Annotated in this window: 46 protein-coding genes (2 of these 46 running past the window's edge); 32 read left to right on the forward strand and 14 right to left on the reverse strand. The window is 72.7% G+C overall.

Annotated elements, in window-relative coordinates:
- Positions 1-233: the final stretch of a TetR family transcriptional regulator gene (locus tag ACIRO3_RS21350; protein ID WP_404138973.1), read on the forward strand. It extends 340 nt beyond the left edge of the window; only the last 233 of its 573 coding nucleotides appear in the window; its start codon lies off the left edge, out of view; the stop codon is at positions 231-233.
- A gap of 19 nt (positions 234-252) precedes the next feature.
- On the opposite strand, the gene ACIRO3_RS21355 is transcribed toward ACIRO3_RS21350, so the two are convergent.
- A complete protein-coding gene (locus ACIRO3_RS21355) occupies positions 253-1593 on the reverse strand; it encodes a diaminopimelate decarboxylase (protein WP_404138976.1) in 1341 nt (446 codons plus the stop codon).
- 104 nt (positions 1594-1697) lie between these two features.
- On the opposite strand from ACIRO3_RS21355, the gene hutU reads away from it, so the two are divergent.
- The 8 genes from hutU (at position 1698) to ACIRO3_RS21395 (ending at position 11841) form a co-directional block, all read left to right on the forward strand.
- Positions 1698-3362 carry a urocanate hydratase gene (hutU, locus tag ACIRO3_RS21360; RefSeq protein ID WP_361779944.1) on the forward strand — a complete coding sequence of 555 codons (1665 nt, stop codon included), beginning with the start codon at positions 1698-1700 and terminating at the stop codon, positions 3360-3362.
- A 35-nt stretch (positions 3363-3397) separates the two neighbouring features.
- The gene (locus tag ACIRO3_RS21365; RefSeq protein ID WP_404139092.1) at positions 3398-4588 is read left to right on the forward strand and encodes an allantoate amidohydrolase; all 1191 of its coding nucleotides are present in this window, start codon (positions 3398-3400) and stop codon (positions 4586-4588) included.
- Positions 4579-5928 carry a formimidoylglutamate deiminase gene (locus tag ACIRO3_RS21370; protein ID WP_404138978.1) on the forward strand — a complete coding sequence of 450 codons (1350 nt, stop codon included), beginning with the start codon at positions 4579-4581 and terminating at the stop codon, positions 5926-5928. The genes ACIRO3_RS21365 and ACIRO3_RS21370 overlap by 10 nt, the downstream gene beginning before the upstream one ends.
- A 47-nt stretch (positions 5929-5975) precedes the next feature.
- Positions 5976-7154 carry an imidazolonepropionase gene (gene hutI / locus ACIRO3_RS21375; protein WP_361779938.1) on the forward strand — a complete coding sequence of 393 codons (1179 nt, stop codon included), beginning with the start codon at positions 5976-5978 and terminating at the stop codon, positions 7152-7154.
- 271 nt (positions 7155-7425) lie between these two features.
- Positions 7426-8112: an LPXTG cell wall anchor domain-containing protein gene (locus ACIRO3_RS21380; RefSeq protein ID WP_404139095.1), complete on the forward strand. Its 687-nt coding sequence runs from the start codon at positions 7426-7428 to the stop codon at positions 8110-8112.
- 17 nt (positions 8113-8129) lie between these two features.
- Entirely contained in the window at positions 8130-9266 is a 1137-nt protein-coding gene (locus ACIRO3_RS21385; protein ID WP_404138981.1) for a hypothetical protein, read from the forward strand.
- A complete protein-coding gene (locus ACIRO3_RS21390) occupies positions 9263-10486 on the forward strand; it encodes a neocarzinostatin apoprotein domain-containing protein (protein ID WP_404138984.1) in 1224 nt (407 codons plus the stop codon). The genes ACIRO3_RS21385 and ACIRO3_RS21390 overlap by 4 nt, the downstream gene beginning before the upstream one ends.
- Positions 10487-10500: 14 nt before the next feature.
- Positions 10501-11841, forward strand: a complete 1341-nt coding sequence (locus ACIRO3_RS21395) for a hypothetical protein (protein WP_404138987.1) — start codon at positions 10501-10503, stop codon at positions 11839-11841.
- 67 nt (positions 11842-11908) lie between these two features.
- Here ACIRO3_RS21395 and ACIRO3_RS21400 read toward each other — a convergent pair whose 3' ends face one another.
- Entirely contained in the window at positions 11909-13423 is a 1515-nt protein-coding gene (locus ACIRO3_RS21400; protein ID WP_404138990.1) for a peptide MFS transporter, read from the reverse strand.
- Between the two features lie 470 nt (positions 13424-13893).
- On the opposite strand from ACIRO3_RS21400, the gene ACIRO3_RS21405 reads away from it, so the two are divergent.
- Together ACIRO3_RS21405 and ACIRO3_RS21410 are read left to right on the forward strand one after the other, a co-directional pair.
- Positions 13894-14571, forward strand: a complete 678-nt coding sequence (locus ACIRO3_RS21405) for a response regulator transcription factor (RefSeq protein WP_053681251.1) — start codon at positions 13894-13896, stop codon at positions 14569-14571.
- A 13-nt stretch (positions 14572-14584) separates the two neighbouring features.
- The gene (locus ACIRO3_RS21410; RefSeq protein ID WP_365999955.1) at positions 14585-15853 is read left to right on the forward strand and encodes an ATP-binding protein; all 1269 of its coding nucleotides are present in this window, start codon (positions 14585-14587) and stop codon (positions 15851-15853) included.
- A gap of 33 nt (positions 15854-15886) precedes the next feature.
- Here the strand turns inward: ACIRO3_RS21410 and ACIRO3_RS21415 are convergent, their stop codons facing one another.
- Positions 15887-16477: a GtrA family protein gene (locus ACIRO3_RS21415; protein WP_404138995.1), complete on the reverse strand. Its 591-nt coding sequence runs from the start codon at positions 16475-16477 to the stop codon at positions 15887-15889.
- Between the two features lie 317 nt (positions 16478-16794).
- Between ACIRO3_RS21415 and ACIRO3_RS21420 the strand changes: the two genes are divergently transcribed.
- From ACIRO3_RS21420 to ACIRO3_RS21435, 4 genes are all read left to right on the forward strand, one after another.
- Positions 16795-17913: a 5-(carboxyamino)imidazole ribonucleotide synthase gene (locus ACIRO3_RS21420; protein ID WP_404139098.1), complete on the forward strand. Its 1119-nt coding sequence runs from the start codon at positions 16795-16797 to the stop codon at positions 17911-17913.
- The gene (gene purE, locus ACIRO3_RS21425) at positions 17910-18446 is read left to right on the forward strand and encodes a 5-(carboxyamino)imidazole ribonucleotide mutase (protein WP_361779917.1); all 537 of its coding nucleotides are present in this window, start codon (positions 17910-17912) and stop codon (positions 18444-18446) included. Before ACIRO3_RS21420 ends, purE begins: the two co-directional genes overlap by 4 nt.
- Positions 18443-19627: a dipeptidase gene (locus ACIRO3_RS21430; protein WP_361779914.1), complete on the forward strand. Its 1185-nt coding sequence runs from the start codon at positions 18443-18445 to the stop codon at positions 19625-19627. The genes purE and ACIRO3_RS21430 overlap by 4 nt, the downstream gene beginning before the upstream one ends.
- A gap of 342 nt (positions 19628-19969) precedes the next feature.
- The gene (locus ACIRO3_RS21435) at positions 19970-21049 is read left to right on the forward strand and encodes a membrane dipeptidase (protein WP_404138999.1); all 1080 of its coding nucleotides are present in this window, start codon (positions 19970-19972) and stop codon (positions 21047-21049) included.
- Between the two features lie 63 nt (positions 21050-21112).
- On the opposite strand, the gene ACIRO3_RS21440 is transcribed toward ACIRO3_RS21435, so the two are convergent.
- The gene (locus tag ACIRO3_RS21440) at positions 21113-22453 is read right to left on the reverse strand and encodes a UDP-glucose/GDP-mannose dehydrogenase family protein (RefSeq protein WP_361779908.1); all 1341 of its coding nucleotides are present in this window, start codon (positions 22451-22453) and stop codon (positions 21113-21115) included.
- 238 nt (positions 22454-22691) lie between these two features.
- Here ACIRO3_RS21440 and ACIRO3_RS21445 point away from each other — a divergent pair, with 238 nt between their 5' ends.
- The 3 genes from ACIRO3_RS21445 to ACIRO3_RS21455 all read left to right on the forward strand — a co-directional run bounded on the left by ACIRO3_RS21445 (position 22692) and on the right by ACIRO3_RS21455 (position 26393).
- Positions 22692-23864 carry an acyl-CoA dehydrogenase family protein gene (locus tag ACIRO3_RS21445; protein WP_031147482.1) on the forward strand — a complete coding sequence of 391 codons (1173 nt, stop codon included), beginning with the start codon at positions 22692-22694 and terminating at the stop codon, positions 23862-23864.
- A 492-nt stretch (positions 23865-24356) separates the two neighbouring features.
- Entirely contained in the window at positions 24357-25439 is a 1083-nt protein-coding gene (locus tag ACIRO3_RS21450) for an NDP-sugar synthase (RefSeq protein WP_365999951.1), read from the forward strand.
- Between the two features lie 147 nt (positions 25440-25586).
- Entirely contained in the window at positions 25587-26393 is an 807-nt protein-coding gene (locus tag ACIRO3_RS21455; RefSeq protein ID WP_361779901.1) for a polyprenol monophosphomannose synthase, read from the forward strand.
- Between the two features lie 70 nt (positions 26394-26463).
- Here the strand turns inward: ACIRO3_RS21455 and ACIRO3_RS21460 are convergent, their stop codons facing one another.
- On the reverse strand, positions 26464-27813 hold the full coding sequence (locus ACIRO3_RS21460; protein WP_404139004.1) for an LCP family protein: 1350 nt from the start codon (positions 27811-27813) through the stop codon (positions 26464-26466).
- A 106-nt stretch (positions 27814-27919) separates the two neighbouring features.
- Between ACIRO3_RS21460 and ACIRO3_RS21465 the strand changes: the two genes are divergently transcribed.
- A complete protein-coding gene (locus tag ACIRO3_RS21465) occupies positions 27920-28480 on the forward strand; it encodes an acyl-CoA thioesterase (RefSeq protein WP_404139006.1) in 561 nt (186 codons plus the stop codon).
- 89 nt (positions 28481-28569) lie between these two features.
- Here ACIRO3_RS21465 and ACIRO3_RS21470 read toward each other — a convergent pair whose 3' ends face one another.
- Positions 28570-29961: an LCP family protein gene (locus ACIRO3_RS21470; protein WP_404139009.1), complete on the reverse strand. Its 1392-nt coding sequence runs from the start codon at positions 29959-29961 to the stop codon at positions 28570-28572.
- Between the two features lie 334 nt (positions 29962-30295).
- On the opposite strand from ACIRO3_RS21470, the gene ACIRO3_RS21475 reads away from it, so the two are divergent.
- Complete coding sequence (locus tag ACIRO3_RS21475; protein WP_361779889.1) at positions 30296-31336, forward strand: glycosyltransferase family 2 protein; 1041 nt, start codon at positions 30296-30298, stop codon at positions 31334-31336.
- Positions 31337-31433: 97 nt separating this feature from the next.
- On the opposite strand, the gene ACIRO3_RS21480 is transcribed toward ACIRO3_RS21475, so the two are convergent.
- The 4 genes from ACIRO3_RS21480 to ACIRO3_RS21495 all read right to left on the reverse strand — a co-directional run bounded on the left by ACIRO3_RS21480 (position 31434) and on the right by ACIRO3_RS21495 (position 37443).
- Complete coding sequence (locus ACIRO3_RS21480; RefSeq protein WP_404139012.1) at positions 31434-33125, reverse strand: LCP family protein; 1692 nt, start codon at positions 33123-33125, stop codon at positions 31434-31436.
- A 128-nt stretch (positions 33126-33253) separates the two neighbouring features.
- Positions 33254-34993 carry an LCP family protein gene (locus ACIRO3_RS21485; protein WP_404139015.1) on the reverse strand — a complete coding sequence of 580 codons (1740 nt, stop codon included), beginning with the start codon at positions 34991-34993 and terminating at the stop codon, positions 33254-33256.
- 222 nt (positions 34994-35215) lie between these two features.
- The gene (locus ACIRO3_RS21490; protein ID WP_404139018.1) at positions 35216-36430 is read right to left on the reverse strand and encodes an LCP family protein; all 1215 of its coding nucleotides are present in this window, start codon (positions 36428-36430) and stop codon (positions 35216-35218) included.
- A gap of 263 nt (positions 36431-36693) precedes the next feature.
- Positions 36694-37443, reverse strand: a complete 750-nt coding sequence (locus ACIRO3_RS21495) for a TIGR03089 family protein (RefSeq protein WP_404139021.1) — start codon at positions 37441-37443, stop codon at positions 36694-36696.
- A 138-nt stretch (positions 37444-37581) separates the two neighbouring features.
- On the opposite strand from ACIRO3_RS21495, the gene ACIRO3_RS21500 reads away from it, so the two are divergent.
- Positions 37582-39000: a peptidoglycan recognition protein gene (locus ACIRO3_RS21500; RefSeq protein ID WP_404139024.1), complete on the forward strand. Its 1419-nt coding sequence runs from the start codon at positions 37582-37584 to the stop codon at positions 38998-39000.
- Positions 39001-39344: 344 nt separating this feature from the next.
- Positions 39345-40346 carry a DNA-3-methyladenine glycosylase family protein gene (locus ACIRO3_RS21505; RefSeq protein WP_404139026.1) on the forward strand — a complete coding sequence of 334 codons (1002 nt, stop codon included), beginning with the start codon at positions 39345-39347 and terminating at the stop codon, positions 40344-40346.
- Positions 40347-40442: 96 nt separating this feature from the next.
- Here the strand turns inward: ACIRO3_RS21505 and ACIRO3_RS21510 are convergent, their stop codons facing one another.
- The 3 genes from ACIRO3_RS21510 to ACIRO3_RS21520 all read right to left on the reverse strand — a co-directional run bounded on the left by ACIRO3_RS21510 (position 40443) and on the right by ACIRO3_RS21520 (position 43267).
- Entirely contained in the window at positions 40443-41738 is a 1296-nt protein-coding gene (locus ACIRO3_RS21510) for a coenzyme F420-0:L-glutamate ligase (RefSeq protein ID WP_361779869.1), read from the reverse strand.
- A complete protein-coding gene (cofD, locus tag ACIRO3_RS21515) occupies positions 41735-42694 on the reverse strand; it encodes a 2-phospho-L-lactate transferase (RefSeq protein WP_361779866.1) in 960 nt (319 codons plus the stop codon). The genes ACIRO3_RS21510 and cofD overlap by 4 nt, the downstream gene beginning before the upstream one ends.
- A gap of 81 nt (positions 42695-42775) precedes the next feature.
- Complete coding sequence (locus ACIRO3_RS21520) at positions 42776-43267, reverse strand: cysteine dioxygenase (protein WP_404139100.1); 492 nt, start codon at positions 43265-43267, stop codon at positions 42776-42778.
- 742 nt (positions 43268-44009) lie between these two features.
- Here ACIRO3_RS21520 and ACIRO3_RS21525 point away from each other — a divergent pair.
- The 3 genes from ACIRO3_RS21525 to ACIRO3_RS21535 all read left to right on the forward strand — a co-directional run bounded on the left by ACIRO3_RS21525 (position 44010) and on the right by ACIRO3_RS21535 (position 49600).
- Positions 44010-44273: a WhiB family transcriptional regulator gene (locus tag ACIRO3_RS21525; RefSeq protein WP_003983763.1), complete on the forward strand. Its 264-nt coding sequence runs from the start codon at positions 44010-44012 to the stop codon at positions 44271-44273.
- A gap of 291 nt (positions 44274-44564) precedes the next feature.
- On the forward strand, positions 44565-48125 hold the full coding sequence (locus tag ACIRO3_RS21530) for a glycosyltransferase (protein ID WP_404139030.1): 3561 nt from the start codon (positions 44565-44567) through the stop codon (positions 48123-48125).
- A complete protein-coding gene (locus tag ACIRO3_RS21535; protein WP_404139033.1) occupies positions 48122-49600 on the forward strand; it encodes a DUF5719 family protein in 1479 nt (492 codons plus the stop codon). Before ACIRO3_RS21530 ends, ACIRO3_RS21535 begins: the two co-directional genes overlap by 4 nt.
- Positions 49601-49677: 77 nt before the next feature.
- On the opposite strand, the gene ACIRO3_RS21540 is transcribed toward ACIRO3_RS21535, so the two are convergent.
- Positions 49678-50217, reverse strand: a complete 540-nt coding sequence (locus ACIRO3_RS21540; RefSeq protein WP_404139036.1) for a metallopeptidase family protein — start codon at positions 50215-50217, stop codon at positions 49678-49680.
- A 112-nt stretch (positions 50218-50329) separates the two neighbouring features.
- Between ACIRO3_RS21540 and ACIRO3_RS21545 the strand changes: the two genes are divergently transcribed.
- The 7 genes from ACIRO3_RS21545 to ahcY all read left to right on the forward strand — a co-directional run.
- The gene (locus ACIRO3_RS21545) at positions 50330-50704 is read left to right on the forward strand and encodes a DUF3499 domain-containing protein (RefSeq protein WP_361779857.1); all 375 of its coding nucleotides are present in this window, start codon (positions 50330-50332) and stop codon (positions 50702-50704) included.
- Between the two features lie 90 nt (positions 50705-50794).
- On the forward strand, positions 50795-52165 hold the full coding sequence (locus tag ACIRO3_RS21550; RefSeq protein WP_404139039.1) for a phosphomannomutase/phosphoglucomutase: 1371 nt from the start codon (positions 50795-50797) through the stop codon (positions 52163-52165).
- Between the two features lie 137 nt (positions 52166-52302).
- Complete coding sequence (locus ACIRO3_RS21555; protein ID WP_053681314.1) at positions 52303-52488, forward strand: Trm112 family protein; 186 nt, start codon at positions 52303-52305, stop codon at positions 52486-52488.
- A gap of 84 nt (positions 52489-52572) precedes the next feature.
- Positions 52573-53706: an SIS domain-containing protein gene (locus ACIRO3_RS21560; RefSeq protein WP_404139042.1), complete on the forward strand. Its 1134-nt coding sequence runs from the start codon at positions 52573-52575 to the stop codon at positions 53704-53706.
- A 53-nt stretch (positions 53707-53759) separates the two neighbouring features.
- Positions 53760-54917 (forward strand): mannose-6-phosphate isomerase, class I, encoded by a 1158-nt coding sequence (gene manA, locus ACIRO3_RS21565; protein ID WP_404139045.1) that lies wholly within the window; start codon positions 53760-53762, stop codon positions 54915-54917.
- Between the two features lie 93 nt (positions 54918-55010).
- Positions 55011-55979 carry a cation diffusion facilitator family transporter gene (locus ACIRO3_RS21570; protein WP_404139048.1) on the forward strand — a complete coding sequence of 323 codons (969 nt, stop codon included), beginning with the start codon at positions 55011-55013 and terminating at the stop codon, positions 55977-55979.
- A 471-nt stretch (positions 55980-56450) separates the two neighbouring features.
- Positions 56451-57671, forward strand: the 5' portion of a protein-coding gene (gene ahcY, locus ACIRO3_RS21575) for an adenosylhomocysteinase (protein ID WP_404139051.1). The gene runs 216 nt beyond the window's last position; only the first 1221 of its 1437 coding nucleotides appear in the window; the start codon lies at positions 56451-56453; its stop codon lies beyond the right edge, outside the window.

Genomic DNA, 57671 nt, shown 5'->3' on the forward strand with positions numbered 1-57671 from the left:
GGGCCGCGGAGCGGATGCGGGAGACGTTCGCCGGGCAGGTCGCGCCGGCGCTGGCCGCCGCGCTCGGCCCGGAGCGGGCGGAGCGGGTGGCCGGCCTGGTGGCCGCCCAACTGCTCGGGCTGGGCCTGGCCCGCTACCTGCTGCGGCTGCCGGGGGTGGTGTCGCTGAGCGCGGAGGCGGTGGTGGCGGGGCTGACCCCCGCGGTGCGCGCGACGCTCGCCGCGTCGGACTGACCCGCCGGCCCCCGCGGTTTCAGAGGAGGGCGTCCGGGTGGTCGCCGCCCGCCTCGGCGACGATCGCGGACAGCGGCTGCGCCGGGCGGACCGGGGCGAAGGCGACCCCTGCGGAGGCGTCCACGGTGAACCCGTGGACCGCCGGACGGGGCAGGCTGTTGTAGTCGTGGTGGGCGGTGAAGAAGTACGCCCCGGTGTCGGGGACGGCGATCAGGTCCCCCGGGGCCAGTTCCGGCAGCTCCCGGGCCGTGGCCAGCAGGTCCCCGGCGAAGCAGGCCGGCCCCGCGACGTCCTGCGCGACGGGGACCCCGGCCTTGGGGAGCCCCTTCGCGTCGTACGGCAGGATTCGCAACGGCCAGGACGCGGGGGCGTACACCGTGCGGGTGGCGACCTGCACCCCGGCGTGGGTGACGGCGATGGGGCGGCCGCCGGTCGCCTTCGTGTACTCCACCCGCGCCAGGACGAGCCCGTGCTTGGCCGTCAGGGAGCGGCCGAACTCCGTGACCAGGCCGTAGGCGCCCGAGAACAGTCCGGGCGCGGCCGACCGCAGGGCCGTCACGTACTGCGCGTACGTCGGGGTCTCGGCGTCCGAGGAGAAGTTCACCGGCAGGCCGCCCCCGATGTCGAGGGTGTCGACCTGCCGGCGCCCGGCCGCCGCGTTGATCTCCTCGGCCAGGGCGTACAGCTCCCGCACCCCCTCCGCGATCAACGGCAGGGGTACGCCCTGGGAGCCCGAGTGGGTGTGCAGCCGGGTGAGCCACGGCCGGTCCGCGTACGCCCGTACCAGCCACGCGCGCGCCCCCGGGTCGCGCAGCGGGACGCCGAACTTCGAGGTGGCCGTGGCCGTGGACAGGGCGTCGATGGCGCCCGCGCCCGTCTGCGGGTTGATCCGCACACCGATCGGGGACCGGGTGGGGGCGGCCGCGACCAGGGCGTCGATGCGGCGCAGCTCCTGCCGGTTGTCGGCGTTGACGGCGATGCCCAGGGCGAGGGCCTCGCGCAGTTCCGCCGGGGTCTTGGCGGGGGAGTCCAGCACGGTGCGCTCCGGCGCGACCCCGGCCGCCCGGGCCAGCGCCAGTTCGCCGGGGCTCGCGACCTCGCAGCCGATCCCGAGGGACGACAGCAGCCGGAGCACCGGGACCAGGGGGCAGGCCTTCACCGCGAAGGCGTGCAGGACGGGGGCGCCGGCCGGCAGGGCGGCGGCGAACGCGCCGGTCAGGGCGGCGGCCGAGGCGCGGATCCCGGCGGTGTCCAGCAGGCACACCAGGGGCCGAGGGTCCAGCAGGCCCTGTTCCACGGCGGCCCGTACGGCCCGGTCCCGGCGGGTGGCGGCGCTCTGCGCGTGCGTGTCGGCGGCCATGTCCGCCATCCCATCATCCGACGGGGCCGGCCGCAGCTGTTGACTGAATCTATTCAGGAAGGAAGGATGTGAATGGATTGACCTACACCGGAGGAGGCACCGCCATGTCAGGACCCCGCCCCGTACGGGCCGCGCGAGGCACCGAACTCAGCACCCTGGGATGGCAGCAGGAGGCCGCGCTGCGGATGCTCCAGAACAACCTCGACCCCGAGGTCGCCGAACACCCCGACAAGCTGGTCGTCTACGGCGGCACCGGCAAGGCCGCCCGCGACTGGCGCTCGTACGACGCCATGGTCCGCACCCTCCAGACCCTCAAGCAGGACGAGACGATGCTCGTCCAGTCCGGCCGCCCGGTCGGCGTGATGCAGACCCACGAGTGGGCGCCGCGCGTCCTGCTCGCGAACTCCAACCTGGTCGGCGACTGGGCCAACTGGGAGGAGTTCCGCCGCCTGGAGCACCTCGGCCTCACCATGTACGGCCAGATGACCGCCGGTTCCTGGATCTACATCGGCACCCAGGGCATCCTCCAGGGCACCTACGAGACCTTCGCCGCCGTCGCCGCCAAGAAGTTCAACGGGACCCTGGCCGGCACCATCACCCTCACGGCGGGCCTCGGCGGCATGGGCGGCGCCCAGCCGCTGGCCGTCACCATGAACGACGGCGTCGCGATCTGCATCGACGTCGACCCGCGCGCCATCGACCGCCGCATCGAGCACCGCTACCTCGACGTCAAGGCCGACAACCTGCGCCACGCGCTCCAGTTGGCCGTCGAGGCCCGCGACGCCCGCAAGCCGCTCTCCATCGGCCTGCTCGGCAACGCGGCCGACCTCCTGCCGCAGATGCTCGCCGAAGGCGCCCCGATCGACATCGTGACGGACCAGACCTCCGCCCACGACCCGCTCGCCTACCTCCCCGTCGGCGTCGACTTCGACGACATGGCCGACTACGCGGCCAAGGACCCGGCGGGCTTCACCACCCGCGCCCGCGAGTCCATGGCCACGCACGTCGAGGCCATGGTGGGCTTCATGGACGCGGGCGCCGAGGTCTTCGACTACGGCAACTCCATCCGCGGCGAGGCCCAGCTGGCCGGCTACGACCGCGCCTTCGCCTTCCCCGGCTTCGTCCCCGCCTACATCCGGCCGCTGTTCTGCGAGGGCAAGGGCCCCTTCCGCTGGGCCGCCCTGTCCGGCGAGGCCTCGGACATCCACAAGACCGACAAGGCGATGCTGGAGCTCTTCCCCGAGAACGAATCCCTGCACCGCTGGATCAAGATGGCCGGCGAACGCGTGCACTTCCAAGGCCTGCCCGCCCGCATCTGCTGGCTCGGCTACGGCGAGCGCGACAAGGCCGGCGAGCGCTTCAACGAGATGGTCGCCGACGGCACCCTCGCCGCCCCCCTGGTCATCGGCCGCGACCACCTCGACTGCGGCTCGGTGGCCTCCCCGTACCGCGAGACCGAGGCCATGCTCGACGGCTCCGACGCCATCGCGGACTGGCCGCTGCTCAACGCCATGGTCAACGTCGCCTCCGGCGCCTCCTGGGTCTCCATCCACCACGGCGGCGGCGTCGGCATGGGCCGCTCCATCCACGCCGGCCAGGTCACCGTCGCGGACGGCACGAAGCTCGCCGGCGAGAAGATCCGCCGCGTCCTGACCAACGACCCGGGCATGGGCGTCATCCGCCACGTCGACGCGGGCTACGACATCGCCGATTCGGTGGCCGACGAGCGCGGCGTCCGCGTCCCCATGCGCGAGGGCGACGACGCGTGAGCGAGCACCCCGCCGGGGCGACCTCGTTCCACTCCATGTGGGACGAGCTCGCCCCCATCGGCCGCCACGTCGACTCCGGCGGCTACCGCCGACACGCCTGGACCGGCGCCGACGCCGACTGCCGCACCTGGTTCCAGGCACAGGCCGAGGCCCGCGGCCTCGCCTACGAGACGGACCGCAACGGCAACCAGTGGGCCTGGCTCGGCGACCCCCTCGCGGGCGACGCCGTCGTCACCGGCTCGCACCTGGACTCCGTCCCCGACGGCGGGGCCTTCGACGGCCCCCTCGGGGTGGTGTCCTCCTTCGCGGCCCTGGACGAACTCCGCGGGAGGGGAGCGGAGTTCTCCAGGCCCCTGGCCATCACCAACTTCGGCGACGAGGAAGGGGCCCGCTTCGGCCTCGCCTGCGTCGGCTCCCGCCTCGCGGCCGGGCAACTGACCAAGGACAAGGCGTACGAGCTCCGCGACGCGGACGGGATCACCCTGCCCCGCGCCATGGAGGCCGCCGGGTACGACCCCGAGACCATCGGCGCCGACCCCGAACGCCTCGCCCGGATCGGCGCCTTCGTCGAACTCCACGTCGAACAGGGTCGGGCCCTGGACCTGTCCGGGGACCGCGTCGGCATCGCCTCCGCGATCTGGCCGCACGGCCGCTGGCGCTTCGACTTCCACGGCGAGGCCAACCACGCGGGCACCACCCGCCTCGTCGACCGCCGCGACCCGATGCTGACGTACGCGGCGACCGTGCTGGCCGCCCGTACCGAGGCCGCCCTCGCCGGAGCCGTCGCCACCTTCGGGAAGATCGCCGTCGAGCCCAACGGGGTCAACGCCATCCCCTCACTGGTCCGCGGCTGGCTCGACTCGCGCGCCGGCGACCAGGCCACCCTCGACACGGTCGTCACGGCCATCGAGAAGGCCGCCCGCGAGCGCGCCGACCAGGACGGCATCGACCTCGACATCGTCCGGGAGTCCTTCACCCCGGTCGTCGAGTTCGAACACGCCCTGCGCGACGAACTCGACCGGATCCTCGGCGGATCCCTGCCCGTCCTCGGCACCGGGGCGGGACACGACGCGGGAATCCTCTCCGCAGCCGTCCCGACCGCGATGCTGTTCGTACGGAACCCGACCGGCGTCTCCCACTCCCCGAAGGAGTTCGCCGCCGAGGACGACTGCGTGGCCGGAGTCCTGGCCCTCGCCGACGTACTGGAAGGACTCGCGTGCAGGTGACCGCGCACAAGACGTACTGGCTGGAACACGCCTGGCTCGGCACCCACGTCGAGCCGGGCGTGGCCCTGGACGTCACCGCCGACGGGCGGATCGGCGCCCTGCGCACCGACACCGACGGCCCGCCCCCCGGGGCGGAGGTACTGCGGGGCCTCACCGTCCCGGGCCTGGCCAACGCGCACTCCCACGCCTTCCACCGCGCCCTGCGGGGCACGGTCCAGGTCGGCAGCGGCACCTTCTGGACCTGGCGCGACTTCATGTACAAGGTCGCCCAGAACCTCACCCCCGACAGCTACTTCGCGCTGGCCCGCGCGGTGTACGCGGAGATGGCCCTGGCCGGCATCACCAACGTCGGCGAGTTCCACTACGTCCACCACGCGCCCGGCGGCGCCCCCTACGCCGACCCGAACGCGATGGGCGAGGCGCTGATCGAGGCCGCCGCCGCGGCTGGCATCCGCATCACCCTCCTCGACACCGCCTACCTCTCCTCGGGCTTCGGCAAGGCACCCGACCCGCACCAGCGGCGGTTCTCCGACGGCACCGCCGACGCCTGGGCCGAGCGGGTCACCGCCCTCAAGCCCCGCGCGCACGCCCTGATCGGAGCCGCGATCCACTCGGTGCGCGCGGTGCCCGCCGACCAGCTGGCCACCGTCGCCCACTGGGCCGAGCAGCGGCGGGCCCCGCTGCACGTCCACCTCTCGGAGCAGACCGCCGAGAACGACGCCTGCCAGGCCGCCCACGGCCGCACCCCCACCCAACTCCTCTCCGACCACGGCGTGCTCGGGCCCCGCACCACCGGTGTCCACAACACCCACCTCACCGACACCGACATCGCCCTCCTCGGCGGAACCTCCACCGGCACCTGCATGTGCCCCACCACCGAACGCGACCTCGCCGACGGCATCGGCCCCGCGACCCGCCTCCAGCACGCGGGCAGCCCGCTCTCCCTCGGCAGCGACAGCCACGCCGTGATCGACCTGCTCGAAGAGGCCCGCGCGATGGAGCTGAACGAGCGGCTGCGCAGCCGCACCCGCGGCCACTGGACGGCGCACGCCCTGCTCTCGGCCGCCACCGAGGACGGGCACGCCGCCCTGGGCCTGCCCGACGCGGGCCGGCTGGAGACGGGCGCGCTCGCGGACTTCACCACGATCGCCCTGGACTCCGTACGGACCGCGGGCCCGCTGCCCCGGCTGGCCGCCGAGACCGCCGTGTTCGCCGCGTCCGCCGCCGACGTCCGCCACACCGTGGTGGGCGGCCGGCACGTCGTCCGCGACGGCGCGCACACCCTCGTCGGGGACGTGGCGGCCGCCCTTTCCGAGTCGATCGCGGCCGTCCGCGGCTGACCGGCCGAACGATCCGGGGCGGAGCCCGGGCAACCCCGAGAGGAACCATGACCACCACCGTCATCACCAACATCGGCAGCCTCGTCACCAACGACCCGGCCCTCGGCGACGGCAGCCCCCTCGGCCTGATCGAGAACGCGGCCGTCGTCATCGAGGACGAGCGCGTCGCCTGGGTCGGCCCCGCCGACCGGGCGCCCGCCGCCGACCGGGACGTCGACGCCGCGGGCCGGGCCGTCATCCCCGGCTTCGTCGACTCCCACTCGCACCTGGTGTTCGCGGGCGACCGCACCGCCGAGTTCAACGCCCGGATGTCCGGGCGCGCCTACTCCGCCGGCGGCATCCGCACCACCGTCGCCGCCACCCGCGCCGCCACGGACGACGCACTCGAAGCCAACCTGCTGCGCCACCTCGACGAGGCCCGCCGCCAGGGCACCACCACCTTCGAGACCAAGTCCGGCTACGGACTCACCGTCGCCGACGAGGCCCGCGCCCTGCGCATCGCCGCCGCGCACACCGAGGAGGTCACCTACCTCGGCGCGCACATCGTCTCCCCCGACTACGCCGACGACCCCGCCGGCTACGTGGACCTCGTCACCGGCGAGATGCTGACGGCCTGCGCCCCGCACGCCCGCTGGGTGGACGTGTTCTGCGAGCAGGGCGCCTTCGACGGCGACCAGGCCCGCGCGATCCTGACCGCCGGCGCGGCGGCCGGGCTGATCCCGCGCATCCACGCCAACCAGCTCTCCCACGGCCCCGGCGTCCAACTCGCCGTCGAGCTGGAGGCGGCCTCCGCCGACCACTGCACCCACCTCACGGACGCCGACGTCGACGCCCTCGCCCAGGCCTCGGCCACCACCGTCGCCACCCTGCTGCCCGGCGCCGAGTTCTCCACCCGCGCCCGGTGGCCCGACGCCCGCCGGCTCCTGGACGCGGGCGCCACCGTGGCCCTGTCCACGGACTGCAACCCCGGTTCCTCCTACACGAGTTCGATGCCGTTCTGCATCGCGCTCGCCGTCCGGGACATGCGGATGACCCCCGACGAGGCGCTCTGGTCCGCGACCGCCGGCGGTGCCCGCGCCCTGCGCCGCACCGACATCGGCACGCTCGCCCCCGGTGCCCGCGCCGACCTGGTCCTGCTGGACGCCCCCAGCCACGTCCACCTCGCCTACCGCCCCGGCGTCCCGCTGGTCTCCGCGGTCTGGCAGCGAGGGATCCGCGCCGTCTGACCCGAGCGCGCACGAGAACGCGCGAGCGACCACGAGAACGCGCGAGCGACCACACGGGCGCGCACGAGCACACCCACGGGCCCGGACCGGGCCGGGCCGGCCGAAACCGGTGCGTCCGACGCGCCGTCGAACCACGCCGACCGGCCGCCGATCCGGGCCCGTCCCGTGTCTTCCCTCCGTGAGGCCCCCGGCGTACCTTGAGCCACCAATCTGATGTGCCGTCAGTAACTTGTCGGACATCCCCGGTTCACGGTTCGAGGGGAAGACGAAGGTGTCCCACCGCAAACGCACCACCGCGCTCGCGCTGGCCTCCGCGCTGGCCGGATCGGCGGCCGTCCTGACGCTCGCCCCCTCGGCCCACGCCGACGTGGTCGACGTCGCCTACAACTGCGCGACACCCATCGGGGACAAGTCGGCCGTCTCGCCCATCGACATCAAGGCGGTCAAGGCGGGCGACGGCTACAAGTTGACGATGTCCTTCCAGAAGGGCGTCTCCTCCAGCCCCATCGAGCTCGGCAAGGGCGCCATGAGCCCCGGCGCCGTCATCCTCGTCGGGGGCGCCGAGAAGGGCTCCGTCCCCGTCTCCGGCCCGCCCAACCCCGAGGCCGTGCCTCCCGACACCCCCATCAAGATCACCGACCTCTCGGGCACCTACACCCCCAAGAAGAGCGGCAAGGTCACCTTCACCGCCGGCGTGCTCACCATCAAGGCCATGGGCACCACCACCACCTGCACCCCCGGCAACAGCCCGGGGCCCTCCCTCGAACTCGACGTCACCGCCCCCGGCGGCGCCGCGGCCCCACCCCCCGCGCCCGGGGCGGCGGGCGGCGACAGCCTCCCCCAGACCGGCCCCGCCGACTCCGCCCTCGCGCTCGGCACCCTCGGCGCCACCGTGCTGCTCTCCGGCGCCGCAGGCGTGCTCTGGCTGACCCGGCGCGGCCGGCAGGCCCGGCCCTGAACGGAGCGGCCCCGCCCATGCCCGTGCCCCCCACCCCCCGCCGCCCCGGCCCCGCCGCCCGGAGCCTCGGCCCCGCCGCCCGGAGCCTCGGCCCCGCCGCCCGGAGCCTCGGCCCCGCCGCCCGGAGCCTCGGCCCCGGCGCCCGGAGTCCGGGCCCCGCGCTCCGTCGCCTCGGCCCCGCGCTCCGCCGCCTCGGCCCCGTGCTCCTCGCCGTCGCCGTGCTGCTCCTCGGCGCGCCCGCCGCCGTCGCCGACGAGCCCGGCTGGACCGCCGAACCGGCCGCCGGCCGGTCCGCCGGCGCCGTGCGCCCGTACTTCTACCTGGCCGGAACCTCCGGCAGCGTGCTGGAGGACCGCCTCGCCCTGACCAACACCACCGACCGGGAGCGCACCCTCACCCTGCGCGGCGCCGACGCCTACAACACCGCCGACGGCGCCCTCGCGGTACGCCCCGCCCGCGCGTCCACCGGCGCCGGCTCCTGGCTGAGCTTCGGCGCGAGCGCGACCGTGCGGATCCCGCCCCGCACCCGCGCCGTGGTCCCCTTCACCGTCTCCGTGCCACCCGCGACCCCGCCGGGCGACCACCCCGCCGCCATCGTCGCCGCCGAATCCGGCCACGAGGTCGGCGTACGGATCCACCTGCGCGTCGGCGGCCCGACCCTGGCCGCCCTCACCGTCGAGGACGTCTCCCTGCGCGGCAAGGGCGCGGCGACGCGCGTCGCCTACACCCTCGTCAACCGCGGCAACGTGGCCCTCGTCCCCGCACTCGCCCTCCAGGCGCGGGGCCGTTTCGGCGAGGTCCCGGGGCGCGCCGCCCACGCCCTGCCGGTGGAACTGCTGCCCGGCCAGAGCGTCGAACTCACCGAACCCTGGCCCGGCGCCCCGGTGTTCGACCAGGTCAACCTCACCCTCACCGTCACCGCCCCGGGCGGCCCGCGGGCCACGGCCGGCGCCTCCGAGTGGCTGGTGCCCTGGGGCGTGGCCGGCTGGACGGGCCTCGGGCTGCTCGTCCTCGGCGCGACCACCACGGCCGCGCTGCTCCTCGTACGCACGCGACGGACGGCCCGCGAGGAACCGCCGCAGGCCCCGGGACCCGTACCGGGACAGAGCCAACCGGTGGCGAACGCACACGAGTTGACGGGAGCATCCAGGTGAGTGCCCAGGTGAGTGCCAAGGCGAGCGCCCAGGTGAGCGCCAAGGCCGACGGGACGGGCGGGGCCCTCGCCGCCGCGGGGTGGTCGGCGGTGTCGGCCGTCGTGGTCTCGGCCCTGGGCTTGGCCTTGGCAGCCTTGGCTGCCCTGACCGTGTTCCCGGCGACCCCGGCCGCGGCCGCCGAGACCAAACCCACCGTGGCGCTGTCCCTCCAGGAGGTCGCCAAGGGCACCGGGATCACGGTCACCGGCGCCGGCTGGCGGGCCAAGACCATGGTGATGCTGCTGGTCTGCGGTCAGAACATGATCGGCGGCACCAACAGTTGCGCGAACGCCGACGGCGTCGCGGTCGCGGTGGCCGCCGACGGGCGGTTCACCGCCCAACTCCCGGTCGTGGAACCCCCCAAGCCCTGCCCCTGCGTGGTGAACGTGACCTCCGTCAACGGGGACCAGTCCACCGTCGCCACACCGCTGAAGATCACCGACCACCCGGTGGCCGAGCTGCCCACCGACTCCGGAACGGCCCGCCTCGCGGTGCTGACGGGGGTCCGGCTGGAGGGCGACGACGGGGTCCTGACCTGGTTCGGCGCGCCTCCCACCCGGAAGTTCACCGTCACCGTCGGAAACCTCGGGTCCGCTCCCGTCACCGACCCCGTCTTCCAACTCGGCACCGCCCACGGGGTGTTCGCCCCGCTGTGGGAGGAGACCCGCTGGAAGGGCACCGTCCCGCCCGGCGGCAAGGCGGAGATCCGCCTGGACACCACCCTCTCGGCGGGCGCCCACGGCGACCACACCGTCTCCCTCAAGTACGGGGACAAGGTCCTGGCCACCCAGCCGTGGGGCGTGGACCGCCCGTACGGGGTCCTGCTGTTCTGGGGTCTGCTCCTGCTGGTCGTCCCGGCCGCCGTCTTCCGCGTCGGCATGGCCGTCGTCGACCGGGTCCGGCCCGGCGGGGTTGCGATCGGTGGCCGCCACCGGGGCGCCGAGGCACTGGACGCGGCGGCCTCGGCCGTGACGGCCCGACTGCCGCGGATCCCGGCCGTACGGGGATCCGCACCCGCCCCGCCCGCCGACACCCCGGCGGCCTCCCCCCAGACCACCACGGCGGTCCTGCCGTGGTTCACCCCGGACAGCGCGCCGGGACCCGAAGCACCACCAGGCCCACCTGCCCCACAGGCGTCCGCACCGTCTGAGAACCGTCCGACAACGAAGGGACATTCGTGAAGACCCAACGGAGGGTGAGCGCGGCCGCTGTCGCGCTGCTGTTCGGCGGCGCGGGCATCCTGCTGGCGGCCGCCCCCGCCCAGGCGGCCGACGCCACGTTCAAGGTGAAGTGCGTACCGCCCGCGGGCGGCGGCGCCCCGGTGGAGGGCGAGACCACCGCCAAGATCACCGCGCCCGCGACGGCCAAGGTCGGCGACGAGGTCGACGTGTCGTGGGAGACGGTCAAGCCCGCCTCCAACAACACGGACCTGATGGTGATCCCCAAGGACTCCGTGGTGCCCACCGGCTGGTTCACGGTGAGCGGCGGCGGGGCCGAACTGAAGGTCGTCGGGGAGAAGAAGAACCCGGAGATCCCGAAGAAGGCCCCGATGGTCATGTCGACCATGAAGGGCAAGCTCAAGCTCAGCAAGGCGGGGAAGGTCACCCTGACGCCCGGCCGGTACGAGGTCGCCGTCTCCTTCCCCTTCGGCACCTTCGTCACCAAGTGCGCCCCGGTGGGCACCGTGACGGGCGGCACCACCATCGACGTCTCGGCCGGTTCGACGGGCGGGACGACGACGGGCGGCGCGACGACGGGCGGGGCAACCACCGGGGGCGCGACGACCGGCGGAGCCACCACGGGCGGAGCCACCACCGGGGGAGCCACCACCGGGGGCGCGACCACCGGCGCCTCCACCACCGGCTCCACCACGGGTGGCGGCGGCGGTCAGACCGACTTCCCGGGCAAGGCCGTCGAGGTCGCCTTCGACTGCGGCCCGGTCGTCCCCGGCGGCATCAAGACCCCGGTCACCGTCAACGCCAGGAAGAACGGCGGCGCCTACGACCTGACGGTCAAGACCGCCAAGGGCGCGATGGCCGCCCCCATGGCCCTGCCCGCAGGTGCCCTCAAGCCCTCGATGAACATCAAGCTCGGCGGCGCCGACAGCGGCACGGTCAAGGTCTCCGGCCCGGCCAACGCCGAACCGATCCCCGACAAGGCCCCGGTCAGCCTCAGCGACATGACCGGCACCTACAAGCCCGGCAAGACCGGCAAGGTGACGCTGAGCCCCGACCAACTGACCATCGACGTCACCATGGCACCGGGCTCCACGCCCATCAACGTGCCCTGCAAGGCGACCAGCAGCGGCGTCTCGCTGGAACTGGACACCACCGCCCAGTCCGGCGGCTCCGGCTCCCCGGCCTCCACCGGCAGCACGAGCGCGGGCACGCCCTCGGGTTCGGGCGGCCTCGCCGAGACCGGCGCGCAGGACGACGGCGGCATCAAGGCCCTGGCCCTGGTCGCCGGCACGGTGATCCTGCTCGGCGGGGCGGTCTTCACCTTCACCCCGTGGCGCCACCTGCGCGGCACCCGGTAGCAGCGGGAAATCGAACGGCCCGGCACACCTCGCGGTGTGCCGGGCCGTTCGTCGTGCGGGGGTCGGGCTAGTGGACGCTGCCCATCAGGGACTGGACCTTCTTGCGGTACGAGAAGATCGCGAAGCCGGCGAGGACGGCGGCGGTCGCCTCCAGGGCGATCACCCCGGTGCCGTTCAGGTCCACTCCGCCGATGGACAGGAGGCTGGTGGTGCAGTCACCGGCGGTGACCGCGAGGAACCAGACGCCCATCATCTGGGACGCGTACTTCTGGGGCGCCATCTTCGTGGTCACCGACAGGCCGACGGGGGACAGGCACAGCTCACCGATGGTCTGGATCATGTAGATCGAGACCAGCCACATCGGGGAGACCTTGCCGTCGACCGCCATGTTCATCGGGACGATGAAGACGAAGAACGAGGCACCGACCAGCACCAGGCCCATCGCGAACTTCACGATGGTGTTCGGCTCCTGGTTCTTGCGGGCCAGCCACAGCCACAGCCAGGCGAAGACCGGGGCGAGAGCCATCACGAACAGCGGGTTCAGCGACTGGTACCAGGTGGCCGAGAAGCCGAAGCCGAAGACGCTGCCCGCGGTCTTGGAGTCGGCGAACAGGGAGAGCGTGGAGCCACCCTGGTCGTAGATCATCCAGAAGACGGCGGCGGCGACGAAGAACCAGATGTAGGCCGTCATCTTCGACTGCTCGGTGTTCGACAGGTCCCGGTCGCGCTTGATGCGCGTCAGCACGGCGATCGGGATGATCAGACCGGCCAGGGTCAACGGCACCAGCGCCCAGTTCAGGGTGTAGAAGCCCAGCGCGACAACAGCGCCGTAGAAGACCGCGATGCCCACGGCGGCGAGCACGGCCTTCGTGATGACGGCCTTGCGCTCCTCGGCGGACAGCGGGTTCGGAACCAGGCTGCTCTTGGGGCTCAGGTGCTTGGTGCCGAGCAGGAACTGCGCGAGGCCCAGGCCCATGCCGGCGGCGGCGAGGGCGAAGCCCAGGTGCCAGTTGTATTCCTTGCCGACCGTTCCGACGATGAACGGGGCGATGAAGGCGCCGAGGTTGATGCCGATGTAGAAGAGGGTGAAGCCACCGTCGCGGCGGGGGTCCTCCGGGCCTTCGTACAGGTGGCCGACCATGGTGGAGATGTTGGCCTTCAGCAGGCCGGAACCGGCGGCGACGAGGATCAGACCGACGAAGAACATCGCCTGGCCGGGGAGGGCCAGGGAGAGGTGACCACCCATGATCACGAAACCGGCGATGGCGACCGTCTTGCGGGCGCCCCAGACGCGGTCGCCGAACCAACCGCCGGGCATCGCCATGAGGTAGACCATGGAGACGTACACGGAGTAGATGGCCGTCGTCGTGGCCGCGGTCATGGCCAGACCGCCGCCCTGCGAGCCGGTGGCCGCGTCGGCACCGCCCGAGACCAGGTAGTAGACCAGCAGTGCGCGCATGCCGTAGTAGGAGAACCGCTCCCACATCTCGGTCATGAACAGAGTGGCCAGGCCACGGGGGTGGCCGAAGAAGGTCTTCTCCGCGGACGGATCCGCCGAGTCCTTCGTCAGGCTGGAAGCCATGGTCGATCCTTGCTTGCTCGGGACGCGTGGCTTCGTGAGCTGAACGGCGCCCGGTGGGGGGTGGCCGGCACCGGCGACGGATGTCCCACCCCACGCCCCGGGGTCTCGCCCTCCGGGATGCCGGGGACGAAGGGTCAGCCGTAACCGGGATCCACGCCCCGCGCGCATCTCGCGCGCAGGGCCCGGCCCACAGGTCATTCACTGTCATCTGGGTCGGTTGAACCGACCAGAGCAGAATTTGAGGATCCCGGTGCGCATTTCGGCACAAAGATCCCCGGAGTAGTGCATCAGGCGTCTCGCCACCATACGACACGACACTGCGGGATATGGAAGGACTTGAGAGATGGATCACAGGCGAGCCGGGAACCGTTTGGCCATTTTCGAAGGCCGTAAGTCCCTCGTGTACCCAGATAGAGAGGGGTCTATCGGCGTGCCCCTCCTTTGACCCCGTGCGGACTACCATCACCCACATGACGCGTGTACTGCTCGCCGAGGACGACGCATCCATCTCGGAACCCCTGGCCCGCGCCCTGCGCCGGGAGGGCTACGAGGTCGAGGTCCGGGAGGACGGCCCCACCGCCCTGGACGCGGGACTGCAGGGCGGCGTCGACCTCGTCGTCCTGGACCTCGGGCTGCCCGGGATGGACGGCCTGGAAGTGGCCCGACGGCTGCGGGCCGAGGGACACGGGTTCCCGATCCTCGTCCTCACCGCCCGGGCCGACGAGGTCGACACGGTCGTCGGCCTCGACGCCGGCGCCGACGACTACGTGACCAAGCCGTTCCGGCTCGCCGAACTGCTGGCCCGGGTACGGGCCCTGCTGCGCCGCGGCGCCACCGAGGCCTCCCAGCCGCCCGCCACCCACGGCGTGCGGATCGACGTCGAGTCGCACCGCGCCTGGATGGGGGAGGAGGAGCTCCAGCTCACCGCGAAGGAGTTCGACCTCCTGCGGGTCCTCGTCCGGGACGCCGGCCGGGTCGTCACCCGCGACCAGTTGATGCGAGAGGTGTGGGACACCACCTGGTGGTCCTCCACCAAGACCCTCGACATGCACATCTCCTGGCTGCGCAAGAAGCTCGGCGACGACGCCGCCAACCCCCGCTACATCGCCACCGTCCGGGGCGTCGGCTTCCGGTTCGAGAAGAGCTAGTACTTACTGAGTCATGCGCCGCCGCCTGATCAACTCCACGCTCGCCGTGGTGCTCGTCGTGATCGCCGTGTTCGGGGTCTCCCTGGTCATCGTCGAGACCCGGACCATCACCAGCAGCGCCCAGGACCGCATCGGGTCCGAGGCGCTGCGCCTGGTGGGCATCGTCGAGTCGAACGTCCTGGAACACAAGCCGATCAACCCGGCCGCGCTCGCCGAGCAGCTGGACGTGGGCAAGTACGCCCGCATCACCGTCCCGGGGCAGGCTCCCGTGGAGGTCGGCGACCCGATCGACGAGAGCGTCATCCGGGGCACCGCCCACGGCGAGCAGGGCGAGGAAGTGGTCGTCGAGGCCACCCGCTCGACGGTCACCCGGGAGGTCGGGCGCACCCTGGCCGTGGTCGGCGCGGTGGCGCTGCTGGCGGTCGTGGCGGCCGTACTGCTCGCCGTACGCCAGGCCAACCGGCTGGCCTCCCCCCTCACCGACCTCGCGGAGACGGCGGAGCGGCTGGGGTCGGGCGACCCGCGACCGCGGCACAAGCGGTACGGGGTTCCCGAGCTCGACCGGGTCGCGGACGTGCTGGACTCCAGCGCGGAGCGGATCGCGCGGATGCTGACGGCGGAGCGGCGGCTCGCCGCGGACGCCTCGCACCAGCTGCGGACCCCGCTGACGGCCCTGTCGATGCGGCTGGAGGAGATCACGGTCACCGAGGACCTGGAGACCGTGCGGGAGGAGGCGACGATCGCCCTCACCCAGGTGGAGCGGCTCACGGACGTGGTCGAGCGGCTCCTGACGAACTCGCGCGACCCGCGCACCGGCTCGGCGGTCCCCTTCGACCTGGACGAGGTCGTCAAACAGCAGGTCGAGGAGTGGCGGCCGGCGTACCGCAGCGCCGGGCGGGCCATCGTGCGCTCGGGGAAGACGGGCATGCGGGCCGTGGGCACCCCGGGCGCGGTCTCGCAGGTACTGGCCACCCTCGTGGAGAACGCGCTCATGCACGGCGGCGGCACGGTCGCGCTGCGTACCCGGGTGACCGGCAACCAGGCGGTGCTGGAGGTCACGGACGAGGGACCCGGCGTCCCTGCGGACCTCGGCAACCGGATCTTCGAGCGGGCCATCAGCGGCCGGAACTCCACCGGCATCGGCCTGGCGGTGGCACGCGACCTCGCGGAGGCCGACGGGGGACGACTGGAGCTGCTGCAGACCCAGCCGCCGGTGTTCGCGCTGTTCCTCAGCCGCACCGCGCCGGAACACGCGGAAGACCCCGAGCCGACGGTGCGCTGAGCGGGACCGCAGGACGGGGGCGGGCCGGGCCGACTACTGCGCGGCGGGCTCGTGCGCCAGGGGGGCGACCGGGGGGACCGGGAGGGCCGGGACGCCGGCGGTGGGCCCGGCGTCCGGCTCCTGCGCGTGGCGTTCCCGCTGCTCGACGACGGACCCCGCCGTCGGGGGCCGGCCGGGCAGGGCCTTGAAGACCCAGGTCCGGTAGGACCAGAAGCGGAAGACGGTGGCGACGCCGATGCCGGCGAACTTGAAGACGTTCGTGGCCAGCCGTCCGTCCCAGCCCAGGCCGTACGTCCCCGCGTAGAGCACGCCGCTCTCGATGACCAGGCCGATCGCGCTGAAGAGGGCGAACAGGGGCAGCTCGCGGGTCGGCGGCCGGCTGCCGTCGCCGCCGGACCGGTCCCGGTAGGTGAAGAAGCGGAAGCCGATGTAGTTCGTGCCGATGGCCACCACGATGGCTATCACGCTCGCCCGGACGACCTGGAGGTCGGTGGTGGCGCGCAACAGGTTGAAGACCCCCAGGTTGACCAGCACACCGACTCCGCCGACCGCCCCGAATCTGGCGGCCTCCCGTGCGAGGCCGCGCAGGCGTTCGAGGGCGGATCCGTTCTTCGGCGTGCTCATGTGATCGGTCAGTCCCTGTTCGTCGTGTCCGCGGTATCCGTCGTGTCCGTGCTGTCCGTCGCCGTACCTGTCGCCCTGGCCGTCGCCACCCCGGTGCGGGGCGGGACCTCACTCGTTTCCGTCACTCGTTTTCGTCACTCGTGTCCGTCAACCCGTCCATGTTAAGTGTCGCCCCCCTGGGCCGTCCGTGCCTTCGCATGCCTCGCGGCCCTTGCGCGGCACGGCACCGGGCCTCCCGGCGGGTCCGCGCCAGGGCTGCGTCCGGATGGCGCAATACCGACGGATACCCTGGAGAGGTGACGTTCCCGGTAGTCGGCATGGTCGGCGGCGGACAGCTCGCCCGCATGACCCACGAGGCGGGCATCCCCCTCGGCATCAGATTCAAGATCCTCAGTGACACCCCACAGGACTCGGCGGCCCAGGTCGTGAGCGATGTCGTCATCGGCGACCATCGCGACCTGGAGACGTTGCGCGCCTTCGCGCGCGGCTGTGACGTGATCACGTTCGACCACGAGCACGTACCCATCGAACACCTGCGGGCCCTGGAAGCGGACGGCATCCCCGTCCGCCCGGGGCCCGACGCGCTGGTGCACGCCGCGGACAAGGGGGTGATGCGCGCCCGGCTCGACGAGATCGGCGCGCCCAGCCCCCGCCACCGGATCGTCGCCGATCCGGCGGACGTGGTCGCCTTCGCGGACGAGGTCGGCGGCTTCCCCGTCATCCTCAAGACGGTGCGCGGCGGGTACGACGGCAAGGGCGTGTGGTTCGTGCGCACCCCCGAGGACGCGGCGGCGCCCTTCCACGCGGGCGTCCCGGTGCTCGCCGAGGAGAAGGTGGACTTCGTCCGCGAGCTCGCGGCGAACATCGTCCGCTCCCCGCACGGCCAGGCGGTGGCCTACCCCGTGGTCGAGTCCATCCAGGTCGACGGGGTCTGCGACACCGTGATCGCCCCCGCGCCGAACCTCTCCGAGGAGCTCGCGGGCGAGGCCCAGTCCCTGGCCCTGCGCATCGCCAAGGAACTCGGCGTGACCGGCCACCTGGCCGTGGAGCTGTTCGAGACCGCCGACGGCCGGATCCTGGTCAACGAACTGGCCATGCGCCCGCACAACAGCGGCCACTGGACCCAGGACGGCGCGATCACCTCCCAGTTCGCCAACCACGTACGGGCGGTCCTGGACCTCCCGCTCGGCGACCCGCGCCCGCGGGCGCGCTGGACGGTCATGGCGAACGTGCTCGGCGGGGACTACCCGGACATGTACGCGGCGTACCTGCACTGCATGGCCCACGACCCCCAGCTGAAGATCCACATGTACGGCAAGGACGTGAAGCACGGCCGCAAGGTCGGCCACGTCAACACCTACGGCGACGACCTGGACGATGTGCTGGAGCGAGCACGTCACGCTGCCGGCTACCTCAGAGGGACGATCACCGCATGAGCACCTCTTCCGCAGGCCCCGTCATCGGCATCGTCATGGGCTCGGACTCCGACTGGTCGGTCATGGAGGCCGCGGCCCAGGCGCTGGACGAGTTCGAGATCCCGTACGAGGTGGACGTGGTCTCCGCCCACCGGATGCCGCGCGAGATGATCGCGTACGGCGAGCGGGCCGACGGCCGCGGCCTGAAGGCGATCATCGCCGGCGCGGGCGGCGCCGCCCACCTGCCCGGCATGCTCGCGTCCGTCACCCCGCTGCCGGTCATCGGCGTCCCGGTACCGTTGAAGTACCTCGACGGCATGGACTCGCTGCTGTCGATCGTCCAGATGCCCGCCGGGGTCCCCGTCGCGACCGTCTCCGTCGCCGGGGCGCGCAACGCGGCCCTGCTGGCCGTCCGGATGCTCGCCGCCCACGACCCGGAGCTGCTGACCCGCATGCGGGAGTTCCAGCAGGAGCTCAACGAGCAGGCCACCGAGAAGGGCAAGCGACTGCGGGCCAAGGTCGCGGGCGCGGACTCCTTCGGGTTCGGCAAGTGAGCGCCGCGCAGCGCCTGGGCGAGGCGCGTGAGCTGCTCGCCGAGCACCCGGTCGTCGACGGCCACAACGACCTGCCGTGGGCGCTGCGCGAGCAGGTCCGCTACGACCTCGACCGGCGGGACATCGCCGCCGACCAGTCGGACCACCTGCACACCGACCTCCCCCGACTGCGCGCCGGCGGCGTCGGCGCGCAGTTCTGGTCCGTGTACGTACGCTCCGACTACGCGGGCGACGAGGCGGTCAGCGCCACCCTGGAGCAGATCGACCTCGTCGACCAGCTGATCGCCCGTTACCCCGCCGACCTGGTGCGGGCCCTGACGGCCGACGACATGGAGGCGGCCCGCGCCGAGGGGCGGATCGCCTCCCTGATGGGCGCCGAGGGCGGGCACTCCATCAACAACTCGCTCGCCACCCTGCGCGCCCTGCACCGGTTGGGCGTGCGGTACATGACGCTCACGCACAACGACACCATCGACTGGGCGGACTCGGCGACCGACGAACCCCGGCACGGCGGCCTGAGCGATTTCGGCCGCGAGGTCGTCCGCGAGATGAACCGCGTCGGCATGCTCGTGGACCTCTCGCACGTGGCCGCGACCACGATGCGCGACGCGCTCGCGGTCTCGGCCGCGCCGGTGATCTTCTCGCACTCCTCGGCCCGGGCGATCTGCGACCACCCGCGCAACGTCCCGGACGACGTGCTGGCGCTGCTGCCCGCCAACGGAGGCGTGGCCATGGCCACCTTCGTACCCAAGTTCATCCTCCCCGAGGCCGTCGCCTGGACCCTGGCCGCGGACGAGAACCTGCGGGCCCACGGATTCCACCACCTCGACACCACCCCCGAGGCGATGGCCCTGCACCGGGCCTTCGAGACGCGGCGCCCGCGCCCGGTGGCCACCGCCGCCACCGTCGCGGACCACCTGGACCACATGCGCGAGGTGGCGGGCGTCGACCACATCGGCATCGGTGGCGACTACGACGGCACGGCCTTCACCCCCGCGGGACTGGACGACGTGGCGGGCTACCCGAACCTGATCGCCGAACTGCTGGCGCGCGGCTGGTCGCGCGCCGACCTGGCGAAGCTGACCTGGTCCAACGCCGTACGGGCGCTGCGCGACGCCGAAGCGGTGGCCCGCGAGCTCACCGCCGCCCGCGGCCCGTCCAACGCGGTGCTCCAGCCGTAGGGTCTGTCTTTCGGATCATGCCGGGCTCGCGGGGCCTGGCACGCACGCTCGCCGCGTTGTCGTCGGTCGCCAACGCTCCGCGTTGACTCCCTCCTCCGCCTTGCGATCGCACGCACCAGGCCCCGCTCCCTGATCCGGCCTGATCCGAAAGACAGACCCTGGGGGCGACGGCCCGCCCGAGCGGGCGCGGTGTCCGGGCGCGGTGTCCGGGCGCCGTGTTCGGGCGTGCTCCGGGGCGACACCCGAACGCCACACCCGCCGCGAACCCGCGCGTCCCGCATGTCACCGTGGCCACGGAAGCCCGCTTCCCTCCCCGCTGCCGCCGAGACCGGAGCGCACGCCATGGCCGACCTGCAGGACGAACACCACGCGAGCGTCGTGGCCCCGGCGGGCCCCGGGTTCGTCGGAGCCGAGGACCCGCCCGCCCCCGCGAGGGTGGCGGGCTCCCTCGACCGGGCCGCCTCGCTGCTGGCCGTGCACCCCGTCGCGGACGGGTACAACACCCTCGTCTGGACCCTGCGGCAGAGCCCGCACCACGACATCGAGACCCCGGACGCGGGCGTCGACACCGACATCCCGCGGCTGCGCGCCGGGGGAGTGGGCGCCCAGTTCTGGTCGCTGCTGACCCCGGGCGAACCCGAAAGCCCCGACCGGGTGGTGTCCGACACCCTGGAACAGATCGACGTCGCCCTGGCGCTGCTGCGCCGCTACCCCGACGGCCTGAGCCTCGCACTGACCGCCGACGACATGGTCGACGCCCGCAACCGGGGCCGGATCGCCTCGTACCTGGGCCCCGTCCCGGGACGCGCGGTGACCGACGGCCTCGGTACCCTACGCGCCTTCCACGCGCTGGGCGTACGGATCCTCGCGCCGGCGGGAGCGCCCTGGGCCCGCGGGGAACTCACCGCCTTCGGCCACGAGGTGGTCCGGGAGATGAACCGGCTGGCGATGCTGGTGGACCTGACCGGCTGCCCGCCGGCGGTGGCCCGCCAACTCACGGCCGCCTCCAAGGCACCCGTCATCGTCTCCCACACGGCCGCCGCGACGCTCAACCCGCACCCGGACAACGTGGGCGACGAAGTGCTCCTCGCGCTGCGCGCGGCCAACGGCCTGGCCATGGTCACCTTCGACACGGCCCGGACCGGGGACTCCCTGCACGCGGTGGCCGACCACGTGGACCACGTACGGGCGCTCGCGGGCCCGCACGGCGTCGGACTGGGCGCCACCTTCGGCGCCGAGCCCGGCAACCCCCGGCCGGCCGGGCTGACGGACCCCTCGGGGTACCCCAGGCTGATCGCCGAACTCCTCGACCGGGGCTGGACGGAGACCGACCTGTCCCTGCTGACCTGGGGCAACGCGCAAAGGGTGCTGCGCGACGCGGAGTTCACCTCCCGCGCCGCACAGCACCGCAGGAACGCCTAGGCCGCAAAGGTTCACCGTGTCACGGCACTGGACGACCTCTTCCGGATCCTGCCGGGTGGCCGGTCAGGCCCGGGGGCGGCCCATGGCGCGGTAGGTCCAGCCGGCGGCGCGCCAGCGCTCGGGGTCCAGCGCGTTGCGGCCGTCCAGGACCAGCCGGTCGGTGACGACCTCGCCGAGCGCCGCCGGGTCGAGGTCACGGAACTCGCGCCACTCGGTGAGGTGCAGCACGACCTCCGCGCCCCGGGCCGCCGCGAGCGCGGAGTCCGCGTAGCCCAGCGTGGGGAAGACGCGGCGGGCGTTGTCCATGCCCTTGGGGTCGTACACGGTGACCTGGCCACCCTGGAGGTGGATCTGCCCGGCCACGTTCAGCGCCGGCGAGTCGCGCACGTCGTCGGAGTCCGGCTTGAACGTGGCACCCAGCACCGCGACCCGCTTGCCGAGGAACGAACCGCCCACCGCGTCCCGGGCCAGCTCGACCATGTGGCCGCGCCGGCGCATGTTGATGGAGTCGACCTCCCGCAGGAAGGTCAGGGCCTGGTCCGCGCCGAGCTCACCCGCACGGGCCATGAAGGCCCGGATGTCCTTGGGCAGGCAGCCGCCGCCGAAGCCGATGCCCGCGCGCAGGAACTTCGAGCCGATCCGCTCGTCGTAACCGATGGCCTCCGCCAGCTTGACCACGTCACCGCCGGCCGCCTCGCACACCTCCGCCATCGCGTTGATGAAGGAGATCTTCGTCGCGAGGAAGGAGTTCGCGGCCGTCTTGACCAGCTCGGCCGTCGGGAAGTCGGTCACCACCAGCGGAGTGCCCTCCGCCATGGGCGTCGCGTACACCTCGCGCAGCAGCTTCTCGGCGCGCTCGCCCTGTACGCCGATGACGATGCGGTCCGGGTGCAGGGTGTCCCCGACGGCGAAGCCCTCGCGCAGGAACTCGGGGTTCCAGGCCAGCTCGACGTCGTCGCCCGCCGGGGCGAGGGCGGCGATCCGGGCCGCGAGCCGCTCGGCCGAGCCGACCGGGACGGTGGACTTGCCGACCACCAGGGCCGGCCGGGTCAGGTGCGGGGCCAGGGAGTCCATCGCGGAGTCCACGTAGCTCATGTCGCAGGCGTACTCGCCGTGCTTCTGCGGGGTGTTCACGCACACGAAGTGGACGTCGCCGAACGCGCCGACCTCCTCCCAGGAGGTGGTGAAACGCAGCCGCCCCGTCGAGCCCGGCAGCCCCTCCACGTGCGAGGCCAGCAGTTCCTCCAGGCCGGGCTCATACATGGGGACGCGGCCCGAGGCCAGCATCTCGATCTTCTCAGGGACCACGTCCAGCCCGAGTACCTCGAAGCCCAGCTCGGCCATCGCGGCGGCATGCGTGGCGCCGAGGTAGCCGGTGCCGATCACAGTGATCTTGAGGGGCATGCGTTGCTCCAGGTGTGGCGGGCGTTTGCGGCCACCGAGCATAGGCCGGCGCGCGGACGGGGACGTTCCCGGGGAGCCGCGCCCCGTGCGGCGCGCAGCCGGCGGCCGCGGCGCGCTGTCACGCAGCTCACGTACGCGTTACATATCGCTGCCGGGACCCCGGACACTAAGATTTGGGTTACTTAACGGTAGTTAGCATCACTGATGCGTCACGCATCACCTTGGGGAGTGAGAGATCTTGGCGGGTTCTGCCGACTTCGACCTGTACCGCCCGGCCGAGGAGCACGACATGCTCCGCGAGTCGGTCCGCTCGCTCGCCGAGGCGAAGATCCTGCCGTTCGCGGCGGCGGTCGACGAGGAGTCCCGCTTCCCGCAGGAGGCCCTCGACGCCCTGGTCGCCAGCGACCTGCACGCCGTCCACGTCCCCGAGACCTACGGCGGCGCCGGCGCGGACGCGCTCGCCACCGTGATCGTGATCGAGGAAGTGGCCCGCGTCTGCGCGTCCTCCTCCCTCATCCCGGCCGTGAACAAGCTCGGCTCGCTCCCGGTGATCCTCTCCGGTTCCGAGGAGCTCAAGGCCAAGTACCTCGGCCCGCTGGCCAAGGGCGACGCGATGTTCTCGTACGCCCTCTCCGAGCCCGACGCGGGATCCGACGCCGCCGGCATGAAGACCCGCGCCGTGCGCGACGGTGACTTCTGGGTGCTCAACGGCGTGAAGCGGTGGATCACCAACGCGGGCGTCTCCGAGTACTACACGGTCATGGCCGTCACCGACCCGGAGAAGCGCTCCAAGGGCATCAGCGCCTTCGTCGTCGAGAAGGGCGACGAGGGCGTGTCCTTCGGCGCCCCGGAGAAGAAGCTCGGCATCAAGGGCTCCCCGACGCGCGAGGTCTACCTCGACAACGTCCGCATCCCGGCCGACCGCATGATCGGCGCCGAGGGCACCGGATTCGCCACCGCGATGAAGACCCTCGACCACACCCGCATCACGATCGCCGCCCAGGCGCTCGGCATCGCGCAGGGCGCCCTGGACTACGCCAAGGGCTACGTCCAGGAGCGCAAGCAGTTCGGCAAGCCGATCGGCGACTTCCAGGGCGTGCAGTTCATGCTCGCGGACATGGCGATGAAGATCGAGGCCGCCCGCCAGCTGACGTACTCGGCGGCCGCCCGCTCCGAGCGCGTCTCCGGCGGAGGCCCCCACGAGGACCTGACGTTCTTCGGCGCCGCGGCCAAGTGCTTCGCCTCCGACGTGGCCATGGAGGTCACGACCGACGCCGTCCAGCTCCTCGGCGGTTACGGCTACACCCGTGACTACCCGGTGGAGCGCATGATGCGCGACGCGAAGATCACGCAGATTTACGAAGGCACGAACCAGGTCCAGCGCATCGTGATGGCGCGCAACCTGCCGTAACGGCCACCGCGGCATCCCACGACGGCTCCCGGCGCGCCCGCGCCGGGAGCCGTCGCGGCGCCCGCGCTCAGAGCAGGTGGTCGGCCTTGCCGGCCTGAGCGGAATCAAGTTGCACGGTGTCCCGTTGGGGCACCGCGCCGTGGGCGTACATCACGGCGTGTCCGGCGCCCTCTTCTGCTCTTCTCCCGCCCCCGCTCTTCCAGGCCGGGGAACATCCCGGGGCGCATCCCGGGGAAGCCACTCTCCCCGGGGTGCCCGATCCGGCCGACGTCAGGCCGGCATCGGCCCTGCGTGGCGCCGGAGTGAGACGTGCCGCGGGGCGCTCGGATCCGCAGGAGAACCCACCAGGTCCCGCGCATCGTCACGGCGCGCGACCCGCCCCGTGCGCGACATCGAGCCGCAGGCGGCCCCACCTGCCGTCTCCGGCCTTCGCGGGCCCACCGATGGGCTAAATTTGTGCCCTCGTACGCCCGAATCGGTTGGGGAGACACAATGACGGAAGCGATCCTGCTTGTTGGCGGGCAGGGGACGCGTCTGCGCCCCGTGACGGTGAATACCCCCAAACCGATGGTGCCGGCCGCGGGCGTCCCGTTCCTCGCCCACCAGATAGCCAGGGCCGCCGCCGCCGGTGTCACCCACATCGTGATGGCCACCTGCTACCTCGCCGAGGTGTTCGAGCCCTACTTCGGCGACGGATCGGCCTTCGGCGTCAGCCTCGAATACGTCGTCGAGGACGAGCCCCTGGGCACCGGCGGCGCCATCCGCAACGCCGCCCGCCGCCTCACCGGCGGCCCGGACACCTCCGTCCTCGTCTTCAACGGCGACATCCTCACCGGTCTGGACATCGCCGGCCTCGTCGACTCGCACCGCGAGGCCGACGCCGACGTCACCCTGCACCTCGTGCGGGTCGAGGACCCCCGCGCCTTCGGCCTGGTGCCCACCGACCCCGACGGGCGGGTGCTGGCGTTCACCGAGAAGCCGGAAACCCCCGAAGAGATCATCACCGACCAGATCAACGCCGGTTGCTACGTCTTCCGCCGCAGCGTCATCGACTCCATTCCGGACGGTCGCGCGGTGTCCGTCGAGCGCGAGACCTTCCCCGGGCTGCTGACCTCCGGGGCCAAGCTCCACGGCGTCACCGAGGACACGTACTGGCTGGACCTCGGCAAGCCCGAGTCCTTCGTCCAGGCCTCCGCCGACCTCGTCCGCGGCGTGGTCTCCTCCCCGGCCGTGCCCGGCCCCCGCGGCGAGTTCCTCGTCCTGCCGGGCGCCCAGGTGGCCGAGGGGGCCAAACTGTCGGGCGGTACGGTCGTCGGGGCCGGCGCCCGTGTCGCGTCGGGTGCGGTCGTCCACGGCTCCATCCTGATGGACGGCGCGGTCATCGGTTCGGACACGCACGTGAGTTCCAGCCTGATCGGCGCCGGCGCCTCGGTGGGTCCGCGCACGGTGCTGGACGGCGCGGTCATCGGGGACGGCGCGGTCGTCGGGGCCGACAACGAACTCCGTGCCGGAGCGCGGGTGTGGTGCGAGGCGAAACTGCCCTCCGCCTCCGTCCGTTTCTCCTCCGACCGTTGACCGACGGCGGGGCGACATCCCCGGTCGGACAACCCCGGTCGGACAACTCCGGTCGGACAACTCCGGTCAGAGAACCCAGTCAGACAACCCGGTCAGGCAACCGCGGTCAGACACCCCAGTCAGACAACCCCCGGTGAGGCAAACCCAGTGACGGCCGAGCAGCAGACCTCCCGCGCGGCCGACGCCGCGGCCACGCGCCTTCCCGACACCTGGGCGCGGACGCCCCTCACCGTGGTGATGCCCACCTACAACGAGGCGGGCAACCTGCCGGGCATGGTCGAGCTGCTGATGGGCCTCGACCAGCCGGGCCTGCGGCTGCTGGTCGTCGACGACTCGTCGCCCGACGGCACCGGGAGGATCGCCGACGAGCTGACGGAGGGCTTCCTCACCGACGAGGGCAAGCCGCGCATGTCGGTCCTGCACCGCACCGCGAAGGACGGCCTCGGCCGCGCCTACGCCGCCGGCATGGCCCGGGCCGTCGAGGAGGGCGCCGCGTACGTGCTCCAGATGGACGCCGACGGGTCCCACCCGGCCGCCAAGATCGCCGAGTTGCTGGGCGTGGCCCGCTCCACCGGCGCCGGTCTGGTCGTCGGCAGCCGGTACGTCCCCGGCGGGAGCCTCTCCGACGCCTGGGGTGCGCACCGCAAGCTGCTGTCCCGCTGGGCCAACGCGTACGCGAGCACCATCCTGGGCACCCGCGTCCGCGACATCACGGGCGGCTTCAACCTGTGGAGCGCCGACGCGCTGAAGGCGATCGACCTCGCGTCGATCGACAGCGCCGGCTACAGCTTCCAGGTCGAGATGAAGTTCCAGGCCTTGCGTCGCGGGTTCCAGGTGGTGGAGGTCCCGATCCACTTCGAAGACCGCACCATCGGCGAATCGAAGATGAGCCTCGCCGTCCAATTGGAGTCCATCGCCATGCCGTGGAAGCTCCGCGCCCGTTCGGGCGAGTAGCGAGTAGCGGGGCCGGGAGCCGGGGCCGAAGTCCCCCGGCCCCGCCCGCCCGTTCCCGGACCCCCGCCGCCTAGCGCGACTGGACGGTGACCTTCTCGTCCTTCTGGATCTGCTGGACGAGCTGCCGCACCTTGGCCTTGTCCCAGACCAGGTTGCCGCCGCGCTGCCCGGAGATCGGCATGTTCATCGACACGCCCTCGCCGCCGCTCACGCCCTTCATCGCGAAGAACATCCGGCCCATGTCCCACAGGGACATGTCCTTGTCCACGATCAGCGTGTCCAGTCCGGCGCCCATCACCGGGTACAGCTGGAAGGGGTTGAGGACGGTGCTGGGAGTGGCGGCCTGGCTCGCCAGCGAGGACAGGAACTTCTGCTGGTTCTTCGTCCGTTGCAGGTCCGACTCGGCGAACGCGTACCGGGTACGGACGAAGGCCAGCGACTGCTCGCCGTTGAGGGTCTGCTTGCCCGCCTTGAAGTCGGCCCCGGACTTCTCGTCCTTGAAGCCCTTCTCGATGTCGAGCTCCACGCCGCCCAGCGCGTCCACGATGTTCGCGAAGCCGGCGAAGCCGATCTCCGCGTAGTGGTCGATGCGCAGACCGGTGTTGAACTCCACGGTGCGCACCAGCAGTTCCGGTCCGTCCTCGGCGTAGGCGGCGTTGAGCTTGACCCGCCGGCCCTGGCCCTTGAACGTCTTGCCGGACTGCGAGCCGACGAAGGAGGGGATCTCCACGTCCGAGTCGCGCGGCAGGGAGACCATCGTGTTCCCGCTGGAGCACTTCGCGAGGATCATCATCGAGTCCGTGCGCTTGCCCTCGGCGGATCCCGTGTGGAGCTTCTTCTTCTCCTCGGCGGACATGCCCTCGCGGCTGTCGGACCCGACGATGAGGTACGTCGTGCAGTCGCCCTCCTTCGGGCGCTCGATGACCTTGGACAGGTCGACCTCGCGGCGCACCTTGGAGTCGGCCCAGAAGTAGGTGCCGATGCCGGTCACCGCCAGCGCGGACACCAGCACGATCGCGCCGATCTTGATCTGGCGGGCGCGGTTCGGCGCCGGGCCGGGGGAGCGGCCCGGGCGGCCGGGGCCGGCCGGGGGGCGACCGTCGCCGCCGCCGGGGCCGGCGGGGGTGCCGGCGGGCGACCCGTAGACCTGGCCGGTGTTGTAGCCGCTGTCGTAGCCGTACCCGTCCGGGTCCTGTGCCTGCGGGGGCACCCCGTATCCGGGGGACTGCGCCGGCGGAGGGGGAGTGCCGGGGCGCCGCGCGGGCGGCGGAACCTGGGGCCGAGCGGGCTGCTGCCGCTGGATGTGCCGCATCCGCTGCGGACCTTCCGGTTGCGCCTGAGCGCTGCCGCGTCCGTACCCGTCGTCCCGGCGACCGCGGTCGTCGCGGTCTCCGGTCCGCCCTTCTGGCCAGTCATTCATGCGCACAAGGATGCACGCCCCGGCGTGTCACCCGACAGCCCGGGGCGCACTTCGTTCCGGTGCTGTTGCAGAGCTGATGCTTCCGATACCGCTTTAAGGTGTCCATATGACAGACACAGCGGGCGAGACGGCGGGCGATACGGCCGGCGATCCTGAGGGAAAGCCCACATCGGCCTCCCGGACCACCCTGAGCCACATCATGACCGCGAACGACACCAACCTGCTCGGCACGGTGCACGGCGGCGTGATCATGAAACTGGTGGACGACGCCGCGGGCGCCGTGGCCGGCCGGCACTCGGGCGGGCCCGCCGTGACCGCCTCCATGGACGAGATGGCCTTCCTCGCACCGGTCCGCGTCGGGGACCTGGTCCACGTCCGGGCCCAGTGCAACTGGACCGGCCGCTCCTCGATGGAGATCGGCGTACGGGTCCTCGCGGAGCGGTGGAACGAGTCCACGCCCGCCACCCAGGTGGGCAGCGCCTACCTGGTCTTCGCGGCCGTCGACGCCGAGGGCAAGCCCCGCACCGTCCCGCCGGTCATCGCGGAGACGGAACAGGACGAGCGCCGCTACCAGGAGGCGCAGATCCGGCGCACCCACCGCCTGGCCCGGCGCCAGGCCATCACCGAGCTGCGTGCCCGCCGCTCCGCCGAGGGCCTCGACGAGTGACGTCCGCCACCGCCCGGGTGCGTTCCCGGCTGCACTCCCGGGCGTGACCCGAGCCCGGAGGCCAGGCGGCCCGGCGCCCGCCCCCGGCGCTACTGCCCCTGCTTCGCGCACACCACCTGGTCGCCGGTGACCACCGCCGTCGCTCCGTCCTGGTACGGGTCCTGCGCCCGGACCGGCACCACCTTCCTGTAGTCCGCGCCGGCGATCACCACCACCGTCCGGCCCTGCCCGGCGACGGCCCGCAGCTCGCTTCCGGGCAGCGCGGTCGACACGGTGCGGGCCGAGCGGTCCCAGCGGGGGTCGTACGAGACGATCGTGCGCTTGACCTCCCGGCTGGCGCCGTTGCCCGGGGCCCGGGTGGTGTCGAAGCCGGTGGCCCGCAGGCCCTCGTCCACCCGCCCGCCGAGTCCGTCGATCCGGGTCCCGTTCTCCACCTGGACCCGGATCTGCGCGGGCGGCACGTCCACCGCCACCGCAGGCTGCCGGGCGGGGCGGCCGCCCGGTCGGACGGGCTGGAGCGGCCGGTCCTTGCGGACCGACTCGAAGAGCTTCGCCGCCTTCGCCTCGTCCCACTTCACGGTCGAGCCGATGCCCTTGACGCTGTACGAGGGGTCGCCGACCGGCACCGAGGCGAACTCCGAGGACGAGGGGGTGAAGTCACGCATCGCCTGTCCCAGGGCCAGCATCTGCTCCGAGCCGAAGCCCTCGTCGGCCCGGACCGAGCCCAGCAGGGTCGAGCTGACCTCCTTGAACTTCACCGGGTTCAGCAGTACTCCGCCGCCGGTGGCCTGCTTGATCAGCGCGGCGACGAACCGCTGCTGGCGCTGCATCCTGCCCAGGTCGGAGGCCCCGTCCACGTGGCGCGCGCGCACGTACTGCAAGGCCTGGCCGCCGGTCAGCCGGTGCGTGCCGGGCGGCAGGTCCAGGCCGGTGTTGGCGTCGCGCATGGTCTTGGCCGTGCAGATCTCCACGCCGCCCATCGCGTCGACGGTCCGCATGAAGCTGGTGAAGTCGACCTCCAGATAGTGGTCGATCTTCACCCGGGTCATGTTCTCGACGGTGCGGACGGTCAGGTTGGGGCCGCCCTCCGCGTAGGCCGCGTTGAGCTTCACCCCGTGCGCCTTGTGGGCCTTGCCGGTGGTCAGGTCCCGGTGGGCGGGGACCTCCGCGTAGCTGTCCCGGGGGAGGCTGATCACGCTGGCGCGTTCCCGGTCGGCGGACAGGTGGACCAGCATGATCGTGTCGGTGCAGTGGCAGGGCGCGCCCCCCAGGCGGTACTCCCGCTTCTCCTCCGGGGTGATCTTCTCGCGGCCGTCCGTGCCGACCAGCAGGACGTTCAGCCCGTGCCCGGCCCGGGGGCGGTTCTTCATGTCCTTGAACGGGTCGACCCGTTCGATCCCGGTGTCCAGGCCCGTCATCACGGCGTGCCCCACCGCCCCGGAGCCCAGTACGACGATCGACATCCCGGCCGCGAACCGCACGCCCCACCGGGGCCCGTCCCCCCGCCGGCGCGCCGGACCACCGCCACCACGACGCGATGTGCGCTGCGACTGCCGTGGCCTGGCGGGACGGGTGGGACGGTGCGGCTGGGGCACGGGGGACACCTCCGCGGGGACGACCGGGACGACCGGAACGGCTGGGGCGGCTGGGGCTTCTGTTGCGAAAAGTCAGCCAGATGGGGATGACGACCGATTTGGCAGATCGTCAGAACAGTAGGCCCATACGATCAGCATCTGTCCGTACCGCCCGTCCGCCGCGCACCCGGTTCCCCCGTACGCGGTAACGTGACACCGATACCCGACCGTGAAGGACCACATGCCCGCCCAGCAGCCCGCAGTCTCGGTGATCATGCCGGTGCTCAACGAGGAGCGCCATCTGCGCGACTCCGTCCGCCACATCCTCGGACAGGAGTACGCAGGCGAGATGGAGGTGGTGATCGCGCTCGGGCCGTCCACGGACCGCACCGACGAGATCGCCGCCGAGCTCGTACGCGAGACCGCCGCCCATCCCCGAGCGCGCGTACACACCGTCCCGAACCCCACCGGCCGCACCCCCGCCGCCCTCAACGCCGCCATCAAGGCCTCGCGCCACCCCATCGTGGTGCGCGTCGACGGCCACGGCATGCTCTCCCCGAACTACATCGCCACCGCGGTCCGCCTCTTGGAGGAGACCGGCGCGCAGAACGTCGGCGGCATCATGCACGCCGAGGGCGAGAACGCCTGGGAAGACGCCGTCGCCGCCGCGATGACCTCGAAGATCGGCGTCGGGAACGCGGCCTTCCACACCGGCGGCGAGGCCGGCCCGGCCGAGACCGTCTACCTGGGCGTCTTCCGCCGGGAGGCCCTGGAGCAGCAGGGCGGGTACAACGAGGAGTTCATCCGCGCCCAGGACTGGGAGCTGAACTTCCGCATCCGCGAGGCCGGCGGACTCATCTGGTTCTCGCCCGAGCTGAAGGTCCAGTACCGGCCGAGGCCCTCCGTACGGGCCCTCGCCAAGCAGTACAAGGACTACGGGCGCTGGCGCCACGTCGTGGCCCGCTACCACTCGGGCTCCATCAACCTGCGCTACCTCGCCCCGCCGACCGCCGTCTGCGCGATCGCGGCCGGCGTCGTCGCCGGCGTGGCCGTCACCCCCTGGGCCCTCGTGGTCCCGGCGGGCTACCTCGCCGCGATCGCCGCGGGCTCCGTCCCCGCCGGCAAGGGACTCCCGCTCAAGGCCCGCGCACAGATCCCCGTCGCCCTCGCCACCATGCACATGTGCTGGGGCTTCGGCTTCCTGACCAGCCCGCGGGCGCTCGCGAACAAGGTCATCGCGTCCCGCCGCCCGTCCGTGCGGCGGGACACCACGGAGGTCTGAGCCGAACCGGCCGAACCGAACACGAAAGGGGTGGCCCGGTCCTTCGCGGACCGGGCCACCCCTTTCGTGTGCCCCGCGTGATCGGTGCGGGCCGGTTCTACCAGCGGTAGGGCTTGTACACGTCCATGCAGGCATCGCTGTCCGAGCCGTTGATCGCCTCGGCCGATTCTGGGACCGCCCCGGCCTCCGGCGGCGCCTGCCGCGGGTACACGACGCCCTCGCGCCAGTCGGCGCCCACGATCACGGTGATCCGGGACACCTCGGCCGACAGCTGCAGCGCCGTGTTCGGGACGCCCAGCGCGGCCGCGACGCCCTGCGCCTCGTCCGCCAGGTCCGCACTCGGGTAGCGGATCACGGTGGTCTTCTCCGGGGTGAGCCCGGAGGCCGCCTTGGCGGCGGTGAAGCCCTTGCCCACCAGCGCCTGCGCGACGGCGCCGGCCCGCCCGTTGACCAGCGGCATGCCGGCGCCCGTGCCGTTGACCACGTGCACGTTGACCTTGTCGGGCGCGGTCACCGGAGCCTTCGAGGGCCCCTGACCCGGCGGGGACGAAGGCGACGCCGGTTGTCCCGACGCGGGCGCGGACGGCTGCGCGCCCCCGGGGGCCTGCGGGGCGCCGTTCTTGTCGAAGGCCACGTCCTTGCGGACCATCGTCCACAGCTTGTCGGCGTCCGTCGGGTTCACGACCAGCCGGTCGACGTCCAGCGGGTCCTGCAACGTGGGCATCGTGGTCATCGTGATGCGGTTGGTCGGGACGTTCTTGAGCTGCATCGCCAGGGAGTACAGCTTCTTGACCGAGCCGATCTCCTCGGAGACCTCCAGCGCCTTGGTCGCCGCCTCGGCCAGCGACGTGATGCGACCGACGTCGGTGAACGCGTTCTGCCCCTTCAGCTCGCGCATCATCGAGTTCATGTACATGTGCTGGGCCTGCGCCCGGCCGAGGTCGCTGCTGAAAGCGTGCCGGGTGCGCAGCCACTGGAGCGCCTGCTCGCCCTTGACCTTGGTCTTGCCGGCCTTGAGCTTGAGGCCTGAGCCGCCCTCGGCGGTGGGCAGGGGCCGGTCCCAGACGTTGTCCTTCACGCAGACCTCGACGCCGCCTATCGCGTCGGCCATCTGCACCACACCGGAGAAGTCGATCGTCATCCAGTGGTCGATGTAGATGTTGGTCAGCTTCTCCCAGGTGGCGAGGGTGCAGCCGGGGCCCCCGCGCCCGAGGGTCTCGTTGATCATCGCCTTGGTCTTCTTGAACTTCTCGCCGGTCTTGGGATCCGTGCACTCGGGTATGTCCACCCGGGTGTCGCGCGGGACGCTGACCACCGAGGCGTTCTGGCGGTCGGCCGACACGTGCAGGAGCATCTGCACGTCGGCCAGCGGGGGAGCGCCTACGCTCTTGTGGTGGCCGCCGAGTTCGAGGTTCTCCGGCTTGTTCCGGCTGTCGGAGCCCAGGAGCAGGATGTTCAGCGGGCGTTGCCCGTCGGCGTTGGCCTCGGACCGCTCCACGCCGCTCTCGCCGCTCAGCCGCTGGCCGCTGCGGATGTTGCCGTCGAGGTGGCGGTAGTACAGGTAGCCGGCCGCGGCGACCGCGAGGATCAGGAACGCCAGGACCGCGGCCACCCAGAACAGCACGCGCCGTCTGCGGCGCCGAGCGGGGGCCCGGTGGCCCGGGCCCCGGGAACCGCCCGAGCCGGACCGGGGCGGGGGCACGCTGCCGCCCGAGGCTCCCGAATCGCCGGGTATGCCGCCGACGGCCTGGTCGGGCGCACCCTCCCCACGCACGCTGCTGTGCCCCACGTGTACCCCCCCTAAAGATCACTGCTGGTCAGTGTGGTGCCGGCTCCGCCGGCCACCACCGCCCGTCGTGCGGCGGTGTGTCGGCGAACGGCCGCCGGTGACGGCCGTTCGCCGGAGTGCCTCGTGTCCTACTTGGCGCAGACGGCCTTGTCGGCCTCCACCCGCTGGAGACCCTCGGGCGCCTTCTGGGGAGCGGCCGCGGTCAACGGGGTCCCCGCTTCCTTGAAGTCCGAACCGAGCGTGAGCTTCATCGGGGTCTTGTCCCCGGCGTTCGCCGTGCCCACCTTCAGCGCCGAGGCCGACAGCCCCATCATGTCCGCCAACGCCCGTGCCTGGTCGGCCTGGTCGGGGGCGTACTCCAACTGGGTGGTGGCCACCTTCACCGGCGCGTTGCCCCGGTTGGCGGCCTTGTTCACGCCCTTGCTGTTCTGCAGCCAGTTCAGCGTGGTCTGCGCGGAGCCGGAGGGGCCGCCACCGTTGAAGACGTCCACCCGGACGTCCCCGGCGGGCGAGCGGGCGCCCTGGAGCTGGGCGTCCTCCTTGGTCTTGGCCTCCTTCTCGGCCGCCGCCTTCGCCGCCTTGACCTCCGTGAGCGAGACGTCCCCCCGGATCATCTCCAACAGCGGTTTGGCCAGTGAGTCGTTGAGGACGACCGTCGCCTTGCGGTTCGCCGGCTCGGCCGGGTTGTCGAGCACCGGCAAGGTGGTGAAGGTGATGTTCTTCAGATCGATGTCCTTCAACTCACCCGCCAGGGAGGTGAGTTGCTTGATGCCACCGATGCCCTGGTCCACGCTCAGCGACTTGGTGGCCGCCTCCGCGAGGGAGAAGAACTTCTTCGGGCTGGTCAGCGTCTCCTTGGACTTCATCTCGCGCATCATCGAGCTGAGGAACTGCTGCTGCGTCTGGATCCGGTCCAGGTCGCTCTCGTTGCCGAAGGCGTGCCGGGTCCGCACGAAGGCCAGCGCCTGCTCGCCCTGCAACCGGTGTTCGCCCGCCTTGAGGTTGAGCTTGGAGTCCTTGTCGTTGACGTCCTTCTCCACGCAGACCGGAACGCCGCCGACGGCCGTGCTCAGATTCTTCACGGCGTTGAAGTCGACCATCATGAAGTGGTCGACCGGGATGCCGGTCAGGTTCTTGACCGTGCTCATCGTGCAGCCCGGGTCCCGGCCCGACTGCCCCAGGCTGGTGTTGAAGCGGGTGCCCTTCTCGGCGGGCACCTGCTTGACCGAACCGTCCGACTGTTGCGAACTGCAGGCCGGGATGTCGGTGATCAGGTCGCGCGGGATGGACAACGCGGTCGCGTTGGAACGGTCCTTCGACACGTGGAAGAGGATCGTGGTGTCGGCGTGCCCGACGCTCCCGGAGTCCCCGTAGCCCTCGTTGCCCGCGCCACTGCGCTTGTCGGTGCCGATGACCAGGATGTTGATCGCGCGGCCCTTGCTGAAGGTGCCCGAACTCGCGCCGGGGGTGTTGATGACGTTGATGTTGCCGTTCAGGTGCTGGTAGTAGAGGTACCCCGCCAGCGAGCCGCCGAGCAGCAGGAACGCCAGCGTGCCGCCGGTGATCGCGAGCCGCTTCTTGCGCTTGCTCGGGCCCCTGCCGCCGGCCTTGCGGGAACGCCCGCCGCGCCGGCCGCCGGGCGGCCCGTCGCCCCGTCGCGGCCCCGGGACCCCGGGCGTCGCGGGGGTGCCGGTCCCCGGGGGGGCGGGGCGGGTCGTACGGGATCTACGGGGGGTGGCGACGGACGGCTTCTGTTGCTGCGCACCGGAATCGCCCAGTCGCAGTTCGTAGTTGCCGGTGCGAGGGTTGAGAACCCACTGGTCTGCGGGGTCGATCTCGTCTGCCCGCCCACGGCTTTGCGCATCCACGGTTGCTCGAATCCTCCGTCGGTGCCTCGCGATGCGCCTCCCCCAAGGCGCACGGTCAACGTCCGGCTGCTGGTGCAAGGCCTCTTTGCTGGCCGGTGCACCGGATCGCTCACCCTATCCGGCCAGGTCAAGCGCAAACCATGCTGGTGACAAAATCCACTCCCCCCATAACGCCCCAAACCCCCCAACTTGTCCGGTTCGACACCGGCCTTTTGGATTGCTTTACCGGCAGTCGGCGGAGTCCGCCGTGGTTCCGGTGAAGGTGGGGGCGGGTGAGGGGCCCGTGGCGGTTGCGCTGGGACTGGGATCGGGGGACGCCGTTTCGGCGTGCGAGGTCCGCTCGTTGCGCTCCCGCTCCTCCACCGGCGGCGGGGGAGTCACCTTCAGGGGCTCGTCCGCGCGCAGTTGTCCGAACAGCCGGGTGGCGTCGGGCTGTGCCAGTTCGTCACGGTTCGGGTTGGAGGGATACGGTCGGCGAGGAACAGTGAGGAAAATTATGTGCTCGGTCGGTATGTTCCTTACGCCCCGGACGAGTTCGTACAGTCCCCGCAGCGAGGCCAGCCCCGGGTCGGTGGTCACCGAGGAGGTCGCCGCGTCCAGCAGCGGGTAGAGCCGCGTCGGATTCAGCAGCACGCCGTTGCTCTGCACCTTGTTCACGAGCGAACCGAGGAACTGCTGCTGCCGCTCCATCCGGTCGGTGTCGCTGCCGTTGCCCAGGCTGTGCCGGGCCCGCACGAAGCCGAGGGCCTGCTCACCCTGGAGCAGGTGCCGGCCGGCCGGCAGCCTCAGCTTGGCCTCCGTGTCGTCGACCGGGCGCCCGAGGCAGACCTCCACCCCGCCGACGGCGTTCACCATCTGCTTGAAGCCGTTGAAGTCCACCACCATGTGGTGGTCGACCCGGATCCCGGTGAGCTTCTCGACCGTACGGATCGTGCAGGCGGCCCCGCCCCACTCGAAGGCCCAGTTGAACTGGGCGAGCTGTTCGCGGGTGCGCTGCCCGTCCGCCTTGAGGCAACTCGGCACGTCCGTCATCAGGTCCCGGGGGATCGAGACCGCCGCGGCGCTCTTCCGGTCGGCCGGCAGGTGCAGCAGGATCACGGTGTCCGAGCGCTGGGTGCCCCGGTCCTGCCCGTACCGCGCGTTCTCCTTGCCGGAGCGCGAGTCCGAGCCGATCAGCAGGATGTTCTGGGAACCGTTCGCGAGGTGCGTCGGACGCTCCCGCTCGTACCGCTCCAGCTCGGCGGCGGCGGAGGTGTCCTCGGTGATGTTCCCGTCGAGCTTGTTGTAGAGCCACCAGCCGGTCCCCGCCCCCGCGAGCACCAGCAGCGCCGCCCCCAGCGCGGCCCGGCGCAGCAGTCGGCGCCTGCGGCCGTGCGGGGGCCTGCGGGGCCCCCCGGCCGCGTCGGTGCCGCCCGGTATGCCTGCGCTGTCCGTCACTGGCGTTCCGTCCCCTCGCCGTACCGGGAGGCCGCACGGGTGGAAGCGGCCTGTGCCGATCCTGCCCCCGAGTCGTCGACGCGGCCCGGGGGCGGCCCCTCGTCAAGGGCCGTACGGGTGACAAATCGCCCGATGTGGTCACGGTGCGCCGCAGGTGAGGGGGCCGACCCGAGCCGACGGGCCCGGGCCGACGGACCGCCGCCGGACCCGGCCTGCGCACCCGGGCCTACGGACTCGCGCCTACGGACCCGCGCGGTGGGGACTCAGACGGTGTGGGTGACCCGCTCGCTCTCCACCCGCTGCGCCAGCCCGTCCGCGGACAGCCGGTCCAGGTTCCGGCACAGCACCACGGACCCGCCCGAGGCCAGCGGCGCGAAGAGACCGGCCGACAGTCCCTCCCAGGTGTCGTGACCCAGGCCCGACAGCACCCGGGAGCCCTCGCCGAGGCCGAGCCTCGCCGCGTCCTCGCGGGCGCGCGCGACCAGGGCCGCGTACGAGAGCTCCTCGCCGCCCACCACCAGCCCCGGGCCCTCGGCGTCCACGGGCTGGAACGGGGCGAACCGGTCGCCCTGTCCCGGAACCTCCACCGCGTAGTCCGCGAATCCGGCGGGCGGCTGCGGGAACCGGCCGCCCAGCGGCCGCAGCGCGAGCGCGACCCGCTCGCCGCCGCACGCCGAGGCCTGCTCCAGCGTGTCGGGACCGGTCACGACGAGGTCGGCAGCGGCCGGATCCCCGCCCACCTCGGCTACCACCCCGACGGAGGCGCAGGCCAGCAGCCAGACGGCGCCCTGCCAGTGCGCGGGAAGCAGCAGCGCGAGCCGGTCGCCCGGTTCGGCGCCCAGGTCGCCCTGGAGCAGATTGGCGGTCTTGGCCACCCAATTGGCGAAGGTGGCGACGGACAATTCGACGCGCTCGCCCGTGGCGTCGTCGTAGAAGGTGACGAGCGGGCGGCCCGGATCGGCGGCGAGCGCGGATCGCAGCAGGTCGGCAGGGGTGCGGTCAGTGGCGTTCACCCGGCACAGGGTACGCGGCGCCCTCGTCCGTACGGCGGCGGCGGACTCCCCCGTACGGGGGAGGGACGGCACGCCCGCATCGGACGGATCGTCAGTTCTCCGATGGCGCCCGGCGGTGGCTGTGCCCAGCATCTTTTCATGCGTGCATTCCTTGCTTCCTCGATCGGCGTCGCGACGGCCGCCGCGCTGGCCATGCCGCTCGCGCTCCCCACTCCCGCCCTGGCCACCCCCTCCGCCGGGGCGGTCGCCCCCGTGAACCCCGCGGGGTCCACCCAGTCACTGCGGCTCGTCCCGCTCGGACCGACGGCGGACCGCACCACCGGCACCCCCGGCATGAGCACCTCGCCGCGCCTCCCCGAGGCGCGGGGTCTGACCGCTCGGGAGGTCAAGACGTTCTCGCTGGTCGGCGTCGTCTGGGACGACGCCGGCACCCAACTCCTCGGCCGGGTCCAGGTCCGCACCCGTTCCGTGAAGACGTCCGCCTGGTCCGACTGGCAGGACGTCGAGACCCACAACAGCGAACACGCCGCCGACCCCGACGCCGTGGAACGCGGCTCCGGCCGCGTGCGCGGCAGCACCGCCCCGCTGTGGGTCGGCGAGTCCGACGGCGTCGAGGTCCGCGTCCAGGCGGAGACGGGCACCACCCGCGCCCCCTCCCGCCTCCCGTCCGGGATGCGGATCGAACTCGTCGACCCGGGCGCCGAGGTGGCGCCGGTGGCCGTCGACGGGAAGAACGCCGGCCCGACGGACGACCCGGAAGACGACCCCGAGGGCGACCACAAGGGCGAACCCGTCCTCCTCCCCGGCATGACCATGGAGATGGCGGAGTCCTCCTCCGCCAACGTCCCGCTCGCCCCGATCGGCGCCAACGAGATCACCGAACTCAACAAGGCCGACTCCACCGCGGACGCCGTCCTGGCCGACGAGTCCCTCGCCGCCGCGGGGCGCCCGTACATCGGACCGCGCCCCCGCATCGTCACCCGCAAGGGCTGGGGCGCGGACGAGGGCCTGCGCGAGAGGGGCTTCGTCTACACCAACACCGTCAAGGCCGCGTTCGTCCACCACAGTGCCTCCGGCAACAACTACGCCTGCAAGGACGCCCCGGCGGTGCTGCGCAGCCTGTACCGCTACCACGTGGTCAGCAGCGGCTGGCGCGACATCGGCTACAACTTCGCCGTCGACAAGTGCGGCACCGTCTACGAGGGCCGGGCGGGCGGCGTCGCCAAGCCGGTGCTCGGGGCGCACACCATGGGCTTCAACACGGACAGCATGGGCATCGCCGTGATCGGCTCGTACTCCTCCACGACCCCACCGGCCGCCGCGGTCAACGCGGTCGCCCGGCTCACGGCCTGGAAGCTGGGCCTCTTCGGGGCGGACCCGCGGGCGAAAGCCACCCTGAAGTCGGGCGGCGGCAACCTGTACGCCAAGGGCCGCAACGTGAGACTGAACGTCATCTCGGGCCACCGCGACGGCTTCGCCACGGAATGCCCGGGCCGCCTCCTCTACGGCAAACTCCCCCCGGCCCGCACCTCGGCAGCCAAACTCCAGGGCCGCTGACCCCCCGGGCCACATCCAGCCCCACCGGCGCTCCGTCCCACACGGGCATATCCAGCCTCGCCGGCGTTCCGTCCCACCGGGGCGGGGCCAAATCCAGCCCTGTCGGCGGTCGGCCCCACCGGGCCCGGGCCAAATCCAGCCTCGCCGGCGTTTGAGGCGCGGGGTCCGGGGCGGAGCCCCGAAAAGCCCGGCGCAGCCGGGGCCGCACCGCGCCACGGCGCCACCCGGCCCCGGCCGACCCCCACCCCGGGGGCAATCCAGGGGCAAGGCCAGGGGCAGGACCCGAGAACTCCCCGCCCCCGGCCCCACCCCGCACCACCCCCCACCCGGCTACGCTCAAAGACATGGCCGGCCGCTTCGACCCCCTCACCCGCACCGCGATCCGCGGCGGCCGCACCGACGTGCCCGCGGGCAGGGCCCCCACCCCGGGAGAGGGGACCGGCGCACGGAGCCGGGTCTGGGCCCCCGAGGGCCCCGTGGACCTGGGCCTGACCCTCGGCCCCCTCAGACGCGGCCCCGCCGACCCCACCTTCCGCACCAGCCCCGACGGCTCGGTGTGGAAGACCAGCCGGACCCCCGAGGGGCCCGCCACCCTGCGTGTCGCCGGCGCCGACGGCAAGGTCGGCGCCGAGGCCTGGGGTCCGGGCGCCGACTGGATCCTCGACCGGTTGCCCGAGTTCCTCGGCGCGGCCGACGACCCCGCCGCCTTCGTGCCCCGGCACCGGCTCGTGCACGCCAGTCACCGCCGCCGTCCGGGTCTGCGCCTGACCCGGACCGGGCTGGTCCTGGAGTCGCTGATCCCCACCGTCCTGGAGCAGAAGGTCACCGCCGACGAGGCCTACCGGGCCTGGCGGCGGCTGGTCCGCCGGCACGGCGAGCCCGCGCCCGGCCCGCGCCCGGACCTGTACGTGATGCCGACGGCCCGCGGCTGGGCCATGATCCCGTCCTGGGACTGGCACACGGCCGGCGTCGACTCGAAGCGTTCCGCCACCATCGTCCGCGCCGCCCGGGTCGCGAACCGGCTGGAGGAGGCCGTCGCCATGGACCTCGTCGCGGCGACCCGACGGCTGGAGGCCGTTCCCGGCATCGGGCCGTGGACCTCCGCCGAGACCCTCCAGCGCAGCAACGGCGCCGCCGACGCGGTCACCACCGGGGACCTCCACCTGCCGGGCATCGTCGGGTACGCCCTCGCCGGGGACCGGGACGCCGACGACGCGGCCATGCTGGAGCTGCTCGCCCCGTACGAGGGCCAGCGCCACCGCGCGGCCCGCCTCATCCTGCTGGCCGGCCGCACCCCGCCCCGTCGCACGCCGAAGATGCCGCGCACGGACATCGGCCTTCTCTGACACGTCGTACCCGGCCGGCCGTCGAGGCGCTCCCGGGGTACGGCGAAGGGGCCGCGGTTCCCCCGCGACCCCCTCGGCTCCGGACCCGGCGCCGTCTCAGCGCACCTCGACGAACGCGGACGCCGACCGCGCCGGCCGCTGCGCGGGAGCCGCGGCGGCGTGGCCCACGGCCACCGCCCCCATCGGGTCCCAGTCCTGCGGGAGCGCCAGTACCTTGCGCACCACGTCCCGGCAGAACATGGTCGAGGACACCCACGCCGAGCCCAGCCGTTCCCCGGCCAGCGCGACCAGGAAGTTCTGGACGCCCGCGCCCATGGCGACCACGAACATCTCCCGCTCCGCCGCGTCCCGGCGCGCGTGCCCGTAGTCGTGGGCCCCGTCCATGACCAGGCACGGCACGACCAGGTAGGGGGCGTTGCGCAGCACGTCACCGCGCCGCACCCGTTTCGCCACGGACTCCTCGGACTTGCCGTCCCGGCGCAGGTCGTCGATCCACGCGTCCCGCATCGCGTCCAGGAGTTCCAGCCGCGCCGCGGCGGACTCCAGCAGCACGAACCGCCACGGCGTCGTGTGGTGCGGGGCCGGGGCGGTGACGGCCGCGGCCACCGCCCGGCGGACCGCCCCCGGATCCACCGGCTCGTCCGTGAAGGCCCGTACGGTGCGCCGCTGCGTCACGGCTTCCCGTACCGCCTCGGAGGTCCCCAGCCGGAACATGTCGTCGGCGGGCGCGCGCACCAGGTCGGCCGCCGAGGACCCTTCGCCGAGCACGTGCGACAGTCCGCGTACCAGGGCCACCGGGAGGCCCGAGGCCTTGCCCTTGACCAGGTCGCCGGCCGCGGCCAGCTCGTCCGCCGTGGCCACTATCGTCGCGCTCAGCGGGTTCCCGTGTCCGTCCTCGCCGCCCCGCAGGTCGTCCAGGACGCGCACGCCGGCCGAGCCGATCGCCACGTCGGTGAGCCCGGCGCGCCAGGGCCGGCCGAAGGTGTCCGTCACGATCACGCCGACGTCCACCGAGAGCGCGGCCCGCAGTCCCTCACGGATCGCGGCCGCCGAGGCGTCCGGATCCTCGGGGAGCAGCAGCACCGTGCCGGGGGCGGTGTTCGAGGCGTCCACCCCGGCGGCCGCCATGACCAGTCCGTGACGGTTCTCGACGATCCGCAGGGCGCCCCGGCGGGCGACCACGCGCACGGTCTCCGCGTCGATGGCGTCCTCGCGGGAATCGGCCCGGACGATCCGGCCCTCCGCCTTGGACACGATCTTGGAGGTGACGAGCAGGACGTCCCCGTCGCGCAGCCCCGGTTCGGCGGCCGCGATCAACGCGGCCAGGTCGTCGCCCGGGGCGACCTCGGGAATCCCGGGGACAGCGCGCACCTCGTACGAGGGAACGGTCACCGGGAGGCCTCCGCCAGCTCCAACGCCGCCCGGGCCATCGCCGCGGTGGCGTCGAGGTCGGTCATCATCAGCGGCACCGCGCGGCAGGCGATCCCGGCGGCCTCGACCTCGGCGACGGCCGCCGCGTCGGCGGTGTCCACCAACCAGCCGTCGAGCAGACCGGTGCCGTAGTGCAGGGCGACGGCCGCCGCGGTCGACTCGACGCCCACCGCGGCCAGCACCTTGTCGGCCATGCCGCGCACCGGGGCGCCCCCGACGATGGGGGAGAGGCCCACGACCGGGGCCGAGGCGGCGGCCACCGCCTCCCGGATGCCGGGCACGGCGAGGATGGTCCCCACGGAGACCACCGGGTTGGACGGCGGGAAGACGATGACGTCGGCGGCGGCGATGGCCTCCAGCACCCCGGGCGCGGGCTTGGCCTGTTCGGCGCCCACGGGTACGACGGCCTCGGCGTCCACCGCGGCACGCATCTTGACCCAGTACTCCTGGAAGTGGATGACGCGGCGTTCGCCGGAGCCGGGCTCGGTGATGGCGACGTGGGTCTCGACCCGGTCGTCGGACATGGGGAGCAGTCGGACGCCGGGCTGCCAGCGGTCGCAGAGGGCCTCGGTGACGGCGCTGAGCGGGTAGCCCGCACCGATCATCTGGGTACGGACGATGTGGGTCGCGAAGTCGCGGTCGCCGAGGCCGAACCAGGTGGGTCCGACCCCGTACGCCGCGAGTTCCTCCTTGACGGTGAAGGACTCGTCGGTGCGCCCCCAACCCTGGTCCTCGTTGATGCCACCGCCGAGGGTGTACATCACGGTGTCCAGATCGGGGCACACCTTCAGCCCGAACAGGTGAATGTCGTCACCGGTGTTGCCGATGACCGTGATCTCCGCCTCGGGAACCGCCGACTTGAGTCCGCGGAGGAAACGGGCGCCGCCGATGCCGCCGGCCAGAACAACAATGCGCATGCGGACAGTCTGTCAGCCGCAGGCCGTCCCTTGAGGGGCGGTGGTCGGGTGACGGGCGGGACGGGTCAGGCGTCCGACGGATCAGACGGAGAGGGCCTGCGGCCTGGCCGGGGAGCAGCTGTGCATCGGCATCTCGGTGAGGCCGGGGAAGTAGACGTGCAGGCTGACCGCCCCGTCGAGGGTGTCGTTGACGACCTCGTGGTCGTAGCCGGGGGCGAAGACGCGCTGGGAGCCGGCGCGCAGCGTCAGCGGGCCGCGCGGGGCGTGTTCGGTGAGCTCGCCGTCCAGGACGGTCAGCACGCCGGATGAGGCGCCGTGGTCGTGCCGGCCGCTGCCCTGTCCGGGGACCCAGCTGAGCAGCCACACCTCGTAGCCGGGGCCGGTGCGCAGGCGGTGGTACCAGCGGGTGGTGGCGTCGTACTGGACCAGGTGCTCCCACTCCGCGCGGTTCTCGGCGACGGAGCGGGCGAGGCCCACGAACTCGGCGACGGTGGTCGGGTGTTCGCGGGCCGGCTGGAGGAGGTGCTGGACGGAGAGGATGTCGCCGGCGATCTGGAGATCGCTCTCGACCATGGGCTCGACCTCGGTCACCGCGACGGCGGGAGCGGTGGGGGCCGCGGCGGTGGGGTGCGGGGCGGTGGTGCTGTTCATCGGGGGAGTCCTCGACGGATGTCAGTCGTGCTGGCGGTCGCTGTGGGGAGCCGGTGCTCGGGGGAGCCGTGGCTCCGGGAACATCAACAGCTGCAACAGCAACAGCGAACCTGGGCAGCGCGCAGGAACCCACGAATGGGGGTCCAGGTGGCGGCTGCGGGCGCTGACATGCATACAAGGAGAACCGGCGAAGGGTCGGACTGTCAACTCAATGTCCGGTATGAGGGAAAAGTTTCACCTCATCCGGTTACTGCGTCCGGAGAAAGGTTTGTGCACTGCGGACCGGGGCATGTGCCGCCCGGAGAGCCACGCCAACCGCCGTTCAAACCAACTGGCGCCACTCGTGACCTGACTGTGATCCGCGCCGCATCCCGGAGCGGATCGCAACCGCGTCGCGGGGCGTCTCGTCGGCTAGGAGTGAGAGCGGGGCGCCGTTTCGGGCGCCGCTTTCAAGCCAATGGCATGGCCAGTGGCATGTGTCACGATTTTTGGCGATATGAACACTTACTGCATACGCTTGGTTCCGCAGAGTGAATAAGGGGCCCAATAGCAGATCTCGGCTTGACTGCGCTGGAGCCCCACACTTGTAATTTCACTCGTGTCGTTGCGTAGCGATCAGTGACGGCAACATCACGGGGACGCACAGACAGAGCGAGGGGCGCACATGACCGAGCTGTTTCAGGAACTGCTGGTCGAGGAGGCGGACGAGGAGCTCGGATGGCAGGAGCGCGCACTTTGCGCCCAGACCGACCCCGAGTCCTTCTTTCCCGAGAAGGGCGGCTCCACCCGCGAAGCCAAGAAGGTCTGCCTCGCCTGCGAGGTCCGCTCCGAATGCCTTGAATACGCCCTCGCGAACGACGAACGCTTCGGCATCTGGGGCGGTTTGTCCGAGCGTGAGCGCCGTCGCCTGAAGAAGGCGGCGGTCTGAGGCGCACCGCACGTCGGCTGCCCGGCACCGACGGCCCCCCGCACCTCATATCCGCCGGCACACCGGCCGCTGACCCTCCCGAAGACCGGCCCGCAGTACGATCCACCCGCGGATCCGCCCCGTCCGGAACCGCGCGCCGAACCGCAGGACGAACAGAGCAAACGGTCCGCCTCCCGCACCTTCCCCGCAGGAGGCGGACCGCTGTGTTCCGAGCCGTTAGTGTGGGGCGCTGTCCAGCAGCCTCCGAGGGCACACCACCCCCGGACCCCCGGCCGGAGGGCCCGTACCGCGATGTCCCTGCACAGCAACTCGTCGGCCTCCCACCAGGGCGCCGCCACCCCCGAGTTCCCCCGGCACGTCGTCACCGCGGTCCTCGTCGCCCATGACGGCGCGCGCTGGCTCCCCCGCGCCCTCGCCGGACTCCTCGGCCAGGAACGCCCCGCGCAGAACCACGTCGCCGCCGACACCGGCAGCGCCGACGAATCCGCGCGCCTGCTCACCGAGGCCCTCGGCTCCGACCGGGTCCTGCACCTGGCCCGCCGCACCGGATTCGGCACCGCCGTCGACGAGGCCGCCCGCACCGCGGGCGTGCTGACCCCCGAGGACCTCCCCTACCTCAAGCGCCCCAGCGGCTGGGACCCCGTCAGCCGCACCTGGCGGGACGACGCGTACGACCTCCCCGAACTCCCGCACGGCGAACCGGTGCAGTGGCTCTGGCTGCTCCACGACGACTGCGCCCCCGAACCCGACACCCTCGCCGAACTGCTGCGCGTCGCCGAGGAGAACCCCGACGCCGCCGTCATCGGCCCCAAGCTGCGCGGCTGGTACGACAAGAAGCAGCTCCTCGAAGCCGGCGTCACCATCGCCCGCAGCGGCCGCCGCTGGACCGGACTCGACCGCCGCGAACAGGACCAGGGGCAGCACGACCAGATCCGCCCCGTCCTGTCCGTCTCCACCGCGGGCATGCTCGTACGCCGCGACGTCTACGACGCGCTCGGCGGCTTCGACCGCAGACTCCCGCTCATGCGCGACGACGTGGACCTGTGCTGGCGCGTCCAGAGCGCCGGCCACACCGTCCTCGTCGCCCCCGACGCCGTCATGCGGCACGCCGAGGCCGCCGCCCGCGAACGCCGCACCGTCGACTGCGCCGGCCGCTCGGCCGTCGGCGCCCACCGCGTCGACAAGGCCGGCGCCGTCTACACCGTCCTCACCAACAGCTCCGGCCGCGCCCTGCCGTACGTCATGCTGCGGCTGCTCCTCGGCACCCTGCTGCGCACCCTCGGCTACCTCGTCGGCAAGGCCCCCGGCCAAGCCGTCGACGAGTTCACCGGCCTCCTCGCCACCCTGCTCCGCCCCGGCCGGATCCTCGCCGCCCGCAAGGCCCGCCGCGGCGCGGTCGTCCCCGCGAAGGAACTGCGCCCCCTCTTCCCGCCGCCCGGCGCCACCCTGCGCGCCAACGTCGAACAACTCGCCGGGTACTTCGGCGCCGACCGCGACAGCGACTCCGCCGGCGTCAGCCGACACGGCGGCGCCATCGAATCCGGCCCCGGCGACGACGACGCCGACTACCTGGAGATCGAACAGTTCGCCCGGCTCAAGCGGATCGCCCGCAACCCGGCCCCCGTCCTCTTCGCCCTGCTCCTGCTCGTCTCCCTCGTCGCCTGCCGCTCCCTGCTCTTCGGCGGCTCCCTCATGGGCGGCGCCCTGCTCCCCGCCCCCGACCGGGGCCTCGACCTCTGGCGCGCCTACACCACCGACTGGCAACCCGTCGGCCTCGGCACCACCACCGGAGCCCCGCCCTACCTCGCCGTGCTCGGCGCCGTCTCCGGCCTGCTGTTCGGCTCCACCCAGGCCGCCCTGACCCTGCTGCTCGTCTGCTCCGTCCCGCTCGCCGGCCTCACCGCCTACTTCGCCTCCCGCCCGCTCGTCGAGTCCCGGCTGCTGCGCGCCTGGGCCGCGGTCGCCTACGCCTTCCTGCCCGCCGTCACCGGCGCCCTGGCCGGCGGCCTCCTCGGCACCGCCGTCCTCGCGGTACTGCTCCCCCTCGTCGCCCGCGCCGCCGTCACCGCCTTCGGCCTCGGCGGACCCGAGGCCGAAGGCAGCTGGCGGGCGCTGTGGACGTACACCCTGCTGCTGACCCTGGCCACCGCCTTCACCCCCGTCGTGTGGCCGCTCGCCGTCGTCCTCGGCGCGGCCGCGCTCGTCACCCGCCGCGCCCGCTGGAAGACGTACGGACCCCGCCTCCTCGCCAACCTCGGCGTCCCCCTCCTCGTACTCGCCCCCTGGTCGCTGGGCCTGCTCAGCCACCCGACCCGCTTCCTGCACGAGGCCGGACTGCCCTACGGGGCCCGCGCCGGCGCCCTCGACCTGCTCGGCATCAGCCCCGGCGGCCCCGGCGCCGGCGGCGGCCCGCTCCTGATCGGCGTCCTGATCGCCGCGCTCGCCGCCCTGCTGCGCGCCGACCGGCGCTTCGCCGTCCGCGTCGCCTGGGCCGCGGCCCTGACCGGGCTCCTCCTCGCCGTCCTCCTCAACCGCGACACCTGGGCCGGCCCCGCCACCCTCGTCTACGGCATCGCCCTCCTCGCGGCAGCCCTGCTCGGCGCGGACGGCGCCAAGTACCGGGTCGCCGCCAGCAGCTTCGGCTGGCGCCAACCGCTCGCCGCCCTCGTCGGGCTCACCGCGGCCGTCGGCCCGCTGCTCGCCGCCGCCGGCTGGATGTTCTCCGGAGCCGAGGGCCCGCTGGAGCGCCGCGACCCCGCCCAGGTCCCGGCCGCCGCCGCCTACCTGAGCGGCGACACCAACCAGACCCGCACCCTCGTGCTGACCGGCGACTCGCCCGCCACCGTCTCCTACAGCCTGGTCCGCGGCTCCGGCGCCCGCCTCGGCGACGCCGAACTCCTCGCCGGCGCCGGCTCCGAACCCCGCCTCGCCAAGGTCGTCTCCAGCCTCGTCTCTGGCTCCGGCGCCGACCAGTCCGCCCAGCTCGACGACTTCGCCGTGCGCTACGTCGTCCTCCAGCCCGGCGCGCCCGACCACTTCCGCCGGGTACTCGACGCCACCCCGGGCCTCAAGGCCGTCCAGGACGACGACGTCGCCTCCTGGGAGGTCGAACGGGCCCCGGCCCGAGCCGTCATCGTCCCCGGCCGCCAGGGCCAGGCCCCCGTCGCCATCGAAGCCGGACCCGTCGAGGTCCACACCACCATCCCTGCCGGCGAGGACGGCCGGGTGCTGCGCATCGCCGACCGGGCCGACCCGGGCTGGCGGGCCACCGTCGACGGCGAACCGCTCAAGGCCAAGACGGTGGACGGCTGGGCCCAGGGCTTCGAACTGCCCGCCGGCGAAGGCCGCCTGGACCTCGTCCACGAGGACGCCGCCGCCCGCGACGCCTGGCACTGGGCCCAGGGCCTGCTCGCGCTGGTCCTGCTCGTGATGGCCCTGCCGGGCCGCCGCGCACGCCTCGACGACGACCTCCCCGAGGAGGAGGCCGCCATCCCCGGCCAGGCCGACGCCGCCGGGGAAGGCCGGCGCGCCCGCCGCCTGCGCGCGGAGGCCGAGGCCGAACAGCGGCCCCCGACCCCGACGGCCGCCGTCGCCGACCCGTACGCGCAGATCCCGGCGCAGCCGGCGTACGGGGAGGAGCAGTACGCGTACCAGGACTACCCGTACGGGCAGCAGCAGGACGCCCCCCAGGAGCCGCCGCGGCAGCAGTACGCCGAGCCGTACCCGTACCCGCCGCACGACCCCCACCCGCAGCAGCAACAGCAGTACCCGTACCAGTACGAGCCGTACGAGCCGTACGAGAACACCTACGGACAGCACGACCCGCGTCCGGACGGGAGCCCCCAGCAGTGAAGCAGCGCGCACCCCTGACGCTCGCGGCGGTGGCCGCCGCGCTGGCCGCCGTCACCGGCGTCGCCTCGCTCACCGCCCCCGCCGCCCCGGCCGCCGAGAGCGCCGCCGGCGCCTCCCGGATGCCCGTGGAACGCTCCGTGCTGACGTGCCCGGCACCCAGCACCTCGGACATCGCGGAGACCACCTACACCTCGATCACCCCCGGCAAGCCCGGCGCCCCCGGCACGGCCCGCCTCCTCACCCGGGACGGCAAACCCGTCGTGCAACCGAAGGAGCCGGGCAAGCCCGCCGGAGCCGCCGCCTCCGGCGCCGAGGCACCCCCGCTGACCGGCTCCGCCGACGGGATCATGGCCCCCGGCTGGACCGCCCAGCAGACCACCAAGGTCGCGGTGGGCCAGTCCCGCGGCCTCCTCGGGGTCGCCTGCACCCCGCCCGGCACCGACTTCTGGTTCCCCGCCCTCAGCAGCGCCAAGGGCCGCCTCGACTCCATCCACCTGACCAACCCGGACGACACCGAGGCCACCGTCCAGGTGAAGCTGTACGGACCGGACGGGCTGCTCAAGGACAAGCCCGGCAGCCCCGAACGGCTCCCCTACAAGGTGGCTCCCCGCGCCAGCGCCAAGGTGATGCTGTCCGACTTCCTCCCCGGGACCCAGCTCACCGACCTCACCGCCCGCGTCAGCGTCGTCACCGGCCGGGTCGGCGCCGCCGCGCAGATCGCCGAGGAGGGGGTCGGCGTCGACTGGCTGCCGGCGTCCACCGGACCGACGGGCAGCCTCGTCCTGCCGGGCATCCCGGCGGACGCCACCTCCGTCCGGCTCGTCGCCTTCGCCCCCGGCGAGGACGACGCCGACCTCAACCTCCGGCTGGCCGGCCCCGGCGGCTCCATCAGCCCGGCCGGCAACGAACAACTGCACGTCAAGGCCGACATGACGGCGAGCGTGGACCTCAAGGACCTCACCCGCGGCGAGGTGGGATCCCTCCACCTCACCCCCGCGGACCCGAAGAAGGCCACCCCGGTCGTCGCGGCGGTCCGCGTGGTCCGCGGCTCCGGAGCCAAGCAGGAGCTGGGCTTCCTCCCGGCCACCGCCCCCGTGGGCGCGCGGGCCACCGTCGCCGACAACCGGCTCGACGACAAGGCCACCCTGCTCGCCCTCACCGCCGCGGGCAGCGGGGACGCGAAGGTCCGCGTCACGGCCTCACCGGGCACCGACGGCGGCGAACCCACCGTCAAGGAAGTCACCGTCAAGGCGGGCACCACCCTGGCCGTGTCCCCGCCGCCGGCCCCCACCGGCGCGAAGGGCGCCTACGCCCTCACGCTGGAAACCCTCTCCGGAGGCCCCGTGCACGCCTCCCGCACGCTGACCCTGCCGCACGAGGGCATCCCCATGTTCACCATCCAGCCCTTCGGCGACGACCTCTCCACCGTCTCGGTCCCCAAGGCCGTCGAGGACCTCTCGATCCTGACGCGGTGACCCCGACCGGGTGAACCGGCGCGGGGCTCCGCCGGCGTTCGGCGGAGCCCCGGCGGAGAGCGCCGCGGGCGGGACCGTCAGTCCTGCCCGTAGCGGGGATCCACGATCTCCGGCGACAGCCCCAACAGCTCCGCCACCTGCTCCACCACGATCTCGTGCACCAGCAGGGCCTTCTCGTCACGGCCCTTCGCCCGGATCTCCACCGGCCGCCGGAACACCACGATCCGGGCCGGTCGCCCGTCCCGCGCCTCCACCAAACCGCCGAGCGGCACCGCCTCGTCGTTCCAACCGGCGTCCGCGCCGCCCGGCGGCCCCGGTACGTCCGCGACCACGAACTCCACTTCGGCGAGCTGCGCCCAGCGCCGCTCCAACCGCTCCACGGAATCCCGTACGAGATCACCGAACAGCTCCGCCCGGCTCGCCGACAACGGCACCTGAGGTGGAGCCACCGGCCCCCGCATCCCCCGCCCGTGGCGGTCACGCCGTCGGGGCCTCGGCTCGTGGGGGGTCCCTTCGGGGCCGGCGGGAATCGGGGGCTTCAGCGGGCTGTCCGTCACCCTCGCAGGGTATCCGTCACCCTGCCCCCCGGCAGGGCCTCCCGCCGGGCACGCCCCCATGTCGTACCGCGAGCAATCCGGCCGGGGTCGGGGCCCGTTCACGGCGACACGGGGGTGCGCCCGGTGGGGGAGTCGTCGCGGCCCGGTCAAGAGTGCGGTACCGTCCAACGTCGTGAGCCTTGTACGTCGCTGTTCGCGCACCGCGTGCGGCCGCCCTGCCGTCGCCACACTGACGTACGTCTACGCCGACTCGACCGCAGTTCTCGGCCCGCTCGCCACCTACGCCGAACCCCACTGTTACGACCTGTGCGCCGAGCACTCCGAGCGCCTGACCGCCCCCCGGGGCTGGGACGTCGTGCGCCTGACCGACGGTTCGGCCCCCTCCCGCCCCAGCGGCGACGACCTCGAAGCCCTCGCCAACGCCGTGCGCGAGGCAGCCCGCCCGCACGACCGCGCGGCCCAGGCGGGCGGATCCGGACCCCGCGTCCCCGCCCCCGGCGAGACCCGGCGGGGACACCTGCGCGTCCTGCGTTCGCCCGATTCCTGACCCGCCCCCGCGCCCCGGCTCGTCCGAAGGGACCGATCCGGGCACAGGGTAGGTTTGCCCCACCGCACGGATCCTTCAGGGGGGCAGGCAGTGGCCGCAGATCTTTCGAACATCGTCAAGGCGTACGACGTGCGCGGCGTCGTCCCCGACGAATGGGACGAGCCGCTGGCCGAACTGTTCGGCGCCGCGTTCGTCGAGGTCACCGGTGCCACGGCCATCGTCGTCGGCCACGACATGCGCCCCTCCTCACCCGGCCTCTCCGGCGCGTTCGCCCGCGGCGCGGCCGCCCGCGGCGTGGACGTCACCCTGATCGGACTGTGCTCCACCGACCAGCTGTACTACGCCTCCGGCACCCTGGACCTGCCCGGCGCGATGTTCACCGCCTCGCACAACCCGGCCCGGTACAACGGCATCAAGCTCTGCCGCGCCGGCGCCGCCCCCGTGGGCCAGGACACCGGCCTCGCCACCATCCGCGAGCTCGCCGAGAAGTGGACCGACGAGGGCGCCCCCGCCATCCCCGCCGGCACCGTCCCGGGCACCATCACCGAGCAGGACACCCTCACCGGGTACGCCGAGCACCTCAAGGGCCTGGTCGACCTCACGGCCGTCCGCCCCCTCAAGGTCGTCGTCGACGCGGGCAACGGCATGGGCGGACACACCGTCCCCACCGTCTTCGCGGGCCTCCCGCTGGACCTCGTCCCCCTCTACTTCGAACTCGACGGGACCTTCCCCCACCACGAGGCGAACCCCCTCGACCCGAAGAACCTCGTGGACCTCCAGGCCCGCGTGCTCGCCGAGGGCGCCGACCTCGGACTCGCCTTCGACGGAGACGCCGACCGCTGCTTCGTCGTCGACGAGCGCGGCGAGGGCGTCTCCCCGTCCGCCATCACCGCCCTGGTCGCGGCCCGCGAACTGGCCCGCAACGGCGGCGCCGGCGTCGTCATCCACAACCTGATCACCTCCTGGTCCGTCCCCGAGGTCGTCAAGGAGCACGGCGGCACCCCCGTCCGCACCCGCGTCGGACACTCCTTCATCAAGCAGGAGATGGCCACCTCCGGCGCAATCTTCGGCGGGGAGCACTCCGCGCACTACTACTTCAAGGACTTCTGGAACGCGGACACCGGCATGCTCGCCGCGCTCCACGTCCTCGCGGCCCTTGGCGGCCAGCAGGGCACCCTCTCCGACCTGGTCTCCTCCTACGACCGCTACGTCGGCTCCGGCGAGATCAACTCGACCGTCGCCGACCAGGCCGGCCGCACCGCCCTCGTCAAGAAGACCTACGGCTCCCTCGACGGCGCCACCGTCGACGAACTCGACGGCCTCACCGTGACCACCGCCGACTGGTGGTTCAACCTGCGCCCGTCCAACACGGAACCGCTACTGCGCCTGAACGTCGAGGCCCGCGACACCGCCACCCTCGAAAAGATCCGCGACGAGGTCCTCGCGCTCGTCCGCGCGTAGGCACCCGTCGTCACGGTCCCGCCCGGCCCGTGGCGCCGGAACAACAAGCACGTCGGCATCACCGGACGGGCCGCGTCACATCCGGCCCGGCGGTACGCTGACCTCGCCCAATCCGCATGTTCGAAGGGAAGAGCCCCATGCCGCTCGAAGCCGGCCTCCTGCAGATCCTCGCCTGTCCCGCCTGCCACTCGCCCCTCGACGACAAGTCGGCCGACGAGACCACCCCCGAGCTGATCTGCACCGGCCAGGACTGCGGCCTCGCGTACCCGGTCCGTGACGGCATCCCGGTCCTCCTCGTGGACGAGGCCCGCCGCCCCGCCTGAGCCCGCCCCGCGCAGACGCTGAGACCGGTTCCGTCCCCCTGGGCCCTCGCCCCCGGGTCCGTCCACACACAGCCGGAGGCCGCCATGCTCGACGAGTCCATCCTCGACGCACCGGACGATCTCGCCCGCGCCGACCGCCGCGGCCTGCTCCGCGGCGCCGCCGACGCCGGAGCCAGGGTCCGCACCGCCGCCCGGCACGCCGCCGAGGCCGGCCTGGCCGACCTGCGGCCCGACGGCCGCCCCCGCGCCGTGCTCATCGCGGGCCCCGGCACCGCCGCCACCGGCGTCGCCGACCTCCTCGGCGCCCTCGCCGGCGCCTCCGTACCCGTGACCCGCCTGCACCCCACCGGCGTCGCGCACGCCGCCGGCGCACTGCGGTGGAACCTGCCCGGCTGGGCCGGCCCGGTGGACCTGCTGCTCGTCGCCACCACCGACGGCACCGAGCCCGGACTGGCCGTCCTCACCGAACAGGCCTACCGGCGCGGCTGCACCGTCGTCGCCGTCGCCCCCGAACGCTCCCCGCTGAGCGAGGCCGTGGACGGCGCGCACGGAGTGCTCGTACCGATGGCCCGGGCCCCGTACCAGGAGTACGACGAATCCGCCGCGGCCGGTCCCGGCGCCCTGTGGGCCCTGCTCACCCCGCTGCTCGTCCTCCTCGACAAGGTCGGACTCCTCACCGCCGCACCCGACACGCTCCTGCTCGTCGCCGACCGGCTCGACCGCACCGCCGAACGCTGCGGCCCCGCGATCGCCACGTACTCCAACCCGGCCAAGACCCTCGCCACCGAACTCGCCGACTCCCTCCCGCTCATCTGGAGCGAGGGCGCCGGAGCCGGCCCGGCCGGACGCCGGTTCGCCGCGACCCTCGCCGAACTCGCCGGGCGCCCCGCCCTCGCCGCCGAACTCCCCGAGGCACTGCCCGCCCACGGAGTGCTCCTCTCCGGGGCCTTCGCCGCCGGCGCCGACCCCGAGGACTTCTTCCGCGACCGCGTCGACGAACCCCAGGCCCTGCGCGCCCGCGTCGTCCTGCTGCGCGACCGACCCACCGGCGGACTCAGCGCCGCACCCGCCGCCCGCGAGCTCGCCCTCGGCCACGACACCGCCATCAGCGAACTCGAACCGGAGGAGGGCACCGAGTTGGAGCAGCTCGCCGAACTCCTCGCCATCACCGACTTCGCCACCGCCTACCTGGCGTTGGCGTCAGGGGGACACCGCTGAGGCACACCCGTGCCCGCCTGCCCGGCCCCACATCAAGACCCAGGAAGACGACGATGGACCGTCTGACGAACACCATCCGCCCCTACGCCTGGGGATCGACCACCGCGATCCCCGCCCTGCTCGGAGTCGAACCGACGGGCGAACCTCAGGCCGAGATGTGGATGGGCGCCCACCCCGGAGCGCCCTCCCGCCTCGACCGCGGAGCCGGCGAGACCACGCTGTCGGCCGTCATCGCCGCCGACCCCGCCCGCGAACTCGGCGCGGCCACCGTGGCCCGGTTCGGCCCCCGGCTGCCCTTCCTCTTCAAGATCCTCGCGGCGGGCGCCCCCCTCTCCCTCCAGGTCCACCCCGACCTGACGCAGGCCAGGGCGGGCTACGAGGACGAGGAACGCCGCGGCGTCCCGATCGACGCGGGCCGGCGCAACTACAAGGACCCCCACCACAAGCCCGAGCTGATCTGCGCCCTCACCCCCTTCGAGGGCCTGTGCGGCTTCCGCGCCCCCAAGGAGGCCGCAGACCTCCTCGAAGGCCTCGACGTCGACTCCCTCAAGCCGTACGTGGACCTGCTGCGCGCCCACCCCGAGGAAGCCGCCCTGCGCGAGGTCCTCACCGCGGTCCTCACCGCCGACCGCACCGAGACGGCCCGTACCGTCACCGAGGCCGCGGCCGCCGCCGCACACCTCGGCGGCCCCTACCAGGCCTACGCCGGACTCGTCCACGACCACCCCGGCGACCCGGGCGTGATCGCGGCCATGCTCCTCAACCACGTACGACTGCAACCCGGTGAGGCCATGTTCCTCGGCGCCGGCGTCCCGCACGCGTACATCGACGGCCTCGGCGTCGAGCTCATGGCCAACTCCGACAACGTGCTGCGCTGCGGCCTCACCCCCAAGCACGTCGACGTACCCGAACTGTTGAAGGTCGTCGTCTTCGAGCACGGCGAACCGGGCGTCCTGCGGCCCGAGGACAGCGACGAGGAGGTCTACGAGACCCCCGTCGACGAATTCCGGCTCTCCCGCTTCCTCATGGCCCCCGGCGGCGCCCCCCGCCGCCTCCCCGACACCACCCCACAGATCCTGCTCTGCACCGCCGGCTCCCCGAAGGCCGGCGAACTCACCCTCGCCCCGGGCCAGTCCGTCTTCGTCCCCGCGGGCGAAACGGCCGAACTGTCCGGTAGCGGTACCGTCTTCCGCGCGACCGTCGTGGTCTGACGTACCGTCCCTACCGGCGGCTGCGAGAATATGCGGCCGTAGCCCGGCGCCCCGGCCCGGGGGCGCCGCATCGAGGAAGGGACACCAGCACCCATGAGCGCGTCGGGCGGTACCAAGGCGATCGTGGCGGCACTCGCCGCCAACCTCGCCATCGCCGTAGCCAAGTTCGTGGCCTACGTCTTCAGCGGTTCGTCGTCGATGCTCGCGGAGAGCGTTCACTCGCTGGCGGACTCCGGCAACCAGGGGCTGCTGCTCCTCGGCGGCAAGAAGGCCAAGCGCCAGGCCACCCCCCAACACCCCTTCGGGTACGGGCGCGAGCGCTACATCTACGCCTTCCTGGTCTCCATCGTCCTCTTCACCGTCGGTGGCATGTTCGCCATCTACGAGGGCATCGAGAAGATCAACCACCCGCACGCGATCGAGCAGTGGTACTGGCCGATCGGCGTCCTCGTCTTCGCGATCGTCGCGGAGTCCTTCTCCTTCCGCACCGCCATCAAGGAGTCGAACGAAACCCGCGGCTCGCTCACCTGGCGCCAGTTCATCAAGCGCGCCAAGGCACCCGAGCTCCCCGTCGTCCTCCTCGAAGACCTCGGCGCGCTCGTCGGTCTGGTCCTCGCCCTCGGCGGCGTCGGTCTGGCCCTGGCCACCGGCAACGGCGTGTGGGACGGCATCGGCACCCTCTGCATCGGCACCCTGCTGATCATCATCGCCATCGTGCTCGCCGCGGAGACCAAGTCGCTGCTGCTGGGCGAGGCCGCCGGCACCGAGGACGTGGACAAGATCACGGCCGCCCTGGTCGACGGCGACGTGGTCACCGACGTCATCCACATGCGCACGCTGCACCTCGGCCCCGAGGAACTGCTGGTCGCCGCCAAGATCGCCGTCCGGCACGACGACACCGCGACCGAGGTGGCCAACGCCATCAACGCGGCCGAGGCCCGGATCCGCGCCGCGGTCCCGATCGTCCGGGTGATCTACCTGGAGCCGGACATCTACAACGCCGAAGCCGCCGCCGCCGGTGTCAACCCCGGCGCCACCCCCGGCGGCGATCCCGGCCACTGACGCGCCGACGGACGTGCGAAGGCCCCCGCGACCCACCGGCCGCGGGGGCCTTCGCCCATCCCGCCCCGGCTACGCGATCTCGCGCAGCACGTCCGGTACGGCCCGCCACAACCGACTCGCCGAGCCCCGTCGTCCCCTGTGCCTCCCACCCCGACGAGCGCCGGCTCGGCCACTGGGTCCCGTACGGGCTCGGCGGCCCGGCTCCGGGCCGCCAGAAGACCGGAAGGCCTTGAACCCCTCCGTCGGACGGCCCGAATCCGGTTGGCACTTCTTCACCGGCCCACTGGGGCCCGCCGGGCCCGTCGGTGTAGATTCGTCATCAGTGTCAGACGTCGCTGCTGATGGCGGTCGGGCGGTCCTGGTGACCGGCCGAGGGGAGAGAGGGCCCCCGACGGTCTGTGCTCGGTGCACGGGTCCGCCCCTGCACGGCTCAGCCGTACCCACCCTCTCGAACCATGAGGAGCAGCACCCATGGACTTCAAGGTCGCAGACCTCTCCCTCGCCGCCTTCGGCCGCAAGGAGATCACCCTGGCCGAGCACGAGATGCCCGGCCTGATGTCGATCCGCGCCGAGTACGCCGAGGCCCAGCCGCTGGCCGGCGCCCGCATCACCGGCTCCCTGCACATGACCGTGCAGACCGCCGTGCTCATCGAGACCCTCGTCGCCCTCGGCGCCGACGTCCGCTGGGCCTCCTGCAACATCTTCTCCACCCAGGACCACGCGGCCGCCGCCATCGCCGTCGGCCCGAACGGCACCCCGGAGAACCCGCAGGGCGTCCCCGTCTACGCCTGGAAGGGCGAGACGCTGGAGGAGTACTGGTGGTGCACGGAGCAGGCGCTGACCTGGCCGAACACCCCCACCGGCGGCCCGAACATGATCCTCGACGACGGTGGTGACGCCACCCTCCTCGTCCACAAGGGCGTCGAGTTCGAGAAGGCCGGCTCGGCCCCGGACCCGTCGACGGCGGACTCCGAGGAGTACGCCCACATCCTCACGCTGCTCAACCGCACCCTCGGTGAGGCCCCGCAGAAGTGGACGCAGCTCGCGTCCGAGATCCGCGGCGTGACCGAGGAGACCACCACCGGCGTCCACCGCCTGTACGAGATGATGGCCGAGGGCACCCTGCTCTTCCCGGCGATCAACGTGAACGACGCCGTCACCAAGTCGAAGTTCGACAACAAGTACGGCTGCCGCCACTCCCTCATCGACGGCATCAACCGCGCCACCGACGTCCTCATCGGCGGCAAGGTCGCGGTCGTCTTCGGCTACGGCGACGTCGGCAAGGGCTGCGCCGAGTCCCTGCGCGGCCAGGGCGCCCGCGTCATCGTCACCGAGATCGACCCGATCTGCGCCCTCCAGGCGGCCATGGACGGCTACCAGGTCGCGACCCTGGACGACGTCGTGGAGACGGCCGACATCTTCATCACGACCACGGGCAACAAGGACATCATCATGGCCTCGGACATGGCCAAGATGAAGCACCAGGCCATCGTCGGCAACATCGGCCACTTCGACAACGAGATCGACATGGCCGGCCTGGCCAAGATCGACGGCATCGTCAAGGACGAGGTCAAGCCCCAGGTCCACACCTGGAAGTTCCCCGACGGCAAGGTCCTGATCGTCCTCTCCGAGGGCCGCCTGCTGAACCTCGGCAACGCGACCGGACACCCCTCCTTCGTCATGTCGAACTCC

It is taken from the genome of Streptomyces sp. NPDC102278 (assembly GCF_044766345.1).
Classification (GTDB): Bacteria; Actinomycetota; Actinomycetes; order Streptomycetales; family Streptomycetaceae; genus Streptomyces.

What these genes read in the sequence shown, in the direction of transcription:
- hutU (WP_361779944.1), top strand. Translation starts at nt 1,698, where the DNA reads ATGTCAGGACCCCGCCCCGTACGGGCCGCGCGAGGCACCGAACTCAGC.
- ACIRO3_RS21435 (WP_404138999.1), top strand. Translation starts at nt 19,970, where the DNA reads ATGGCCGACCTGCAGGACGAACACCACGCGAGCGTCGTGGCCCCGGCG.
- ACIRO3_RS21540 (WP_404139036.1), bottom strand. Translation starts at nt 50,217, where the DNA reads ATGGGGGCGTGCCCGGCGGGAGGCCCTGCCGGGGGGCAGGGTGACGGA.
- ACIRO3_RS21500 (WP_404139024.1), top strand. Translation starts at nt 37,582, where the DNA reads ATGCGTGCATTCCTTGCTTCCTCGATCGGCGTCGCGACGGCCGCCGCG.
- ACIRO3_RS21560 (WP_404139042.1), top strand. Translation starts at nt 52,573, where the DNA reads ATGCTCGACGAGTCCATCCTCGACGCACCGGACGATCTCGCCCGCGCC.
- cofD (WP_361779866.1), bottom strand. Translation starts at nt 42,694, where the DNA reads ATGCGCATTGTTGTTCTGGCCGGCGGCATCGGCGGCGCCCGTTTCCTC.
- purE (WP_361779917.1), top strand. Translation starts at nt 17,910, where the DNA reads ATGAGCACCTCTTCCGCAGGCCCCGTCATCGGCATCGTCATGGGCTCG.
- ACIRO3_RS21440 (WP_361779908.1), bottom strand. Translation starts at nt 22,453, where the DNA reads ATGCCCCTCAAGATCACTGTGATCGGCACCGGCTACCTCGGCGCCACG.
- hutI (WP_361779938.1), top strand. Translation starts at nt 5,976, where the DNA reads ATGACCACCACCGTCATCACCAACATCGGCAGCCTCGTCACCAACGAC.
- ACIRO3_RS21420 (WP_404139098.1), top strand. Translation starts at nt 16,795, where the DNA reads ATGGTCGGCGGCGGACAGCTCGCCCGCATGACCCACGAGGCGGGCATC.
- ACIRO3_RS21460 (WP_404139004.1), bottom strand. Translation starts at nt 27,813, where the DNA reads ATGAATGACTGGCCAGAAGGGCGGACCGGAGACCGCGACGACCGCGGT.
- ACIRO3_RS21385 (WP_404138981.1), top strand. Translation starts at nt 8,130, where the DNA reads ATGCCCGTGCCCCCCACCCCCCGCCGCCCCGGCCCCGCCGCCCGGAGC.
- ACIRO3_RS21365 (WP_404139092.1), top strand. Translation starts at nt 3,398, where the DNA reads ATGTGGGACGAGCTCGCCCCCATCGGCCGCCACGTCGACTCCGGCGGC.
- ACIRO3_RS21505 (WP_404139026.1), top strand. Translation starts at nt 39,345, where the DNA reads ATGGCCGGCCGCTTCGACCCCCTCACCCGCACCGCGATCCGCGGCGGC.
- ACIRO3_RS21415 (WP_404138995.1), bottom strand. Translation starts at nt 16,477, where the DNA reads ATGAGCACGCCGAAGAACGGATCCGCCCTCGAACGCCTGCGCGGCCTC.
- ACIRO3_RS21475 (WP_361779889.1), top strand. Translation starts at nt 30,296, where the DNA reads ATGCCCGCCCAGCAGCCCGCAGTCTCGGTGATCATGCCGGTGCTCAAC.
- ACIRO3_RS21400 (WP_404138990.1), bottom strand. Translation starts at nt 13,423, where the DNA reads ATGGCTTCCAGCCTGACGAAGGACTCGGCGGATCCGTCCGCGGAGAAG.
- ACIRO3_RS21410 (WP_365999955.1), top strand. Translation starts at nt 14,585, where the DNA reads ATGCGCCGCCGCCTGATCAACTCCACGCTCGCCGTGGTGCTCGTCGTG.
- ACIRO3_RS21465 (WP_404139006.1), top strand. Translation starts at nt 27,920, where the DNA reads ATGACAGACACAGCGGGCGAGACGGCGGGCGATACGGCCGGCGATCCT.
- ACIRO3_RS21555 (WP_053681314.1), top strand. Translation starts at nt 52,303, where the DNA reads ATGCCGCTCGAAGCCGGCCTCCTGCAGATCCTCGCCTGTCCCGCCTGC.
- ACIRO3_RS21530 (WP_404139030.1), top strand. Translation starts at nt 44,565, where the DNA reads ATGTCCCTGCACAGCAACTCGTCGGCCTCCCACCAGGGCGCCGCCACC.
- ACIRO3_RS21520 (WP_404139100.1), bottom strand. Translation starts at nt 43,267, where the DNA reads ATGGTCGAGAGCGATCTCCAGATCGCCGGCGACATCCTCTCCGTCCAG.
- ACIRO3_RS21355 (WP_404138976.1), bottom strand. Translation starts at nt 1,593, where the DNA reads ATGGCCGCCGACACGCACGCGCAGAGCGCCGCCACCCGCCGGGACCGG.
- ACIRO3_RS21570 (WP_404139048.1), top strand. Translation starts at nt 55,011, where the DNA reads ATGAGCGCGTCGGGCGGTACCAAGGCGATCGTGGCGGCACTCGCCGCC.
- ACIRO3_RS21525 (WP_003983763.1), top strand. Translation starts at nt 44,010, where the DNA reads ATGACCGAGCTGTTTCAGGAACTGCTGGTCGAGGAGGCGGACGAGGAG.
- ACIRO3_RS21405 (WP_053681251.1), top strand. Translation starts at nt 13,894, where the DNA reads ATGACGCGTGTACTGCTCGCCGAGGACGACGCATCCATCTCGGAACCC.
- ACIRO3_RS21450 (WP_365999951.1), top strand. Translation starts at nt 24,357, where the DNA reads ATGACGGAAGCGATCCTGCTTGTTGGCGGGCAGGGGACGCGTCTGCGC.
- manA (WP_404139045.1), top strand. Translation starts at nt 53,760, where the DNA reads ATGGACCGTCTGACGAACACCATCCGCCCCTACGCCTGGGGATCGACC.